The sequence below is a fragment of the Komagataeibacter sp. SM21 genome, assembly GCF_041402665.1.
Classification (GTDB): Bacteria; Pseudomonadota; Alphaproteobacteria; order Acetobacterales; family Acetobacteraceae; genus Komagataeibacter; species Komagataeibacter saccharivorans.
This window is the reverse complement of sequence record NZ_JBGLOV010000001.1, coordinates 343,907-401,577: the sequence shown is the minus strand read 5'-3', so window position 1 is coordinate 401,577 and position 57,671 is coordinate 343,907. Positions and strand designations below refer to the sequence as shown.

General features: G+C 63.2%; 49 protein-coding genes (2 of these 49 running past the window's edge). 15 read left to right on the top strand and 34 right to left on the bottom strand.

All coding sequences use genetic code 11. The features are described from left to right. Positions 1–1,554, top strand: partial view of a M24 family metallopeptidase gene (locus ACBR42_RS01740; protein ID WP_371207134.1) — the 3' portion only. 219 nt of this gene lie to the left of the window's left edge; the window shows 1,554 of its 1,773 coding nt (coding positions 220–1,773); the start codon falls outside the window, past its left edge; the stop codon is at positions 1,552–1,554. Positions 1,555–1,726: 172 nt separating this feature from the next. Continuing rightward, positions 1,727–2,755 (top strand): isocitrate/isopropylmalate dehydrogenase family protein, encoded by a 1,029-nt coding sequence (locus tag ACBR42_RS01735; RefSeq protein ID WP_102324486.1) that lies wholly within the window; start codon positions 1,727–1,729, stop codon positions 2,753–2,755. A gap of 101 nt (positions 2,756–2,856) precedes the next feature. Here ACBR42_RS01735 and uraH read toward each other — a convergent pair whose 3' ends face one another. The 17 genes from uraH to ACBR42_RS01650 all read right to left on the bottom strand — a co-directional run bounded on the left by uraH (position 2,857) and on the right by ACBR42_RS01650 (position 23,957). Next, positions 2,857–3,213: a hydroxyisourate hydrolase gene (gene uraH, locus ACBR42_RS01730; protein WP_102324487.1), complete on the bottom strand. Its 357-nt coding sequence runs from the start codon at positions 3,211–3,213 to the stop codon at positions 2,857–2,859. Beyond that, positions 3,210–3,737 (bottom strand): 2-oxo-4-hydroxy-4-carboxy-5-ureidoimidazoline decarboxylase, encoded by a 528-nt coding sequence (gene uraD, locus ACBR42_RS01725; protein ID WP_371207132.1) that lies wholly within the window; start codon positions 3,735–3,737, stop codon positions 3,210–3,212. The genes uraH and uraD overlap by 4 nt, the downstream gene beginning before the upstream one ends. Then, positions 3,734–4,642: an allantoinase PuuE gene (gene puuE, locus ACBR42_RS01720; protein ID WP_110548128.1), complete on the bottom strand. Its 909-nt coding sequence runs from the start codon at positions 4,640–4,642 to the stop codon at positions 3,734–3,736. The genes uraD and puuE overlap by 4 nt, the downstream gene beginning before the upstream one ends. Positions 4,643–4,662: 20 nt before the next feature. Next, positions 4,663–5,892, bottom strand: coding sequence for an alanine--glyoxylate aminotransferase family protein (locus ACBR42_RS01715; protein WP_118962396.1), 1,230 nt, complete (start codon positions 5,890–5,892; stop codon positions 4,663–4,665). Continuing rightward, positions 5,889–7,139 carry an allantoate amidohydrolase gene (locus ACBR42_RS01710; RefSeq protein ID WP_371207131.1) on the bottom strand — a complete coding sequence of 417 codons (1,251 nt, stop codon included), beginning with the start codon at positions 7,137–7,139 and terminating at the stop codon, positions 5,889–5,891. The genes ACBR42_RS01715 and ACBR42_RS01710 overlap by 4 nt, the downstream gene beginning before the upstream one ends. A gap of 14 nt (positions 7,140–7,153) precedes the next feature. Beyond that, positions 7,154–8,746, bottom strand: coding sequence for a gamma-glutamyltransferase family protein (locus ACBR42_RS01705; protein WP_371207130.1), 1,593 nt, complete (start codon positions 8,744–8,746; stop codon positions 7,154–7,156). Continuing rightward, complete coding sequence (locus ACBR42_RS01700) at positions 8,740–10,119, bottom strand: AtzE family amidohydrolase (RefSeq protein WP_371207129.1); 1,380 nt, start codon at positions 10,117–10,119, stop codon at positions 8,740–8,742. Before ACBR42_RS01700 ends, ACBR42_RS01705 begins: the two co-directional genes overlap by 7 nt. Beyond that, positions 10,116–10,352 carry a DUF4089 domain-containing protein gene (locus tag ACBR42_RS01695; protein WP_102324493.1) on the bottom strand — a complete coding sequence of 79 codons (237 nt, stop codon included), beginning with the start codon at positions 10,350–10,352 and terminating at the stop codon, positions 10,116–10,118. Before ACBR42_RS01695 ends, ACBR42_RS01700 begins: the two co-directional genes overlap by 4 nt. A gap of 42 nt (positions 10,353–10,394) precedes the next feature. After that, positions 10,395–11,843, bottom strand: a complete 1,449-nt coding sequence (locus ACBR42_RS01690; protein WP_371207128.1) for a SidA/IucD/PvdA family monooxygenase — start codon at positions 11,841–11,843, stop codon at positions 10,395–10,397. 172 nt (positions 11,844–12,015) lie between these two features. Continuing rightward, the gene (locus ACBR42_RS01685) at positions 12,016–12,972 is read right to left on the bottom strand and encodes a LysR family transcriptional regulator (protein ID WP_102324495.1); all 957 of its coding nucleotides are present in this window, start codon (positions 12,970–12,972) and stop codon (positions 12,016–12,018) included. Beyond that, complete coding sequence (xdhC, locus tag ACBR42_RS01680; protein WP_371207127.1) at positions 12,965–13,822, bottom strand: xanthine dehydrogenase accessory protein XdhC; 858 nt, start codon at positions 13,820–13,822, stop codon at positions 12,965–12,967. Before xdhC ends, ACBR42_RS01685 begins: the two co-directional genes overlap by 8 nt. A 6-nt stretch (positions 13,823–13,828) precedes the next feature. Then, positions 13,829–16,186: a xanthine dehydrogenase molybdopterin binding subunit gene (gene xdhB, locus ACBR42_RS01675; protein WP_371207126.1), complete on the bottom strand. Its 2,358-nt coding sequence runs from the start codon at positions 16,184–16,186 to the stop codon at positions 13,829–13,831. Continuing rightward, a complete protein-coding gene (xdhA, locus tag ACBR42_RS01670; RefSeq protein WP_371207125.1) occupies positions 16,179–17,678 on the bottom strand; it encodes a xanthine dehydrogenase small subunit in 1,500 nt (499 codons plus the stop codon). The genes xdhB and xdhA overlap by 8 nt, the downstream gene beginning before the upstream one ends. A gap of 157 nt (positions 17,679–17,835) precedes the next feature. Continuing rightward, positions 17,836–19,212, bottom strand: coding sequence for an amidohydrolase family protein (locus ACBR42_RS01665; protein WP_371207124.1), 1,377 nt, complete (start codon positions 19,210–19,212; stop codon positions 17,836–17,838). 56 nt (positions 19,213–19,268) lie between these two features. Beyond that, positions 19,269–20,765, bottom strand: coding sequence for a Ppx/GppA family phosphatase (locus ACBR42_RS01660; RefSeq protein ID WP_371207123.1), 1,497 nt, complete (start codon positions 20,763–20,765; stop codon positions 19,269–19,271). Positions 20,766–20,810: 45 nt separating this feature from the next. Then, positions 20,811–23,072 carry an RNA degradosome polyphosphate kinase gene (locus ACBR42_RS01655; RefSeq protein WP_110547094.1) on the bottom strand — a complete coding sequence of 754 codons (2,262 nt, stop codon included), beginning with the start codon at positions 23,070–23,072 and terminating at the stop codon, positions 20,811–20,813. 111 nt (positions 23,073–23,183) lie between these two features. Then, positions 23,184–23,957: a chromosomal replication initiator DnaA gene (locus ACBR42_RS01650; protein ID WP_102324501.1), complete on the bottom strand. Its 774-nt coding sequence runs from the start codon at positions 23,955–23,957 to the stop codon at positions 23,184–23,186. A 137-nt stretch (positions 23,958–24,094) separates the two neighbouring features. On the opposite strand from ACBR42_RS01650, the gene purM reads away from it, so the two are divergent. Together purM and purN are read left to right on the top strand one after the other, a co-directional pair. Continuing rightward, the gene (gene purM, locus ACBR42_RS01645) at positions 24,095–25,195 is read left to right on the top strand and encodes a phosphoribosylformylglycinamidine cyclo-ligase (RefSeq protein ID WP_371207122.1); all 1,101 of its coding nucleotides are present in this window, start codon (positions 24,095–24,097) and stop codon (positions 25,193–25,195) included. A gap of 7 nt (positions 25,196–25,202) precedes the next feature. Then, positions 25,203–25,826 carry a phosphoribosylglycinamide formyltransferase gene (gene purN, locus ACBR42_RS01640; RefSeq protein ID WP_371207163.1) on the top strand — a complete coding sequence of 208 codons (624 nt, stop codon included), beginning with the start codon at positions 25,203–25,205 and terminating at the stop codon, positions 25,824–25,826. 92 nt (positions 25,827–25,918) lie between these two features. On the opposite strand, the gene ndk is transcribed toward purN, so the two are convergent. Then, entirely contained in the window at positions 25,919–26,341 is a 423-nt protein-coding gene (gene ndk / locus ACBR42_RS01635; protein ID WP_102324503.1) for a nucleoside-diphosphate kinase, read from the bottom strand. Between the two features lie 161 nt (positions 26,342–26,502). On the opposite strand from ndk, the gene ACBR42_RS01630 reads away from it, so the two are divergent. Next, positions 26,503–28,392 carry an ABC-F family ATP-binding cassette domain-containing protein gene (locus ACBR42_RS01630; protein WP_102324504.1) on the top strand — a complete coding sequence of 630 codons (1,890 nt, stop codon included), beginning with the start codon at positions 26,503–26,505 and terminating at the stop codon, positions 28,390–28,392. Between the two features lie 9 nt (positions 28,393–28,401). Here the strand turns inward: ACBR42_RS01630 and ACBR42_RS01625 are convergent, their stop codons facing one another. Then, entirely contained in the window at positions 28,402–29,601 is a 1,200-nt protein-coding gene (locus tag ACBR42_RS01625; RefSeq protein ID WP_371207162.1) for an MFS transporter, read from the bottom strand. A gap of 215 nt (positions 29,602–29,816) precedes the next feature. Between ACBR42_RS01625 and ACBR42_RS01620 the strand changes: the two genes are divergently transcribed. Further along, on the top strand, positions 29,817–30,941 hold the full coding sequence (locus ACBR42_RS01620; protein WP_102324505.1) for an AI-2E family transporter: 1,125 nt from the start codon (positions 29,817–29,819) through the stop codon (positions 30,939–30,941). A gap of 62 nt (positions 30,942–31,003) precedes the next feature. Here ACBR42_RS01620 and ACBR42_RS01615 read toward each other — a convergent pair whose 3' ends face one another. Genes ACBR42_RS01615 through ACBR42_RS01600 form a run of 4 tightly spaced genes read right to left on the bottom strand, consistent with a single transcriptional unit; the run spans position 31,004 to position 35,198 of the window. Next, positions 31,004–31,588 (bottom strand): HAD family phosphatase, encoded by a 585-nt coding sequence (locus ACBR42_RS01615; RefSeq protein ID WP_102324506.1) that lies wholly within the window; start codon positions 31,586–31,588, stop codon positions 31,004–31,006. Further along, positions 31,585–32,088 (bottom strand): hypothetical protein, encoded by a 504-nt coding sequence (locus ACBR42_RS01610; RefSeq protein WP_102324507.1) that lies wholly within the window; start codon positions 32,086–32,088, stop codon positions 31,585–31,587. Before ACBR42_RS01610 ends, ACBR42_RS01615 begins: the two co-directional genes overlap by 4 nt. A 15-nt stretch (positions 32,089–32,103) precedes the next feature. Beyond that, entirely contained in the window at positions 32,104–33,240 is a 1,137-nt protein-coding gene (locus tag ACBR42_RS01605) for a DegT/DnrJ/EryC1/StrS family aminotransferase (protein WP_371207120.1), read from the bottom strand. Beyond that, the gene (locus ACBR42_RS01600; RefSeq protein WP_371207119.1) at positions 33,237–35,198 is read right to left on the bottom strand and encodes a polysaccharide biosynthesis protein; all 1,962 of its coding nucleotides are present in this window, start codon (positions 35,196–35,198) and stop codon (positions 33,237–33,239) included. The genes ACBR42_RS01605 and ACBR42_RS01600 overlap by 4 nt, the downstream gene beginning before the upstream one ends. A gap of 67 nt (positions 35,199–35,265) precedes the next feature. Between ACBR42_RS01600 and ACBR42_RS01595 the strand changes: the two genes are divergently transcribed. Continuing rightward, a complete protein-coding gene (locus ACBR42_RS01595) occupies positions 35,266–36,300 on the top strand; it encodes a glycosyltransferase family 4 protein (protein WP_371207118.1) in 1,035 nt (344 codons plus the stop codon). A gap of 67 nt (positions 36,301–36,367) precedes the next feature. On the opposite strand, the gene ACBR42_RS01590 is transcribed toward ACBR42_RS01595, so the two are convergent. The 3 genes from ACBR42_RS01590 to ACBR42_RS01580 form a co-directional block, all read right to left on the bottom strand. Then, the gene (locus ACBR42_RS01590) at positions 36,368–36,823 is read right to left on the bottom strand and encodes a hypothetical protein (protein ID WP_102324510.1); all 456 of its coding nucleotides are present in this window, start codon (positions 36,821–36,823) and stop codon (positions 36,368–36,370) included. Positions 36,824–36,879: 56 nt separating this feature from the next. Next, entirely contained in the window at positions 36,880–37,296 is a 417-nt protein-coding gene (locus tag ACBR42_RS01585) for a MarR family transcriptional regulator (protein WP_110547100.1), read from the bottom strand. 162 nt (positions 37,297–37,458) lie between these two features. Beyond that, the gene (locus ACBR42_RS01580) at positions 37,459–38,904 is read right to left on the bottom strand and encodes a M17 family metallopeptidase (RefSeq protein ID WP_371207116.1); all 1,446 of its coding nucleotides are present in this window, start codon (positions 38,902–38,904) and stop codon (positions 37,459–37,461) included. A 114-nt stretch (positions 38,905–39,018) separates the two neighbouring features. On the opposite strand from ACBR42_RS01580, the gene ACBR42_RS01575 reads away from it, so the two are divergent. The 3 genes from ACBR42_RS01575 (at position 39,019) to fdxA (ending at position 42,470) form a co-directional block, all read left to right on the top strand. Continuing rightward, the gene (locus tag ACBR42_RS01575; protein ID WP_371207115.1) at positions 39,019–41,640 is read left to right on the top strand and encodes a helicase-related protein; all 2,622 of its coding nucleotides are present in this window, start codon (positions 39,019–39,021) and stop codon (positions 41,638–41,640) included. A 5-nt stretch (positions 41,641–41,645) separates the two neighbouring features. Continuing rightward, a complete protein-coding gene (locus ACBR42_RS01570) occupies positions 41,646–41,948 on the top strand; it encodes an RNA-binding S4 domain-containing protein (RefSeq protein ID WP_118962405.1) in 303 nt (100 codons plus the stop codon). A gap of 189 nt (positions 41,949–42,137) precedes the next feature. Next, on the top strand, positions 42,138–42,470 hold the full coding sequence (fdxA, locus tag ACBR42_RS01565) for a ferredoxin FdxA (RefSeq protein ID WP_102324515.1): 333 nt from the start codon (positions 42,138–42,140) through the stop codon (positions 42,468–42,470). 121 nt (positions 42,471–42,591) lie between these two features. Here the strand turns inward: fdxA and cyoD are convergent, their stop codons facing one another. The 5 genes from cyoD to ACBR42_RS01540 all read right to left on the bottom strand — a co-directional run bounded on the left by cyoD (position 42,592) and on the right by ACBR42_RS01540 (position 47,879). Further along, a complete protein-coding gene (gene cyoD, locus ACBR42_RS01560; protein WP_102324516.1) occupies positions 42,592–42,921 on the bottom strand; it encodes a cytochrome o ubiquinol oxidase subunit IV in 330 nt (109 codons plus the stop codon). Next, complete coding sequence (gene cyoC, locus ACBR42_RS01555; RefSeq protein WP_102324517.1) at positions 42,921–43,526, bottom strand: cytochrome o ubiquinol oxidase subunit III; 606 nt, start codon at positions 43,524–43,526, stop codon at positions 42,921–42,923. The genes cyoD and cyoC overlap by 1 nt, the downstream gene beginning before the upstream one ends. Next, entirely contained in the window at positions 43,526–45,520 is a 1,995-nt protein-coding gene (gene cyoB, locus ACBR42_RS01550) for a cytochrome o ubiquinol oxidase subunit I (RefSeq protein WP_102324518.1), read from the bottom strand. Before cyoB ends, cyoC begins: the two co-directional genes overlap by 1 nt. Positions 45,521–45,525: 5 nt before the next feature. Further along, positions 45,526–46,452, bottom strand: a complete 927-nt coding sequence (cyoA, locus tag ACBR42_RS01545) for a ubiquinol oxidase subunit II (protein WP_102324519.1) — start codon at positions 46,450–46,452, stop codon at positions 45,526–45,528. 650 nt (positions 46,453–47,102) lie between these two features. Then, on the bottom strand, positions 47,103–47,879 hold the full coding sequence (locus tag ACBR42_RS01540; RefSeq protein ID WP_180967516.1) for a Bax inhibitor-1/YccA family protein: 777 nt from the start codon (positions 47,877–47,879) through the stop codon (positions 47,103–47,105). Between the two features lie 195 nt (positions 47,880–48,074). Here ACBR42_RS01540 and thpR point away from each other — a divergent pair, with 195 nt between their 5' ends. The 5 genes from thpR to ACBR42_RS01515 all read left to right on the top strand — a co-directional run bounded on the left by thpR (position 48,075) and on the right by ACBR42_RS01515 (position 54,268). Further along, entirely contained in the window at positions 48,075–48,653 is a 579-nt protein-coding gene (gene thpR / locus ACBR42_RS01535; RefSeq protein ID WP_371207112.1) for an RNA 2',3'-cyclic phosphodiesterase, read from the top strand. A gap of 461 nt (positions 48,654–49,114) precedes the next feature. Further along, a complete protein-coding gene (locus ACBR42_RS01530) occupies positions 49,115–51,334 on the top strand; it encodes a PQQ-dependent dehydrogenase, methanol/ethanol family (RefSeq protein ID WP_102324521.1) in 2,220 nt (739 codons plus the stop codon). A 51-nt stretch (positions 51,335–51,385) separates the two neighbouring features. Next, on the top strand, positions 51,386–52,792 hold the full coding sequence (locus ACBR42_RS01525; protein WP_243705224.1) for a cytochrome c: 1,407 nt from the start codon (positions 51,386–51,388) through the stop codon (positions 52,790–52,792). A 140-nt stretch (positions 52,793–52,932) separates the two neighbouring features. After that, a complete protein-coding gene (locus tag ACBR42_RS01520) occupies positions 52,933–53,637 on the top strand; it encodes an NAD-dependent deacylase (protein WP_371207111.1) in 705 nt (234 codons plus the stop codon). A 10-nt stretch (positions 53,638–53,647) separates the two neighbouring features. Further along, complete coding sequence (locus ACBR42_RS01515) at positions 53,648–54,268, top strand: uracil-DNA glycosylase family protein (protein WP_371207110.1); 621 nt, start codon at positions 53,648–53,650, stop codon at positions 54,266–54,268. Between the two features lie 25 nt (positions 54,269–54,293). Here the strand turns inward: ACBR42_RS01515 and ACBR42_RS01510 are convergent, their stop codons facing one another. The 3 genes in view from ACBR42_RS01510 to ACBR42_RS01500 are tightly spaced (at most 31 nt apart) and all read right to left on the bottom strand, a layout consistent with a single transcriptional unit that may run on beyond the window. Beyond that, complete coding sequence (locus ACBR42_RS01510; protein WP_371207109.1) at positions 54,294–55,034, bottom strand: MarC family protein; 741 nt, start codon at positions 55,032–55,034, stop codon at positions 54,294–54,296. A gap of 31 nt (positions 55,035–55,065) precedes the next feature. Continuing rightward, complete coding sequence (locus ACBR42_RS01505) at positions 55,066–57,162, bottom strand: lysylphosphatidylglycerol synthase domain-containing protein (RefSeq protein ID WP_371207108.1); 2,097 nt, start codon at positions 57,160–57,162, stop codon at positions 55,066–55,068. A 10-nt stretch (positions 57,163–57,172) separates the two neighbouring features. Continuing rightward, on the bottom strand, positions 57,173–57,671 hold the final stretch of the coding sequence (locus ACBR42_RS01500; protein WP_371207107.1) for a lysine--tRNA ligase. It continues 1,109 nt past the right edge of the window; 499 of the gene's 1,608 nt are visible here — the last part of the coding sequence; its start codon lies beyond the right edge, outside the window; its stop codon occupies positions 57,173–57,175.

Below are 57,671 nucleotides of genomic sequence, written 5' to 3'. Positions count from 1 at the left end.
CAGATGGACCAGCAGGTGGACGCAGCGGCGTGGGAGCGCCAGCATCTGCGCGATACACCACCCGCCACATGGCTGGCCCGCCACGGCAGCAGCAGGCGAATCGGCTACGATCCGCGCCTGATCAGCGAAAGCGCGCTGCGTCCGTTCCTTGATGCCGGACTGGATATGGTTGCCCTGCCCGCCAATCCGGTGGACGCGATCTGGACCGACCGTCCTGCGGCCCCCTGCACCCCCTGCGTACCGCAGCCCGAGGAATGGGCCGGACAGTCCAGCCGCGACAAGCGCGAACGCATTGCCAGTGACCTGCGCGACGGGGGCGAGAGCGCGCTGGTGCTGAGCGATCCGGCCTCCATCGCGTGGCTGCTCAATATCCGCGGGCGCGATGTGCCCTTTACGCCGCTCAGCCTGTGTTTCGCCATCGTGCATGATGATGCGCGCGTGACCCTGCTGATCGACCCGGCCAAGCTGTCAGACCAGACCCGGCAGTGGCTGGGCGATGATGTCACCATCCAGCCCCCCACCGCACTGGAAGACACGCTGCGCGCCCTTGCCCCCGCCCGCGTGCAGGTGGACCCGGCCAGCAACGCCATCTGGTTCATGCAGATACTCGAAAACGCCGGCGCGACCATAATCCGCAAAGGCGATCCGTGCCTGCTGCCCAAGGCGATCAAGAACCCCGTGGAACAGGAAGGCAGCCGCCGTGCCCACCTGACGGATGGCGTGGCCATGTGCCGTTTCCTGCACTGGCTGGATGAAAACGCGACGCGCACGGCGGAACTTGAAGCAACGATCCAGCTTGACCGTTTCCGCGCAGCCTCCCCCGACTACAGGGAGGAAAGCTTCCCCGCCATTTCCGGTTCCGGGCCAAACGGGGCCATCATCCATTACCGCGTCACCCCGGAAAGCGACCGCAAGATCAGACCCAACGAGGTCTATCTGATCGACAGCGGCGCGCAGTATCCCTTTGGCACGACCGATATCACGCGCACCATCTGGACCGGCCCCGATGCACCGGACGACGATGTGCGCAATGCGTATACCCGCGTGCTGCGCGGTCACATCGCCCTTGCCCGCGCACGCTTCCCCAAAGGCGTGACCGGACATGCGCTGGATGCGCTGGCGCGTTACGCCCTGTGGGATGGCGGCCTTGATTACGACCATGGCACCGGCCACGGCATCGGCAGCTATCTGTCCGTGCATGAAGGACCGGCCAACATTTCCCCCGTTTTCCGGCCCGTGCAGCTTCAGCCGGGCATGATCCTGTCCAATGAACCGGGCTATTACCGCCCCGGCGCGTTCGGCATACGGCTGGAAAACCTGTTGCTGGTCCAGCCCAGCCCCATCGGGGAGGAAAAGCGCAGCTTCATGGAATTCGAAACCCTGACCCTGGCCCCGTTTGACCGGCGGCTGATTGATACCGCCAGCCTGCAACCCGGCGAGATCGCATGGCTGGACCAGTATCATGCACGGGTTTTTGAACAGGTCGCGCCACATCTGGATACACCGGCGCGTACATGGCTCACGGCGGCCTGCGCGCCGCTGCACGCCGGATAATGTGACTGCAAAACCACCGCCGCGCGGCGGTGGCCCGATTGTCACATCTGGCCGGGGGGCCTAGGACTTTTAACCAGTTCCGACGGGGCACCCGGCAACGAACCGGGCAAGCCAAGCCGGTGGGCATGCTGAAATAAATTTCAGTAGCAAGTAAAATGGGAGACGTTCGAGAATGTCAGCAGAAAAAACAATTCCCGCCACCCTGATCCCCGGCGATGGGATCGGACCTGAAATTGTCACCTCCGTTACCGAAATTCTGGACACCGTTGGCGCCCCCTTCAAATGGGAAAAGGCCCTTGCCGGCATGGCGGCCCTTGACGCCACCGGCAGCCCGCTGCCCAAGGAAACGATCGAAAGCATCCACCGCACCGGCCTTGCGCTCAAGGGCCCGCTGACGACCCCCGTCGGCGGTGGCTTCAAGTCCATCAACGTCACACTGCGTCAGGAGTTCGGCCTGTTCGCAAATGTCCGCCCCACAAAGACCATCGTGCCCGGCGGCCGGTTCGAGAACATCAACCTCGTCATCTTCCGCGAAAACCTTGAAGGGTATTACGCGGCGATGGAAAACTACATTCCCTGTGGCGGCGACCCGCATGCCATCGCCACCAGCGCGGGCTACACCACGCGCGCGGAATGCAACCGCATTGTCCGTTACGCCTTCGAATACGCGGTCAAGAACAACCGCAAGCGCGTGACCCTGGTGCACAAGGCCAACATCCTGAAGCTGCTGACCGGCCTGTTCCTGGAAGAAGGCCGCAAGGTCGCCAAGGAATATGAAGGCCGCGTGGAAGTGAACGAGCGCATCGTCGATGCCTGCGCCATGCAGCTTGTGACCGATCCGTGGCAGTATGACTGCATCGTCACCACCAATCTGTTCGGCGATATCCTGTCCGACCTGACGGCGGGTCTTGTGGGCGGCCTTGGTCTCGCGCCCGGCGCCAACATTGGCGAAAAGGCTGCCGTGTTCGAAGCCGTGCATGGTTCCGCACCCGACATCGCAGGCCAGAACAAGGCCAACCCGACCTCCCTGCTGCTGGCCGCGAACATGATGCTGGCGCATGTGGGCCGTCAGGATCTGGCCACCCGCATCGACAAGGCCATCGAGAAGGTCATCACATCCGGCGCGGTGCGCACGGGCGACCTTGGCGGCAAGGCCAGCACGACCGACCTTACGGCGGCGCTGAAGCAGGCACTGGTCTGATCCAGCCTGCCCCTGCGGCGGCCGGTCCGCCGCAGGATATGAAAAAAGGGCCGTGGCAGATCATGCCACGGCCCTTTTTTCATGGATCGCAACGCGGGCTGTCAGCTACCGCGATAGGTCGAGAACCCGTAGGGCGAAACCAGCAGCGGCACATGATAATGGCCGCCCTTCTCCCCCGCCGGAACCTGCGCCATGCCAAAGGCGATGGGCACGACATCAAGGAATGGCGGATCGGACAGCGCCACATCGCGCGCGCGGAAGTAATCAGCCACGGCGAATTCCAGCCGGTAGGACCCTGCCGCCATCTCGCCCGTATGCTGGCTGAGTTCGGGGCAGCGCCCATCCGCGTTGGTTACGCCACGGAACAGGCAGTCCTGCCCCGCCCACAGGCTGATCGCCATCCCGGCGGCAGGTTTGCCGGATACGAGATCAAGGACGTGGGTGGACAGTGTGCTCATGCCTCATGCTCCATCCGCTCAAGCACATCCGCAAGACGGAGTGCTGCGATCTTGTTAATTTCCGCCAGCGCCGTCTGCTGTTCCACTTCCGGCGTGTTTTCCAGCCGTGTCTGTATCCCGTTCAGGATGCCCGCCTTGTCCGACCGGCGCACGCATATGATGAACGGAATACCGAATCTGGCGGCATAAGCATCGTTCAGAGCGCGGAACCGGGTAAATTCTTCCGGTGTCAGCCGGTCCAGCCCGGCGGAAGCCTGTTCGGCGGCGGAAGCGGATGTCAGCGTCGGGTCCACGCCCATGCGCTGCGCCAGTTCGGGATGGGCGCGGATCAGCGCCATCTTTTCCGCGTCATCCGCGCGGTCCAGTTCCGCGCGCATCGCGGCCTGCATGGCCTGCACATCGGCAAAAGGCGCATGGGCGTAGGCACGCTGGGCGATCCAGGGGGAATGTTCATATAGCGGGCCGAACATTTCCACGAACCGCACTGCGGAAAACGCATTCACCCGATCCATCACGCTGCTCATGCCGGGTGTACTTCCTGCCAGTGCCGCGCAATGTCCAGCCGCGTTGCAACCCAGACCTTCTCGCGGGCTGCAATGTAGTCAAGGAAACGCGCCACGGCCCGCGCACGACCGGGACGGCCCGCAACACGGCAATGCAGGCCCACGGACATCATGCGAGGTCTGTCGGCCCCTTCCTCATACAGTTCATCGAAGGTATCGCGCAGGTAGTTGAAGAACTGCTCGCCTTCGGTAAAGCCGTTGAGCGCCACGAACCGCATGTCGTTCACGTCCAGCGTGTAGGGCACGATCAGTTGCGCGCGCCCGTTGCTGCGGTCGTAATAAGGCAGGTCATCGGCGTAGGAATCCGCGTCATAGACAAATCCCCCCTCCTCCGCGATCAGGCGGGCGGTATTGGGACTGGTACGCCCCTGATACCACCCCAGCGGGCGCGAACCGGTCAGCTTCGTATGCAGGGCGATACATTCCGCGATATGCGCGCGTTCCACCGCTTCGGGCACGTTCTGGTAATCGATCCAGCGCAGCCCATGCGATGCGATTTCCCAACCTGCATCCTTCATTGCCGCAACGGCTGCGGGATTGCGCGCCATGGCGGCAGCCACCCCGAACACCGTCAGCGGCTGGCGACGCTGGGTAAAGATGCGGTGCAGGCGCCAGAACCCGGCGCGCGATCCGTATTCATACAGGCTTTCCATCGCGATCGCGCGCGCACCGATGATGGACTGCGCGCCAACCATTTCCGACAGGAACGCTTCCGAGCCACGATCCCCGTGCAGGACCGAATTCTCGGCCCCCTCTTCATAATTGATAACGAACTGGACCGCGATCCGTGCGCCGCCGGGCCATTTTGCATCCGGCGGGTTGCCCGCGTAACCCACAAGGTCACGCGGATAGGCATCTTGCGACATACTGGCGTGATCTCCCTTCATCATGCGCTGTAGGCGGCAAGCGCCGCATCCACGCCTGCGCCCGCGGTAAAGGCATGGCCCTCCTGACGCAGCACGGCTTCGAGCGCGCCGAGGGTGAGCAGCACCTTCGACTTCTCGGCATTGTAGCCCATGGCCCCGATGCGCCAGACCTTGCCCTGCAGCGGGCCGAAGGCGGTGCCGATCTCGATTTCAAAATCCTCGCGCATGCGGCCGCGCACCCGTTCGCCATCGACGCTGGCGGGAATGTACACGCCCGTCACGTTGGTCATGCGGTGCGCGTCGCTGCCAAACAGTTCCAGACCCATCGCACGCAGCCCCGCGCACATCGCGCGCGATGCGCTGGCATGGCGGGCAAAGCGGTTTTCCAGCCCTTCCTCCACCATGATGCGCGCGGCTTCACGCGCGGCGTAGAGCATGCTGGTGGCCTCGGTATGGTGGTTGAGGCGCTTTTCGGACCAGTAATCCATGATCATCGCCAGATCGAGATAGTTCGACGGAATGCGCGCCCGCGCGCCATCGGTGGTGTCGCTGCCCCGGATACCGGCTTCGACATGGCGGCGCGAGAAGATATGCGCCGCCGCCCGGTCTGATACGGTAATCGGCGCGGAACCCGGCGGCCCGCCCATGCACTTCTGCAGGCCGCCGCTGACCACGTCCACGCCCCAGCGGTCGGTCGCAACCGCCATGCCGCCCAGCGTCGCCGTGGCATCAACATAGGACAGCACGTCATATTTACGGCACAGCGCGCCCACGCCATCGAGCGGCTGGGCCATGGTGGTGGAGGTATCGCCATGGATGCAGGCCAGCACATGCGGGCGGTGGGTGATGATCGCGTCCTCGATCTGTTCAGGGGTTGCGACCTCGCCCCACGGGATGTCCAGCGTTACGATTTCCGCCCCGATGCGCGCAGCGATTTCGGACAGGAGCAGCCCGAAGCGGCCCGCCCGCACCACAAGCAGTTTCATCCCCGGTTCGACCAGCGAGACCAGCGCCGCCTCGATCCCGGCGCGGGCCGTGCCGTCCACAAGGAAGGTCCAGCGGTTTGCGGTCATGAAAACCTGACGGTAGAGGTCCATCGTCTGGTTCATGTAACCCGTCATTTCGGGGTCGAACTGGCCCAGCATGTCGGCCGCCATGGCGCGCAGTACGCGCGGATGCGCGTTGACCGGTCCCGGCCCCATCAGCAGCCGGGCGGGAGGGTTGATCTGGCCGTAAAATGTCTGGGTCATCCGAAACGTCTCTCAAAAAGTCCGATAAAAGTGGTCATCGCGCGCAGGGCTTCGTCCGTGTCCGCATCTGTTACGGATTCGGCCGGGTTGTGGCTGATCCCGCCTGCACAGCGGATGAACAGCATGGATACCGGGGCCAGATGCGCCATGATCATCGCATCATGCCCGGCACCGCTGACCAGCAGGCGCGCGGGCGCACCGCTGACATCGCCCACCGCCTGTTCCATAAGTTCCGTCAGCACAGAATCGCAGGGCGTGGCGTCCAGATCCTGCTGCAGGGCAATGTCGAGTTCCAGATCGCGCCGTGCCGCAACCTGCCGGATTACGGCGAGGATTTCTTCCGCTGCCCGGTCGCGCACCGCGTTGGTGCCGGCACGGACATCGACGGTGAACACCACTTCCCCCGGCACCACATTTGCGGCCCCCGGCATGACATGCAGCGAACCGACCGTGGCCACCAGACCGTCCGTGCCCGCGCGCGCAATGCGTTCGGCGGCAAGAATGACTTCCGCCGTACCCGCCAGCGCGTCGCGGCGCAGGGGCATGGCCACCGTTCCGGCATGGCCCGCCATGCCACGATACGTGACGCGATAGCGGTGCTGGGCCGCGATGGCGCTGACCACGCCCAGGGCGCGGCCTTCCGATTCCAGAACCGGCCCCTGTTCTATATGCGCCTCGACATAGGCCAGGACAGGATCGCCTTGGCGCGATGCTTCGTGCATGCGCCCGGCATCCAGCCCGAATTCCTGCAAGGCGGTGGCCAGTGTCGCGGTTTCCGCCCAGTCGGGCATATCCGGGTCGGGCGCTTCCAGCACGCCCGCTACGGCATGGGAGGTGAGCATGCCGGAGGGAAAGCGTGAACCTTCCTCGTCACCAAAACCGATGACTTCCAGCGCGAAGGGAAAGCGCTTTCCCGCCCGTGCGAAATGGCCCACCGCCTCAATCCCGAGGATGACGCCCAGCATGCCATCGAAAAAACCGCCATCACGCACGCTGTCGATATGCGAACCGATCAGCAGCGACGGGGCATCGGGGGTCAACCCTTCGTAACGGCCGATCAGGTTACCCGCCGCATCCATGCGGGTGGTCATGCCCGCCTGCGTCATCCATTCCGCCAGCCGGTCGCAGGTCGCGCGGTAGGACGGGCCGAGATAGGGACGGAACAGGCCGTCCTCCATCTGGGAATACGGCGCGCGGCCCAGTTCGGTGCAACGCGCGACCGCGCGTGCGCCGGATGGTCGGTCCATACAGACTGTCTCCTCTACCATGCCGCCACGCATCCATCGCTGCGGGGATCGGTTGCCCCTTCCAGCAGGCCGGACGCATGACGCACAAGCGCGCCCGCATGTCCCATCCTGGATGAAAACGGCTCGACGCGTTCCATCTGGTGGCCCGCCGCCTGCATGCGCGCGATGACCGCCGGATCGAAGCGGTCTTCATATTTCAGGCTGACGCTCGTCTCGCCCCACGTACGGCCCAGCAGCCAGCGCGGGGCGGTAACAGCCTCTTGCAACGGCACGCCATACCGCGCGTAACGGCTGAAGATGGCGGCCTGCGTCTGTGGCTGTCCTTCCCCGCCCATGGTGCCGTACACCATGGTGCGTCCGTCATCGAAACGCGCACCTGCAGGGTTGAGGGTATGAAACGGCTTGCGACCGGGGCGCAGGCCATTCCACCCTTCGGGATCAAGGCCAAAGCTGGTGCCACGGTTCTGCCAGACAACGCCGGTGCGCGGCAGCACGATGCCCGAACCATATTCGAAATACAGGCTCTGGATCATGCTGACGGCCAGACCGTCGGAATCGATCACACCCAGCCACACCGTATCGCCTGCCTGCGATGGCCACGGCCACGGGGCCGCATGCGCCGGATCAATGGCATGCGCCATGCGATCAAGCGCCTTGCGGTCATCAAGAATGTCCTGTGCCTGCACCGTCATGTAGGCGGGATCGCCCACATGCGTATCACGGTAGCGGAACGCCTGCTTGGTGGCTTCGACCAGACCATGCAGGTAATCGAAATCATCCGCCTTCGCGGCCTTGAGCCGGTCAAACAGCGCAAGGATCAGCAGCGATGCGACGCCCTGCGTGGGCGGGGCCATGTTGAACAGGTCAGCCCCGTGGATACGGGCATGGAGTGCTGGCTGGTGACTGGCCTTGTGCGCCTGCAGGTCGGCCAGCGCAAGCGGGCTGCCCAGATCGCGCAGGTCGGCGGCCAGTTCACGCGCAACCGTACCATGGTAGAAGCTGGACAGTCCTTCATCAGCCAGTTGCCGCAATGTCCCGGCCAGACGGGGATTGTGCAGGATGTCACCTACCTGCGGCAGGCGGCCACCGGGCATGAACAGGTCCCGGAAACCGGGCACATCCTTCAGTTCACCGGCCTTTTCACGCGTGATGTCTGCAGCGCTGGCGGTAACGGGCACGCCCTGTTCAGCATAGTATATCGCATCGCGCAGCACGCGGCCCAGCGGCAGGCCGGGGGCCACTTCATGGCTCCACGCCAGCGCCATATCCCATCCCGATACCGTGCCCGCGACCGTATTGGCCGCAAGCGGCCCACGCCAGGGAATCGCATCAAGCCCGGCGGCATGGTAAAAACCGGCATCGGCCCGCTGCGCCGCAGCGCCGCAGGCATCGATGGTTTCCACCCGCCCATCGGGCCACATGGTCAGCCAGAACGCATCGCCACCGATCCCGGTCATATGCGGATAGACGACAGCCAGCGCCGCCGCCGTCGCAACGGCGGCTTCCAGCGCGGTACCACCGGCCTTGAGCACATCCAGCCCGGCCTGACTGGCCAGATGGTGCGGGGATGTCACCATCCCCCGGCATGAACGCGGCGTATTCAGCATCCGCTATCCTTTCGGGCGTAACCCGCATCCAGTGGCTGGCAGCGCGCCAAGCCGACACGTTGCAGTTCACCTGCCACCGCGAACAGCCTGTCCTCGCCACCCGGCCTGCCGATAAGCTGGATGCCCAGCGGCAGGCCATCACCCGCCAGCGGCGCCGCCAGCACCGGCAGCCCCGTAAGGCTGATCGGCTGGGTGAAAATGCCCAGATTGGCGCGGGCGGACACAGTCTTGCCATCCAGCGTGATGGTAGGCTGGTCGATACGCGGCGCAACCCCGACCGTCGCGGGCGCTATGAACACATCCGCCTGCGCAAGGGCGGCGTGGACCTGTTCACGGAACCACCGACGGAAACGCTGGGCCTGCACGAAAGTGGCAGCGGGCAGCATGGCCCCGGCCATAAGGCGGCCCCGTGTTGCCGGGTCATACTGCATGGCGCGGCGGCGCAGGCGCGGCAGGTGCAGGTTGCCCCCCTCCGCCGCACTGATAAGGAAAGCGGAGGCCCGCGCACGCGCGACCTCGGGCAGTTCGATCACCCGATCACGCCCCAGATGGGCCATGACCGCATCAATGCCCGCCGTCAGTTCAGGACTGATATTACTGGCGAACCAGCCACCCAGCCGCGCCACGCGCACATCACCCACATCCGGCAGCGCAAGCGGCGGCGCACCGGCCATGATGCTGTAGACGGCCTGCAGGTCCTCGACCGTGCTGGCCATCGGACCCACGACATCAAGGCTTGCGACAAACGGGTAAACGCCCTTCAGGGGCATCCGGCCATAGGTCGGCTTCAGGCCCCACACCCCGCACAGCGAAGACGGCACACGGATGGAGCCATTGGTGTCCGACCCCAGCGTAAAGGGCAGCATCCCCGCCGCGACGGACGCCGCCGACCCGCCTGATGAACCACCGGCCAGACGGGCCGGATCATGCGGGTTACGGGTTGTGCCGCTATGGGCATTTTCGGTGGAAAAGCCGTAGGCGAACTCATCCATGTTCAGCGTGGCGACCGGAACCGCGCCTGCCGCACGCAGGCGTGCGACGACCGTGGCGTCCGCCGTGGCGGGCAGGTTGTCACGCAGCACGATGGAGCCTGCCGTGGTGACTTCGCCACGCACGTCGAACAGGTCTTTCACGCCAAAGGGCACGCCAGCCAGCGGGCCGGGGTCCTTGCCCGCCGCTACCGCCCGGTCCACTTCCTCGGCCTGCGCCACGGCGGCGGCACCGAGGATGCGCGTGACACTGTTAAAGCGCGTATCGCGGATTTCCATATCCGCGATCACGCCCGTCACGACCGATACAGCACTGCGACGGCCCGCGCGCACATCCGCCGCGATGGCCAGCGCGGCCCCGCGGGAGCATGTCACGACGCTCATGGTGTGTACTCGTAGGCGGGTTCACAGTCATCGGGCAGCGCAAACCCGCCCAACAGGTCGGCATAACCCTGCAGCAGGGCCGTATTCGCCACGACATCGGGCAGGCAGGCCGCCGGTATCGACAGGCCGATAATACGCGCCATATCGGCCACGGGGGGAACCTTGCGGTCATCATGCCCCGCCGCGCCGGGTGTTCCCGGCGCGGAAGGTGAAACGCTTGCTGCGCTGCTCATCTGTTCACTTTCTCCCGAATGGATAGATCTACCCGGGACGTATCATGCAACAGGCGGGTCAAGGCTGACCAGTTCCGGCACGTCATAGGCCAGCAGACTTTCCAGATGCTGCCTGCCATCCGCTACGTACAGGTCACGCCCAAGCCCGCGCACCAGACGTTCCACGCCAAAGCGCATGCCGCTGATGGACGCGCCGGAAAGCCCCATGCTGGGCGTGGCCGAGAACGTGAAGTTGTGGATGTTGGCCAGCATCGGCGCCAGCGGGTCATCCGCGCGGCGCGGCTGGAACTGATAGGAATCACCCAGATACGGGTAGCTTTCCAGCACAGCACTTTCCGAACCGGCCGGCGCGGTATACCGCTCACCCCATAGTGCTACGGACGGCGCGAAGGATTTCGTTTCGGGCCGCAGCGACAGATCGGTCGCAAAGCCGGTGCCGATGATTACGAAATCGAATCGCATTTCGCCGGTGGGTGATTCGACCACGATCTCGTCGCCATCCATGCGCACGCCCGTCCACGGACAGCCAGTGCGGAAGGAAAAGGATTTGTGACGACGGCAACGCCAGAACGTATCCTGCGGCGGCGGCTGGTTCAGATCGAAAATCCGGCGCATGAAGCCCCAACGCAGTTCATCCGACAGGGCGGGATAATATGCGAGGAAGCCGGTGTTCTCCATCCAGCGATACGGGTTGATGGACGGGATTTCCTTACGCCGCAGGCACAGCGTGACACTGCCCGCACCCTGTTCCAGCGCTGTCGCCGCGTTATCGAACGCCGATGCACCAGCACCCAGCACGCCAATGCGCTTGCCCTTCAGGGCTGCGAAATCGATGGCTTCGGATGTATGGACATAACGGTCACGCGGCAGGGTATCGCGGATGAAGTCGGGCACATGCCACGCACCACAGCCCTCGATGCCGGTGGCCAGCACCAGCTTGCGCGCATAATGCACATGGGTCGATCCATCGGGGCGGCGGAAGGACAGACGCAGCAGGCCATCATCCCATGTAACGCCGGTGAATTCGTGATCGTTTGCAACCGGCAGGTCGAGGATATCGCGATACCAGTCCAGATAGGCCTGCCAGTCGTCACGGGGAATCTTGTCCAGTTCTTCCCATGCCTTGGCGCCATAACGGGCTTCGTACCATGAACGCGGCGTAAGCGACGGCACGCCAAGGTCCGGGCCGGTCACGTATTTGGGCGTACGCAGCGTGATCATACGCGCGAACGTCACCCACGGGCCTTCCCCACCCCGGCCGGCACGGTCGAAAATACGGACATTGGTGATATTGCTGCGCTTGAGCGCGAATGCAGTGGCAAGACCACCCTGCCCTGCGCCGATAATGGCCACATCCAGCACGCGTTGGCCGTCGCGCTCCGTGGGAGGTATCCATTCCTTGCGGGGATACCGGATGATTTCCAGATCCCGTCGCACTGCCGCATCCAGTGCTGCAAGCCCCCCGGCTATTGCCTGCGTGTTGGTGTCCATATGCGGATCCCCGTCTGTATTTTTCGTTTATTGATGCAGTCCCGTCTGACGTCCCCCGACGCCATAACGGATATCCCCCAACCGCACCGTGATGGGGAAATCTAATCAGGGCGGGGGGTGTTTCGTCTAGTATAATGATTTCATCGTTCCGTTGCCAAAAACGCAACGAGGGTCAGACAACGCGCTCGTCGCTGACACCCTGCACACGGCGCAGTTCCTGGCGCAGTTCCTCGATTACCGTCTCCAGCAGCGGAGGCAGCCAGCGGGATTCGCGCACATAGGCCCCCAGATCGGTCACCGCGCGCGTGTCACGCAGCGGGACGTGCCGCAGGGTATCGTGTCCCGGTCCCACGCCCACGGCCAGCGGCGACTGAAACGCCAGCCCCACCCCCGCCTGCACCATGCGGTTGGTCAGCTCGATCGACCCGGTATGCAACACCACGTTCAGCCGGTCCTGCCACGACCGCAGCATGGGTTCCATGACGCGGTAAAGCGACAGGGTGCGCGTGGGCAGGATCAGGCGGTAGGCCACGCATTCCTCGATGGTGACGGTGCGCAGATGCGCCAGCGGATGATCGGCGCGCACCACCGCACCCACGGGAAAATGCGCCACCGCCACGCGCCGCAGTTCGGGATACAGGGCCAGCGAAAAGGCGATGCCAAGATCCACCCGTCCGTCCTGCAGGGCCGATACGATGGTTTTGGGCGCCCCCACCTCCACATGCAGTTCAACGGCGGGATAGGCGGAAATGATGCGTTCGAGCAGGGCAGGCAGGAGCTGGCCCGCGATCCCTTCCACCGCCATGATGCGCAGCCGCCCGTCATGACGGCCCGACAGGGCGTTGATCTGTTCTTCCGTCCGCGCGGCGTCCTGCATGACCGTTACGATATGGCGGGCCATGATCGTGCCCACTTCCGTCAGCACCATGCCATCAGGCAGGCGGTCGAACAGAGGCGCGCCGATTTCCGCTTCCATCTGGGCAAGCTGGCGTGTCAGGGCGGATGGCGTGACGTTAAGCCGCCGCGCCGCCTCGCGTATGGAACGGCATTCCCGCACGGCGTTGAAATACGAAATGCCACGCGCATGCAGGCGCATCATGCGCGGCGTACGGGCTAGCGGATCATTCATCTGGTCTGGTCACCCCGTCTCCCTCACCATCCCGGCACGCAGGGTGCAGGAAATGCGTGATAATTTCTGCCGCCACCAGTGCCGCGATGACCGGAGGCCGCTTGTCACGGACGCCCCTGTCCCCGATCGGACAGATCATGGTGGCGATCCGCTCCTCCGGCAGGCCGATCTGACGAAAGCCCGCTTCAAACCGGCGGCGCTTGGTGTGTGAGCCGATCAGCCCGACATACCGGAAATCCCCGCGTTCGAGGATGGACGCAACAATCAGGCTGTCAAGGGCGTGGCTCTGTGTCAGGACCAGCGCGCCCGATCCCGGCGGGGCGGTGGCAACCAGCCGTTCCCAGTTTCCGTCATCATGCACCTCCACACCGGGGGGGATGACGGCACCGAATTCCTCGGGCCGCGAATCGCACCATGCCAGCCGTAGCGGCAGCGGGGCCAGCACATGCGCCAGCGCACGCCCGACATGGCCCGCCCCGAACAGCAGCAGCAGCGGTTGGCGGTGACGTTCGCATTCCAGCGCCGTCATGATCCCGTCCAGCGCACCGGCATCGGGCACGTCAAGGGTAAGCACCACCTCCCCCCCGCAGCACTGACCCGAATGGCCGCCCAGACTGACCGGCAGGTCAACAGGGCTGCCGCCATGGGCCAGCAGGTCGCGGGCGGCCTGAATACCGTTCCATTCCAGATCGCCGCCCCCGATCGTGCCGGTCTGGGCCGTGGGTGTGACCAGCATGAAAGTGCCAGCCTCCCGCGGGGTTGACCCCCGCGCGGCCGACACGCGTATCCGGGCGATGGGCTGGCCTTCATGCCGCCACCGCTCCAGATCCGCACGCATTGTCATGTTCATGACGGGTCAGGCAGGCACGCTGCCGTGGCGCATGCGCTCCGCCGTGCGCAGGATCATTTCCGGTGTGGCGGGGGCGTCCAGTCCGGGACAGGTGCGATAGTTATCCAGACTGGCCAGCGCATCGGAAATGGCCATGAACACCGAAACCCCATGCACGAAGGGCGGTTCGCCCACCGCCTTGGACCGGAAAATGGTGTGTTCGCGGTTCGGCGTGTTTTCCAGCAGTTCCACATTGAATATGCGCGGACGATCCGAACAGGCCGGGATCTTGTAGGTGCTGGGCGCATGCGTGCGCAGGCGGCCATTGCGGTCCCATACCAGTTCCTCGCATGTCAGCCAGCCCGCACCCTGCACGAAGCCCCCCTCGATCTGGCCAATGTCCAGCGCCGGGTTAAGCGACTGTCCGGCATCGTGCAGGATATCGACACGCTCGATCTTGGTCTCGCCCGTCAGCAGGTCGATCACGACCTCCGAACAGGCAGCGCCATATGCGAAATAGTAGAAGGGACGACCCTGCCCCGTATCACCGTTCCATGAGATCTTGGGCGTCTTGTAAAACCCGTTGGCCGACATCGACACACGCGCAAAATAGGCCTGCCGTGTCAGATGCGAAAACGCGATGACCTTGCTGCCCACATGCACGCCATCAGGCGCGAAGCGCACCTCGTCCTCGCCCACGTTCCAGTGGGCAGCGGCGAATTCAACCAGCCTGCGCTTGATGCGCCGCACGGCGTCCAGCACCGCCATGCCGTTAAGGTCCGCCCCGCTGGACGCTGCGGTGGCGGATGTATTGGGCACCTTGCCCGTGGTGGTGGCGGTGATGCGGACCTGATCCGTGCCAAGGCCGAATTCCCGCATGGCGACCTGCACCATCTTGGTATGCAGTCCCTGCCCCATTTCGGTGCCGCCATGGTTCACCTGAACCGAGCCATCGGTATAGACGTGAACCAGCGCGCCAGCCTGATTGTAATGGGTGGCGGTAAAGGAGATGCCGAACTTCACCGGCGTCAGCGCGATGCCCCGCCGCAGATAGGGGCTGGCCGCATTGAAAGCCCGCGTGGCCGCGCGCCGCGCCGCGTAATGGCAGCGCCGGGCCAGTTCGGGCACCAGTTCGGCGCTGATCGAGTCCTCGACCACCATGTTATAGGGCGTCACGTTGCGGTCATGCGTGCCGTATACGTTGCGCAGCCGCACTTCCAGCGGATCAAGGCCGGTGGCGAAGGCCACTTCCTCGATCACCCGTTCCGCCGCGACCACGCCCTGCGGGCCGCCAAAACCGCGATAGGCGGTGTTGGACTGCGTATTGGTGCGCAGCGGTTCGGAACGCAGCCGCACATCGGGATAGAAATAGGCGTTATCGGCATGGAACAGGGCACGGTCGATGACCGGGCCGGACAGGTCGGCGGACCAGCCGCAACGCGCGGCCAGCAGCATGTCCACCGCAAGGATGCGCCCTTCATCGGTAAAGCCGACATCGTAATCAATGACGAAATCATGCCGCTTGCCGGTCATCGTCATGTCGTCGTCGCGGTCCAGACGCATCTTGGCCGCGCGTCCGGTCCGGTCCGCCACCAGCGCCGCAAGGCAGGCGCAGGCATTGGCCTGCGTTTCCTTGCCACCGAAGCCGCCGCCCATGCGCCGCACCTCGGTCGTGATGAGGTTGGCGGGACGATCGAGAACATGGGCGATCATGTGCTGGGTTTCGGTCGGATGCTGGGTGGAGGAAATGACGGTCATCTCCCCCTCCTCCCCCGGCGTGGCAAGGGCGATCTGCCCTTCCAGATAGAAATGTTCCTGCCCGCCCACGGTAATACGGCCCGAAAGCCTGCGCGGTGCATGGGCCAGACCGGCCAGCGCGTCGCCACGCTTCATTTCCATTGGCCGCCACACCATCGGGCTACCGGCCGCACGAGCCTGTGCCACGTCCAGTATGGCAGGCAGGTCTTCATATTCCACCTGCGCCAGACGGGCGGCGCGACGGGCAGCACCCCGTGTCGTCGCGGCAACGACAAACAGGGGCTGGCCGTAGAACGACACCAGATCGGACGCCAGCAGCGGTTCATCGCCCTTGCCCACCGGGCTGATCTGGTTATCGCCCGGAATATCGGCGGCGGTATAGACCCCCACCACGCCTTCAGCCTGCCTGACCGCATTCAGGTCCATGGATAGGATGCGGGCATGGGCGCGCGTGCTCAGCCCCGGCACCAGATGCAGCGTGCCGCGGGGTTCGGGCAGGTCGTCGATATAGTTCGCGCTGCCCTGCACATGCATGGCCGCACTTTCATGGCGCAGGCTGCGGGTGGCCCCGCCCGGCACGATACCATCGCCCGCGACGGGCGTGACGAAGCTGTTTCCATCAGCCATGGGCGTGTTCTCCGGCAGCTTTGCAGGCCGTGCGCACACTGATCGGCGCGCGTGCCGCATCCGGCCCGCAATCGGCGTAAAGCCGTGTCAGCAGGTTGGCGGCGACCGTACGGCGGTACCAGTCACTGGCACGCATATCGGTAATGGGGGCAAAATCCTGTGCAATCGCCTGACGGGCGGCTTCCAGCGTGGTTTCATCCCATTTGCGACCCACCAGCGCTGCTTCCGTGCGGCTGGCGCGGCGCGGTGTCGCCGCCATGCCGCCAAATGCCACGCGGGCATTTTCAATGGTGCCATCGGGGGCGATCGTCAGGGAAAACGCGCCAAGGATGGCGGAAATGTCCTGATCGAACCGCTTGGAGATTTTCCATGCCCGGATAACGGTCTGCGGTCCGGGCACGGGAATGCTCACCCCTTCCACAAACTCGCCCGGCGCACGGTCCTGCCTGCCATAATCAATGAAGAAGTCTTCCAGCGCGATGGTGCGCCGCACATCGCCACGACGCAGGTGCAGACGCGCACCCGCCGCGATCAGGACCGGCGGTCCATCACCGATGGGCGATCCGTTGGCGATATTGCCGCATACCGTCCCGGCGTTACGCACCTGCACCGAGCCGATGCGGCGGATGACCTCATCATCCGGCTGGGGCAGTATTTCAGTCAGGGCCGCACGGGCTTCCTGCCACGTTACGGCGGCCCCGATATACAGGGCGTCCGGCCCGCGCTCGATCCGGCGCAGATCGGCAATGCCGCCAATGGGGACGATATGCGGCAGCACGCGCAGCCCCTTTGTCACCCACAGCCCGACATCGGTTGCCCCGGCCACAATGCGCGCATCGGGACTGGCGAGCAGCGTGCTGGCCAGCGCATCGGCAGTGGCCGGAATGGTCAGGCGGCCTGTCGGCCCGCTGATATCGACCGTGGCCCCGTCGCGCAGGCGGCGCAGACGGTCGGCCATGTCCTGCGCCATGGCGTCGAAATGATCGGGACCGGCCTGCATGGCCTGCCGCATGGCGCGCACGATGGGCGCATACCCCGTACAGCGGCACAGGTTGCCCGCCAGCATGTCGTCAATGCCATGTTCGTCCTGCGCCAGCCCGTCTGCCTTGCGCCCGGCCACCATCGACATGACGAAACCCGGCGTGCAGAAGCCGCATTGCGACCCATGCTGGTCCACCATGGCCTGCTGGACCGGGTGCAGGCTGCCATCCGGGGCGCGCATGTCCTCGATCGTCAGTACCTGCGCACCATCCAGCATGGCGACAAACTGGATGCAGGCATTGACCGCCCGCCAGACCAGCCGGTCTCCTTCCAGCCTGACCACGAGTACCGTGCAGGCCCCGCAATCGCCTTCGTTACAGCCTTCCTTGGTGCCGGTCAGGCCACGGTCTTCACGCAGCCAGTCCAGCAGCGTGCGTGTCGGCGCGATATCCGCCAACGTATGATATTCGTTTCCAACATAGAAACGAACGTCGTGTCTGGTCCCCGTCAATTCTGTTCCCTCTAAGCGTGGCCACAGGACTGCCTCACCCCCCTCAAGGCAGACAGCCGGAACAGCCATTTCATGGTGTTATTTATAATATATGGGACCCAGTCTTACATTGTCACCCCGGTTAAAGGGAAGCCAAAAGCCATTACTGTATTGGACCCTATATATTCCCGTCACGTAGCGACAGCCGGCTCGCCTGTCGCATATGCGTGGACAGCGTGGAACGGAAGGCGGGACGCGGCACATAGGCCCCGTATCCGCCACCGGGCTGCACATCACCGTTTTTCCACACCGTCATACCGCCGCGCACCACCTGCACGGCACGACCGCCCAGCATGATCCCGGCATAAAGACTGTCCGCGTCCGGCGGGCATCGTTCCTCCGCCTCCGGGTCCCATAATACCAGATCGGCATCCGCACCGGGCATGATCGCCCCCTTGCGCGGATAGATATTGAAGGCGCGGGCCGGGGCTTCGGCTGTAACGGCCACGAATTCCTCCACCGTCAGCACGCCCGAACGCACGCCATGCTGCCAGACCACGCGCATCCGTTCGGCCAGCCCCGCATCCAGTCCGTCACGTCCGCCGGGGGAAAAGCCGCTGGCCACCATACCCACATTCCCCGATACCAGCGCCCCCCACAGCGCACGGCGATGGGCCATGTCCCTGAATGGCGGAATGGTTATGTAACGCTCATGCCCTGCATCGCCTTCAGGATCATAGACGGCTTCATCAATGACCAGATGGGCGGCCAGCACATGACCTTCCACGCGCTGGCCGCACAACCGGGCACCGGCAAGGGCCGCGACGGACTGGGTCGTGGAAACCGGGCCAACCTGCACCGGCGCGCCGCGCAGTCCGGCCAGCATGATGGCGCGCGCGGTCGCTTCGGCCTCGACCGGTGGCGGGGCGTATAAGGGACAGGCCTCGCTGCCACTGATACCGGCCTGTTCCAGTTCATCACGCAGGCAGGCGATCGCCTGCGCATTCTGCGCCTCGATCAGACTGAGCGCGCCCAGCCCTGCCGCATGACCGGCCAGTTGCAGGATATCGCGATCCTCCCGACCGCGCATCATGGACAGCACGAAGGAATTGACGCCGTGACACGTCACCAGTTCTTCCATGGTGCGGGACACGGACGCCTTATAACCGGGCAGATCCATATGCAGCCCGACATCGGTATGCGCGCCACGGGCCGCATGCCGCCAGTCGCGCCATGCCGCAACCAGATCGCCACCGTCGGGTCGCATCACGTCAAGGATTGTGGTCGTCCCACCCGCCAGCGCTTCAACGGTACGGGCAAAGCCGGCTTCATCCGCACCAATGCCCGTTCGGGGATCGACACCGCCCGGCAGGACCAGCAGGCCACCCGCATCCACCACGGCGCAGCCCGATGGCACCTCCAGATCGGGACCTACGGCAAGGATTTCCCCCACACCGCCGCACAGCACGTCCACGCACAGCGATGCCTGCCCGGTGACCACCGTGCCGCCACGAACCAGCAGCAGGTCGCGCGTGTGTCCGTGTCGTATGCCCATGTTCCGCCTGTCCCGCTGCTACCCGCAATCACACCCCGCCCAAGGGGCGCATCGCTTCAGTGGTCGCGTATCCTGACCGCCATGCCCATCGCATTGCCCAGCCGTTCCAGCCTGCGGCGCACGCTTTCACCCTGCACCACGTCACGCCCCGGCGCGAAATGAAGGGACAGGATGCCCCCTTCACATTCCAGCCGCGTGCCATCCAGCAGTCCCTCGGTCCCGCCGCTTACGGTATAGGCCAGCCGCAACGCCTGCCCCAACACCACGGCGCGGGCAAAATCATCCTGATCGAGCAGTTGGCGCGATGGCTGCAGATAGGCCACCGACAGGTCGGCCCCGTACCGTACTGCAAGCGTCAGCGACAGGAAGGCCCGCGCCTGATGGGTGTACCCCACGCCCTGCATGCGCAGGATACGCAGATAGGTCTGTTCCGCCCGGTATTCGGGGTGGTCATGCGCACCCACATCCGACAGCCAGCATGCAACGCCACGCAGGCGGGCGAAATCTTCGCGTTCGTCCGGGAAAAGCGGGACGGTCCAGTCCGCCAGCCGTTCCGGCAGGGTCATGCTGCGGCCAAGCATGCCGCACATTTCGCGCGCGACCGCGTCCTGCGGGTCATTTCCCGCCACGCTGGCCGCCACATTGCGCATGTACCACCCTTCGCGCAGCCCATCGACGCAGAAGACCAGCCCCGTGGACTGCGTGCGCCGCATGAGCCGACGCAGAACGGTCGCGGCGAAAGGCGCATCTTCCAGCCGTTTACGCGGCACGCCCGGCAGGCGTTCAAGCGAACGCTTGCCCGCGCTGATGATCCAGTCCGCCATCTCCCGCGCCGTATCCGGCCCAAGATGGTAGAGATGCACGATATTGAGCGGATAGGCCGTGCGCACGATCTGCATGCGCGCCAGCGCGCGGAAAGCGCCGCCCACCAGATACAGGTTCTGCCCCTTCACCTCATCCAGCCAGTCCACGCCCGACAGGTCTTCATCCGTCAGCGCGCGGGCACGGGCCAGATCGCCATCGGCCCGTTCATTCAGCCGGATCACCCCCAGCGGCAGGGTGCAGGCATCAAGCTTGCGCCCATTTTCCAGCCGGATCAGTTCCAGCGACCCCCCGCCGATATCCGCGACCAGCCCATTGGCGTCCGGTATGCCGCACAGCACGCCGGTAGCGGAATAATCGGCTTCCTCCTCCCCGCTCAGTATGCGGATCGGCACGCCGGGCAGGCGCGATTTCAGGCCCGCCACGAATTCCGGCCCGTTGCTGGCATCGCGCACGGCGGCTGTGGCCAGCACCTCGAACGGGCTTGCTTCCATCCCGCGCGCGATGGCGTTGAAGCGGGCCATGACTTCCATCGCCAGTGGCAGAGCCTCTTCATTCAGCCTCCCCGTAGCATTCAGGCCGCGCCCGAGCCGCAACACCACCTTTTCATTGAAGATGGGCATCGGGTTGCGTGAGATACCATCAAACACCACAAGCCGGACGGAGTTAGATCCAAGATCTATGACCGCCGAACGGCGGAAACCCCCACCGCCCGTCACATCCAGCCCCATACATTGCCCGCCCGTGCCGCCATGACCGCGCCCATACCGTAATCCTCAGTCCTCAATAGTCTGTTCCGCATGCCAGGGCTGGGAGGCACTGACCCGGATCGGGGCCTCGCCCCCTGCCTTGCCGCGCCCCGGATAGGACGGGTGCTCCATGAAATACTCATGCGATGAAAACGGCCTGCGTCCCGGCTCCAGCCGACGCCACACCCCGTTGCGCTGCAGTATCCATGACTGAAGGTTGTCCTTAAGGTCGATCATCATGATCTGGTCAAGCACGCGGGCATGAATCTGCGGGTCAAGCATGGGCACCATGCTTTCAACCCGCCAGTCCATGTTGCGCTGCATCCAGTCCGCCGAGGATATGTACAGCTTCGCATGTTTGGACGGAAGCCGATGGCCGTCGCCAAAGGCATAGATGCGGGCATGTTCCAGAAAACGCCCCACGATCGACTTGACCTTGATATTTTCCGACAGCCCCGGAACGCCAGGCCGCAGGCAGCAGATGCCGCGCACCACCGCCGTAATCCGCACCCCCGCGCATGACGCGGCATAGAGCCGGTCGATCAGGTCGGGATCAACCAGCGAATTCATCTTGAGCCAGATCTGGCCCGGCCTGCCCGCCTGCACATGGGCGATCTCGCCCGCGATCAGGTCTTCCAGCGTGCGGCGGATGGTTACGGGCGAAAACGCGATCGCCTCCATCTTCGCGGGCATGGCGTAGCCGGTCATATAGTTGAACAGCCGCGCCGAATCGCGCGCCAGTTCCGGGTTGCACGTGAAGAACGACAGGTCGGTATAGATACGCGCGGTGATCGGGTGATAATTGCCCGTGCCGAAATGGGCGTACGACCGCAGCGCCGCCCCTTCACGCCGCACCACAAGGCTGAGCTTGGCATGGGTCTTGAGGTCGGAGAAGCCGAACACGACCTGCACTCCCGCGGCTTCCAGCGCGCGGGCAAGGCGGATATTGGCTTCCTCATCAAACCGGGCGCGCAGTTCGACCATGGCGGTCACGGCCTTGCCCGCTTCCGCCGCCTCGATCAGCGCCTTCACGATGGGACTGTCGCGCGACGTGCGGTACAGCGTCTGCTTGATCGCCACCACGGCGGGGTCAAGCGCTGCCTGCCGCAGGAACTGCACCACCACATCGAAGCTTTCGAATGGATGGTGAACGATCATGTCCCGCGCACGGATGGCGGCAAAGCAGTCGCCCCCGCAATCGACGATCCGTTCGGGAAAACGCGGGGTATAGGGCGGGAACAGCAGGTCGGGCCGGTCATCGACAATAAGCTGCTTGAGGTCCACCACCCCGATCAGCCCTGACTGGACGAACACCTCATCCGGCGGCGGGCCAAGCCCCTCGGCCATGGAGCGGGCAAGATCCTCGGGCATGCGGGATTCGATGTCGAGATGGATCACCACGCCACGCCTGCGCCGCTTGAGGGCGGATTCGTAGGAGCGCACAAGATCCTCGGCCTCGTCCTCGAACTCGACATCCGTATCGCGCACCACGCGCATCACACCCCATTCCCCCGCCACAAGACCGGGGAACAGATGGCCGATGCACATGACGATCAGGCGTTCAAGCAGGATGAAGCGCGTCTTGCCCGGCGGGGACAGGCCTGCGGGCAGGCGGATGAAACGCTCGATCCGCGCGGGCAGCAGGATCAGCGCCTCCATCACGAACTGGCCGGTCTCGGCGTTCATGAGCCGCAGGGCCTGCGCGATGCCCATATTCGGCAGGAAGGGCAGCGGATGGGCGGGATCTATCGCAAGGGGCGTGATGACGGGGAAAACACGCTCCATGAAGCAGTTTTCCAGCCACGCCTGTTCTTCCGCCGTGAACGAGACCTCATCACACAGGACAATACCCGCCGCTTCCAGTTCACGCTGGAGGTCGCGCCAGATACGCTGCTGTTCCTGCAACAGCCGCCCGGTGCGCTCCCGCACGGCGGAAAGCTGCTGCTGGGGCGTCATCCCGTCGGGCGAGGTCTTGAGCAGCCCTTCGCGCACCTGTCCCACCAGACCGGCCACACGCACGGAATAGAATTCATCCAGATTGCTGGCGCTGATCGACAGGAAGCGCACCCGTTCCAGCAGCGGGTTGCGGGGGTTGTCGGCCTCGTCCACCACGCGCTGGTTGAAATCCAGCCAGGACAGTTCGCGGTTTATGAACCGCGCGGGCGACGTGGCGTCCGGCAGGGGTTCCGCCGGTTCGCGCAACGCGACCTGTCGCCCTGTTGCGACACGCCGCCGGACACGCGGCGCCTTTGCTGCGGGGGTGGAAGGGTTACGTGGCGATCTGGCCAATTGTCTCGCTCTCCCGCTTGGGTGGCACTCTTATGATTATGTCCGACTCTAGGCCAGCAGCACACGCCTTGACCAGAGCCAGTGCGGCAGGCCGTCTGGATCAGGGACCATTCAGGCTTCGGGTTCGGATTCCTTCCCCTCCGCCATCATTGTCCCCACCAGCATGTCCGCCAGCGCACGGGTGGCAAGGGCGCGCGTGACCCGCCCCCCATCGGCAAGGGCGGCATGATCCAGCCTGCGCACGGCTTCCTGCATGGCAAGGGCGGTACGCGGCAGGCGGCGCAGAAGCCACTCGACCACCGGCTGCGATACGACAATCTGGCGTTCCGCCAGCAGCCGCAGCAGCAGCACCCGCAGCAGCCCGTCACCGGGCTGGCGTATGGCCACGGCCATGGTCGCGCGCAGGCGGCTGGCAAGATCCGGCAGCACGACCGGCCAGCGCGCAGGCGGTTCACGCCCGCCCATCAACAGGGCGATACCGTGTTCACGGGCGGTATTGAGCAGGTGCAGCAGCGCCCGTTCATCCGTGCAGCAGTCGGCCCCGTCCAGCACGATGGCCATAACCGGCGCGTGGCCACCCGCGCCAAACAGCGCGGCGACATGCCCGTGCGACAGGCTGGGCCCCTGCAACAGCAGCGCATCGTGCATCTGCGCCCATATTTCCAGCATGTGGGTCTTGCCCGTGCCTGCCGCCCCCCACAGGGCCAGCCTGCGGTCCGGCCACGGGGTGGGACCAAGCAGCCAGCTTCGCGCAGCGGCGTTGGAGGCAGAAAAGACGAAATCATCCGCAGCGAATCGGGGCGTGTGGGCAAACGGCAACACCAGTTGCCCGATCGCGCCGCCAAGCGCGTTTTCATCCGTTTTCAGCTTCGTGCGCTCAACCACCGCTTTGTGCGTTGCCCCGCCTTGACGTAAAGAAAGCCGGAAGTCCGTTCGATCCCCGGTTCCGTGCTGCGGTTTCCATAGCCTGCCTGCGGGAGTCCGGGGAAGTGATAGTTTGATTACGAAAAAAGGCCCGCCGCATGACGTCCGCCCCCCGCCCGCCTGCCTCCCCCGCCGATACAGCACCCGGCGCCACCTACCGCGATGCCGGTGTGGACATTGCCGCGGGTGACGCGCTTGTCGAAGTCATCAAGCCTGCCGCCCGCGCGACGGACCGCCCCGGCACGATGGGTGGCCTTGGCGGGTTCGGCGCGCTGTTTGACCTGAAGGCCGCCGGTTTTTCCGATCCCATCCTTGTGTCATGCACCGATGGCGTGGGCACCAAGCTCATGATCGCCATCGAAAGCGGACTGCATGAAACGGTGGGCATCGATCTGGTCGCCATGTGCGTGAACGATCTGGTGGTGCAGGGCGCGACCCCCCTGTTCTTTCTGGACTATTTCGCAACGGGCAGGCTGTCGATTGACGATGCGGCGAAGGTGGTGCGTGGCATCGCAAAGGGCTGCGCCGATTCCGGCTGCGCGCTGGTTGGTGGCGAAACGGCGGAAATGCCGGGCATGTACGCCCCCGGCCACTATGACCTGGCCGGTTTTTCAGTTGGCGCGGCGGAGCGCACGGCGCTGCTGCCGGGCAGCATCCAGCCCGGTGACACGCTGATCGGCCTGCCCTCGGCTGGCGTGCATTCCAACGGCTTCTCGCTGGTGCGCAACATTGTCACCCGCAGTGGGCTGGCATGGGATGCGCCCTGCCCCTTCGCGGATGGCCAGACACTGGGCGAGGCCCTGATGACGCCCACGACCCTGTATGTGCATCAGGTTCTGGACCTGCACCATGCCGGACTGCTGGTGGGGGCGGCGCACATCACCGGCGGTGGTCTGCCGGGCAACCTGCCCCGCGTGCTGCCCAAGGGCACGCGCGCCGTCATTGATGGGTCCGCATGGCCGATCCCGCCCGTGTTCAAGTGGCTGGCCAGCACCGGCAATGTCACGACCGAGGAAATGCTGCGCGTATTCAACTGCGGCATCGGCATGGTGCTGGTCGTGCGCGACAGCGCGGCAGCCCTTGCCCGTCTGGCCGAACGCGGACAGCAGGCCTTCGTCATCGGGTCCATCGCGCAGGGCGAAACCCCGGACGCCCCGGCCACGCTGGCCTTCGACAGCCTGCCCGGACTGCGTGACTGAACCCGTGGTGACGCACAAGAAACCGATCGCGATCCTGATCAGCGGACGCGGCAGCAATATGCGCGCGCTGATCGAATCGTGCGCACAACCGGACTATCCCGCCCGGATCGCCCTTGTCCTGTCCAACAATCCCGACGCGCCGGGACTGGACGTGGCGCGCGAAGCCGGACTTGCAGCCCACGCCATCGACCACCGCCCCTATGGCCGGGACCGGGAGGCGCATGAGCGCGCGCTGGACGCGGCGCTGCGCGCGGCAGGCGTGGAATATATCTGCCTTGCGGGCTACATGCGGCTGCTTACCCCGTTCCTGACCAGTGCATGGGCGGACCGGATGCTCAACATCCATCCCAGCCTGCTGCCAGCCTTCCCCGGCCTGCATACGCATGAACGCGCGCTGGAAAACGGCACGCGCATTCATGGCTGCACGGTCCACTGGGTAACGCAGGGCATGGATGAAGGCCCCGTCATCGGGCAGGCAGCCGTGCCCGTTCTGGACGACGACACGCCCGACACGCTGGCCGCGCGCGTATTACGGCAGGAACACAGGCTGTACCCGGCCGCCCTGCTGCGCGTGCTGGACCCCACGGGCGCGCCCGTGCCGGATGCCACGGCCAGCCTGCTGTCCGTATAAGGCCGGAACCATCCGGGCATGAAAAAAGCCGGCCCACAGGCCGGCTTTTACATGGGCAGGGCAGAACCCCGCATCCTTCCGGTCCGTAAGGATCAGGGCAGGATTTCGGTGCCGGCGAAGAAGAACGCGATTTCGTTCTTCGCGTTTTCAAGGCTGTCCGAACCATGGACGGAGTTCGCTTCGATGCTTTCGGCGAACTGCGCGCGGATGGTGTTGGCTTCGGCCTTCTTGGGGTCGGTCGCACCCATCACTTCGCGGTTCTTCAGGACAGCGTTCTCACCTTCGAGAACCTGCACCACGACCGGGCCGGATACCATGAAGGACACCAGGTCGTTGTAGAACGGGCGTTCCTTGTGCACTTCATAGAACGCGCCAGCGGTTGCGGGCGTGAGCTGGATGCGCTTCTGGGCGACGATGCGCAGGCCGTTGTCTTCAAACACGGCATTGATCTTGCCGGTCAGGTTGCGACGGGTTGCATCGGGCTTGATGATGGAGAGGGTACGTTCAACTGCCATGGGACAGCTCCTTTCAAACAGGTGATGGAATATAACGAGACGGCATCGGTCATAAACCGCCATCGCCTTACAAGCGCCATCTAGAGCATATCGCCGCGGACTGGTAGGTACAACCCGCACGAAACCAGCCATGTCCCCCATATTGCCGGAGTTTTCCGCCCGTGAGCCTGCTCGTCATATCCGACCTGACCCTGCGCATTGCAGGGCGCACCCTGCTTGATGGCGCAAGCCTGAGCATCGATCCGGGGCGCAAGATCGGCCTTGTGGGCCGTAACGGGGCGGGCAAATCGACATTGCTGGCCGCGATCGCGGGCGACATTGCGCCCGATGGGGGCAGCATCCACATGTCGGCGCGCGCACGCATGGCGCGCATCCGGCAAGAAGCGCCCACGGGCTACGGCTCCCTGCTGGAAACCGTGCTGGCGGGCGATACCGAACGCACGGAACTGCTGGCCGAATCCGAAACCTGCGCCGATCCTGCCCGCGTGGCCGATATTCATGAACGCCTGCTGGCGATCGACGCGCACAGCGCACCCGCACGGGCGGCGGCCATCCTGTCGGGTCTGGGATTTGACGCGGCGGCACAGGCGCGGCCCGTATCGGATTTTTCGGGCGGGTGGCGCATGCGCGTGGCGCTGGCAACCGCGCTGTTCCTCAATCCCGACCTGCTTCTGCTGGATGAGCCGACCAACCACCTCGACCTTGAAGCCACGATCTGGCTGGAAAACTGGCTGGCGCGGTTTTCGGGGGCAGCGCTGATTGTCAGTCATGACCGGGGGCTGCTGGACCGCGCGGTGGACGCCATCGCCCATCTGGATCACGGCAAGCTGACGCTGACACCCGGCGGTTACGAGGAATTCGTGCGCATCCGCACCGAACAGGCCCTGCAGCAGGCCCGCATGGCTGAACGCATCAATGCAAAACGGGCGCATATGCAGTCCTTTGTAGACCGTTTCCGCGCCAAGGCCACCAAGGCCCGTCAGGCACAGGCACGGCTGAAGGCGTTGCAGAAGCTGCCGCAGATCGACAGCGTGATCGAGGACGCGCCCAGCCAGTTTTCCTTTCCCGAACCCTCCGCCCTGCCGCCGCCCATGCTGACCATGGACCGGGTTTCCGCCGGGTATGGGGACCATACCATCCTGTCGCACCTGTCCCTGCGCATCGACATGGAAGACCGGATCGCCCTGCTGGGCGCGAACGGCAACGGCAAATCCACCTTCGCCAAGCTGGTGGCGGGGCGGCTGGAGCCGCAATCGGGCACGATCCAGCACAGCCCGAAGCTGAAAGTCGGCTATTTCGCCCAGCACCAGGCCGAGGAACTGCGCCCCGACGAAACCCCGGTGGACCACATGGCCCGCGCCCTGCCCGGCGCCGCCCCTTCCGCCGTGCGTGCGCAGCTTGCCCGCTTCGGGCTGGATGCGGAACGGGCCGATACCGTAACGCGCGACCTGTCGGGCGGCGAAAAGGCGCGCCTGCTGCTGGCGCTGGCGACACGCGACGCGCCGCATCTGCTCATACTGGATGAACCGACCAACCATCTGGACCTTGACGCACGCGATGCGCTGATCCGCGCGCTGGCGGAATTCGAAGGCGCCGTCCTGCTGATCAGCCATGATCCGCATCTGGTGGAACTGGTGGCCGACCGGCTGTGGCTGGTGGGAGATGGCACGGTGCGCCCGTTTGATGGCGACATGGCGGAATACCGCACATGGCTTACGGAACGCGCGCGCGCCGCCTCCCAGAGCGATCCGTCACGCCCGGCGGCGGCCCCCAAACGCGATGACCGCCGTGAGCGTGCCGAAGCCCGCAAGGCGCTGGCCCCGCTACGCAAGCGAATCCGCGATGCGGAACAGCTTATGGCCCGACTGGTGGCCGAGCGTACCAAGCTGGAAACCCGTCTGGCGGACCCGGCCCTGTATGAAGGCGGCAAGGCCGATGAGGTCACGGCCCTGAACACCCGCCTTGCCGCCATCGCACGCGAACACGACAAGGCGGAAGAAGACTGGCTGGAAGCCGAAACCGAGATGGAAGAAGCCGCAAGCGCTGACTGAACGCGGGCGTCAGGCGGGCATGTGGCGGCGTTCCAGCCGCTGCGCCACCAGCGCCAGCATAAAGACGGCCAGCCCGGCTGCCGAAAGACACGCCCCGGCCCAGCCCACCGACTGCGCGCCGTAACCGGCGGCGATCACCGCCCCGCCCAGCCACGCGCCAAACGCATTGGCGATATTGACCGCGGAATGGTTAAGGGCCGCGGCCAGAACCTGCGCATTGCCCGTCACATCCATAAGGCGCGTCTGAAGCGCGGGCAGCAGCGCGATGATGCCTCCCATGAGGCTGATGACCAGCAGGATCAGCCCAGGATTGCCCGCGCAGATGGGAAACAGGCACGACATGAGCGTGCTGCCCGCCAGCGTCACGACCACCGCGCGCGCGGGACTGACATCCACCAGCCGCGCGCCCGCCATGTTGCCCGCCACCATGCCCACGCCCCATAGCGACTGCGCCAGCGGCACGACCCAGACAGGGGCGTGCGTGACCGTCAGCAGCACTTCGGACATGTAGGTGCCTACGCAGAACATTCCCCCGAAACCGATCGCGCCGGTCGCCAGCGTAAACCACACCTGCGGACGCCCCAGTGCGCCCAGTTCCCGCAGGGGCGCGCTGGACGGTTCCGCCGCCACTTCGGGCACATTGCGCGCGATCAGGCCAAGGGCCAGCACACTCATAATCGTGATGACCCCGTACATCATGCGCCAGCCCAGCAACTGCCCGCCCCATGTGGTCAGCGGTACGCCCACGACATGCGCCACGGTCAGGCCGACAAACACGCCCGCCACCGCCCGCCCGCGGCGGCCCGGTTCCACCATGGCGGCCATGACCAGTGCGGCCACACCATAGAAGGCCCCGTGCGGCAGGCCCGTCAGGAACCGCGCATAGAACAGCGACCGGTATCCCGGCGACAGGACCGACGCGGCATTGCCCACCACGAACAGGGCCTGCAGCACCAGCAGCAGCCTGCGCCGCGACAGGCCCGCGCCGATAATGGTGATAAGGGGCGCCCCCACCACGACGCCCAGCGCATAGGCGCTGATGACGTGCCCGGCCACCGGCACCGATACGCCAAGCGAACGCGCAACGCCGGGCAGGACGGCCATAAGCGCGAATTCCCCCGTGCCGATGGTGAACGTCGCCACCGCCAGCGCAAGTTCGGCCGCCCCCACGCGCCCGCGACCGGCCGGGAGGGAGGGAAGAATGTTCAGGCTACGCACATCTCGACCCTTTCCCGGCGGGATGGAATGGCTTACGGCTTAGCGTATCAGTGCCGCAGCGGTCCTGTACACACAATGCCGCAAATCCGGCATCACCTTATGGAAATCCGGTTCGACCTTCCTGCCTTCCAATACGTTATGCCGGTCAGACCCCGCCGGGTTTTACATCCTGCGGGACCTGTGCCGCCCACCCTACGGACATATTGATGACAGCCTCTCCCCCACCGGCTTCTTCCCAGCACACCACACATCATGAACACGAACAGGCGAAAGACAGCGTGACCGATCCCCGCGCCGTCCAGCTTGCCCGCATTTTCAGCCTGCTACGCCTGGCCATCGTCGTTACCGTCGTGGTCGTGCTGATCTGGCTGGTGGGCGACGTGCTGATGGTCATCTTCGCCGCCACGCTGGTGGCCGTCATCCTGCATAACCTTGCCGGTATCGTGGAACGGCATACGCGCCTGCCCTACTGGCTGGCGCTGACAGCGGTGGTGGTCGTGCTGATCGCTGCCCTGACCGCACTGATATGGAGCAGTGGCCCCGAAATATCGGAACAGGCGGTCAAGCTGCGCACCGCCCTGAGTGAACAGGCCCACAGCCTGCGCGACCGGATGGGCAATTCCTCCATCGGGCGGATGATCCTTGATAACCTGCCCTCCTCCCTTGGCGGGAACGAGCCGTCCTCGGGCGGCAGCGGCTTCGGTTCGCTGGCGGGGTCCATGACGGGATTCGTGTCCTCCGCCTTCGGTGCGGCGGGCACGCTGGCGGTCATCCTGATCGCGGGGCTGTATTTCGCCATCTCGCCCGAACTCTATGTCAACGGCATGCTGCGGCTGGTCCCGCATGAATACCGCAAGACATCACGCGACCTGCTGCTGACGGCGGGGCGCACCCTGTGGGCATGGACGGCGGGACAGGCGCTGGACATGACGGTGGTGGGGCTGCTGTCCTTTATCGGGCTGTGGTGCATCGGCGTGCCACTGGCCCTTGCGCTGGGGGTGGTGGCGGGACTGGCCAACTTCATCCCCTATATCGGCGCGTTCGTAGGCGCCGTGCCTGCCGTGCTGATCGCCCTGTCGCAGGGCACACGCGAAGGGTTCATGGTCATGGGCCTGTATGCCGCGATCCAGTTTTTCGAAGGCAATGTGATGGCCCCCCTGATCCAGCGCCACGCGGTGCAGATGCCGCCGGGGCTGACCATCCTGTCCCAGACGATCTTCGGCACCATTCTGGGCGTGCCGGGCCTTATCCTGGCCTCTCCGCTGACTGCCGCCCTTCTGGCCACGGCGGACCGCGCCACGCCCAAGCTTGAAGATGACGAACGCGTCTGAACGCAAAAGGGGCGGGAGAATATCCTCCCGCCCCCGTCCGGCCTGAATGGATCATCCCCTGCTCAGGGCAGGAGCGTATTTACATCGACATGGGGCATGCCGGCCCGGCCTGCCGCCTGCATGCCTTCGCGGCTGTCCTCGAATACAAGGCAGGCTGCGGGATCAACTTCCAGCCTGCCCGCGGCCAGAAGGAACATGTCCGGTGCGGGCTTGGGGTTCGCCACATCGTCAATGGTGACGATGACGTCAAACAGTCGCTCAAGCCCCAGATGGCGCAGGCAGGCCGACACCATCTGCCGTGACCCGTTCGACGCCACCGCCATGGGCAGGCGGCCATGATACTGCCGTGCAATATCCGTCACGACCGTGATTTCACGTAATACATGCAGCTTTTTCAGCATGCCTTCCCGCGCGCGGGTGATGATGGTGTCACGGTTCACGCTGCGGCCCAGGCGATGTTCGACAATATCGAGCACCATCTGTTCCGATATGCCGCCATGGCCGTGAAACCATTCCAAGGGCACGCTCTGGCGGATTTCGTCCTCCAGCGCCGCAATCCACCCTTCACGATACAGGGGCAGGCTGTCGACGAGGGTACCGTCACAGTCGAAGATCAGCCCCGCCGTACCCTCGCGCACCAGTCTCATGGAAAAGCGGACCGGGGATAGTCGTACTGGTTCACAAGGTCACGCAGCACCCCGAAATCCCTGTCACTGAAATGATGGACACGGATGACCGCACCGGGCCGTGACTCCACGAATACGGTGTTGTTCCAGTCAGCCGCGCTGATACCGGTCCACAGCGTGATACGGTATGGCTCCGCTGGCTGGTGGGCGCCTGCCCCGGCCTGCTGGTCGTGCGCGTCGGGCGCCACCTGCATCATCAGCACGGCGTCCCCCGTCGAAGGCGGGGTCTGGCCCAGCGGCCCCCAGCCTGCGGTATGACCCTGCAACCAGTCATTGAACGTGTGGACCTGGGCTGCCGTCAGCGTGCGTTCCGCGCGCATGGGACCGACGGCAATGGTGCCCGATTCCATGGTGGGGAAGCTCAGTGGCCGGAAATTGGGCATGGCCATGTACCACAACCCTGCTGACGTACCGATCGTGATAAACAGGAACCCGATCAGCAGGACTGTCTCGCGTTTCATTTGCGTATGTTCTCCTTAAGCGCACACGGCCGCGACAACCCGGCCCACGTCATGATCCGTCAGTTCGGGGTGCATCGGCAATGCAAGGATGCGCTGTGACAGATCTTCCGCCACCGGCAGGGGGCTGCCATCATGGCTGGCCCTGTAGGCTGGCTGCAGGTGCAGCGGGCGGGGATAATAGATGGCCGATGCGATTCCGCGCGCCTTCAGCCTGTCCTGGATGGTGGCGCGGTCTTCCGCCCCACCGGTCAGGACCGAATAGATCGCCCATGACGATTCACTGTCGGCCACGCGGGCGGGCGGAATGACACACCCGGCCAGGCCCGCGTCATAACAGTCAGCGATTACGCGCCTGCGGCCCAGTTCCATGTCGAATACGTCCAGCTTGGCCAGCAGGATCGCCGCCTGAATCGTGTCCAGCCGGGCATTCATGCCGGTACGCAGCACCTCGTAACGGGTCTTGCCTTCCCCATGCGTGCGCAGCGAACGGTAGAGTTCGGCGCGCGCCGGATCATCGGTCAGGATACCGCCCGCATCGCCGTAGGCCCCCAGCGGCTTGGACGGGAAGAAGGACAGCGTGGTGGCCACGGCTTCGCGCCCCAGCCTGCGCCCGGACAGCGTTGCCCCGAAAGCCTGCGCGCAGTCAGCCATGAGGAACAGGTCTTCTTCGTCCGCGATGGCACGCAGTTCGGGCCATGGCGCGGGCTGGCCGAACAGATCGACCCCGATCACCGCACGCGGGCGCAGGCGGCCTGCCTTGCGCACATCCGCAATGCGGCGGCGCAGGCTGGCGGGATCGATCTGGAAGGTTGCGGGGTCCACATCGACAAAAACCGGCGTCGCCCCCAGCACCAGCGGCACCTCCGCCGTGGCGGTATAGGTGAAGGCGGGCAGGAATACCGCATCGCCCACGCCGATCCCTTCGGCCATCAGCACGATCTGGATCGCGTCCGTCCCCGAGGAGACGCCCACGCATTCCGCCGCACCCGCATAGCTGGCCAGACGGGATTCGAGTTCCATCACCTCCGGCCCCATGACGAAGCGGCAGTGCCGCATGACCGCGTCCACGCGCTGCTTGATCTCTTCGGCGATCAGGCTCTGCTGCTTGGGCAGGTTCAGGAAACCTATGGGCGTTTCCACCGGAGCATTCATGATGCATTCCTTTCCACATCAACCCGCCCCGCCGGGACCGGCGCGACCACGCCATGCGGGTTATGTACGAACTCGGGTACCAGCCTGCGGACCAGATCGAGCGCCTGCACGCTATCACCATTCCGGCATGCCGCAGTAAGTGCATCCATGATATTGGCAGCCTGCGCAAGGTCCACCGTACGCGGTATTGCCATCCGCAGGCCGGGACAGCCGGTGGGCTGCAGGGTTTCCTGCTGGTAAAACAGGTCTTCCGCCAGCTTTTCCCCCGGTCTCAGTCCGGTAAAGCGGATCTGCACGTCTCGGTCGGGCCGCAGGCCCGCCAGCACGATCATCTGCCGCGCCAGATCGACAATGCGCACCGGTGTCCCCATATCCAGCACGAATACGCCGCCCCGGCATAATAGCGGCGCAAGCCGTCCCGCCTGCGCGCCCGTGCCACAGGCGCTGGCCTGCAATACCAGCCCCACCGCTTCGGATACGGTCATGAAATAGCGTTGCATGCGCGAATCGGTCACGGTCAGCGGTCCCCCACGCTCAAGCTGGCGCTGGAACAGCGGAATGACCGATCCGGTCGATCCCATGACATTGCCAAACCTTACGGTTACGCAGCGCATGGCCCGGTCTTCCCCACCCCTGCGGGCCTGCGCGTCCAGAGCCTGACAGTACATTTCCGCCACCCGCTTGGACGCCCCCATGACACTGGCGGGATTGACCGCCTTGTCGGTCGAGACCAGCACCATCGCCTTTACGCCATGGTGGCGCGCGGTATCCGCCACGATGCGGGTACCGGTGACGTTGGTCAGCAGTCCCTCGCACGGGTTTTCCTCCACCATGGGCACATGCTTCAGCGCGGCTGCATGAAAGACCAGTTCGGGACGGAAGCGGGCAAAGACCGCATCCATGCGCGCAGCGTCACGTATGTCCGCCAGCACGAGATGCCGGGGAACTTCCGCCGCCTTTTCCGTCAGGTCGACATCCACCTGCCATAACGGATATTCCCCGATATCCAGCAAAACCAGTTCGGCGGGGCCATGACGGGCGATCTGCCGGGCCAGTTCGCTACCGATCGATCCCCCCGCCCCAGTAATCATGACCCGCCTGCCGCGCAACATGTCCGCAATACCACCCCCATCCTGCGGCAGGAGGGGACGGTTGAGCAGATCCACCAGCCGGACAGGGTGCAGCGGCGCGGATTGCCCCCCGGCAATACCCGACAGGTCGGGCATGCACCGCACCTGTGTGCCGGTTTCCTGCGCCACATGCAGCACGGCGGACAGGCGCTCCCCCCGGAAGCGGGGATCGGTTACGACCAGCAGCAGATCGCCCCCCCCATCCATGTCCGAAAGGATACGGGCCAGATCAGCCACCTGTCCCAGCACCGGCACGCCACGCAGCCGTCGTCCCGGTCGGCGTTGGGGGCCTTCCACCACCATGCCCACGACCTGACGCCCCCTGTCGGGCATGAGCCGGAGAAAGCGACTGGCCATTTCCCCGCCCCCCAGCAGGATGATGCGCCCGTCCGACAGCCTGCCCCGACCGCGCCGACACTCCCGCCAGTGCTGGTATCCAGCCCGCGCGCCCGCCATGAACACGAAAACCGTCAGGGCATAAACCACGCTGAAGGACAGATCGCGCGCGCCGTCCAGCGCCAGCGTGCCCATGGAAAGCATGCCCGCAAGCACGCAGGCGCAGCCAAGCCGCCAGAAGTCGGATCGCCCGGCAAAACGCCAGTGCTGCTGGAAAATACGGAACGGCCAGCCCGCGACGGCAATCCACCCCATACCGGCGACGGCCGGCCCCCATACCGGTCGTGCCCCCGACATGCCCCCGCACAATGCCCCCGCCATGGACGCAGCCACTCCCCCCATGATGATATCAAGGGTAAAGTTCAGCGCTATGGTCCGTGTCATGCGCAGCCGCTCGGTCAGGGCGGGATTGCTGGAGGATTGCGTAACCATTATCCCCCTCCTATAGCCGAGGGGACGGAGGGCAAGAAGGAGAGATCATGCCCCGATCCCCGCTTTCATGACCATTACGCATTCCGCTTATGCCACAGCAGCCATTTTTGGCCTTCTGCTGGTAGCATGCGCCCTGTTGGCGGCCATCGTGTCGCACCGCGTCATCAGCCTGCGTGTCATGGACTGTCCCACCAGCCGCAGCGCGCACGCCCAACCGGTGCCGAAGGGCGGCGGACTGGCCATTCTGGCCGTATTCCTGCCCGGAGTGCCACTGGCGGAGCTGCTTTTCCACCATATGCCTGACCGCGCGGATATGACGCTGCTGTTCGCCACGGCGGGGCTGGGACTTTTTTCATGGCGCGATGACATTCATCCCATGCCCGCCGCATGGAAACTGCTGGCGCAACTGGCCGCCGCCTTACTGGTGGCGTGGGGATGCAACGCCTCCCCGTCCAACGCCGCTGCATGGATGCCCTTTGTCGTGGCGGTGCTGTGGCTGGTCTGCCTGTGTAACGCCATGAACTTTGTTGATGGGCTGAACGGGCTGGCCAGTGGCTGCACCCTGCTGGCGTGCCTTGTCACGGCGGGATTGTGCCTTATGGCGCAGGCCGGGGTGGAAATATGGGGCACCGCACTGGTGCTGGCTGCTGCCATTGCCGGTTTCCTGCCCTTCAACTTCCCCCATGCGCGGCTGTTCATGGGGGATGTAGGCAGCCAGTGCTGCGGGCTCGTGCTGGGCGCGCTGGGACTACGCATGGGGGGCGCGCACCTGCCCCATGCGGGAATGCTCATGCCACTTATCGTGTCGGGAGTGCTGGCGGATGTATTCGCAACCCTGCTGCGCCGTGCATGGAGCCGACGACCGCTTATGCAGGCCCACCGGGAACATTTCTACCAGATGGCCCATCGCAGCGGCATGAACGCCACCCGGCTTACGCTGCTGGCATGGGGCGGAACGCTGTATGGGGGCATCATCGCGGGTGCCGTGGCCGGGGGGATAGCCACGCCGTTTGCGGGGGCCACTCTGGCTGGCATTGCGCAACTGCTATGGGCTGCTGCGGTCACGCGACGGGTGCGCCACAGGCCGGGGCTGACATGGTAACGCAAACAGGGGGAACAGCCTTCCGGCCATTCCCCCTGTCAGACGGTATCAAGGCTGAAACCTTGACTTATTTATGCAGCGTAATTTTCATACCCTGAAGGGCTGCCGCCAGACGGCCACCGGAACTGGTGGTATCGATCTGGATGCGCACGCCCGCGGGGTTGTTCAGTACCATGCCGCCAACGCCGGTGCCTGCGGTGACCTCACCATTGACTGCGGCGTAACTGCCTTCAAAATCCTGCAGGCGGTGGAGGTTATAGACCGTGCCCCGACCTTCTATCGTGGAGTAGCCCACAGCCGCCAGCGACCCGCCTTCGATCTTGAAGCGGTAGGTATGATGCTGATACGTCAGCCGCCCCGTGCCCCAGGTGTGGCCCACCCCGATATCCAGTGACTTGAACTTCATCGTGACCTGACCTGACGGCGTGCCAAGCGAGGAATCCGCCGCCATCGCCATGGTGGACAGGCCAGCAAACGGCGCCATTGCTATGGCAATGACAGCCAGACGTCGTGATATACGCATGGGATCGACCCCTTCAGTCCATCAGTAATGCATGAAGAGAACTACGGCCTGCACCTTTAGCCCACGCGGCGCAGGGTCTCGGCGGCGCGACGCGCACGGGGGGCCTTGCGGACGGGGGTTGCCGCCTTTTCCTGCGTCGTTTCGGTCACGATCGTGCACAGGTCACGCAGATAGGCGTTGCCCTTGAGCGTACGCTTGATCAGCACGGAACGACGATCCATCGGATCGGGCGTGCGGCGGGCAAGGTCCAGATCCTTCAGCCGGTCCAGCGCGCGGGTGATCGCGGGCTTGGACACGTTCAGTTCGGCTGCAAGGCCACGCACGGTATGCGCATCTTCGCTGAGATAGCAGGTCAGGAATACGGCCAGCTGGCGGGCAGACAGGTCGGGACCGTCGCGGCGAACCATTGCGACAATGGTTTCACGCAGGGAGTTGATCATCTGATCCGTCTGAGCCTGGGATGTCTTGGCCATCGATTGGAATCCTTTGTCGAATATCAGCCCCGCCGATCGGCACACATGTGGCGGAATCGGACCGGGGCTGGAATGATGTCTTATCGTTCTGCCTATATAATTAGCATTTACGGCATATATAAGTCGCACAAAGGGATTTAGTTCGCTTGTGGGATTGTTTCTTTATCGATGCATTCTGTCCTCGATATTAAAAATAGTTAATATAGCGGCATAAGTCGCTCTTAACCCTAGGCTTTCCCCACCTTCCGGGCGGCCGGGTCGTGACGAATCATTCCATCCATACGTATCGATATGAACCCAACGCACATCTGCGCTGACAAAATTCTCTAGAAAAAGCGCCGCCGTAATGGCTCCGGCCATAGGCTTGGATGAAATATTGTTCAGGTCTGCCACCGGACTGTTCAACCATTTGCGGTAACCCGGCCATAACGGCAGCCGCCATAGCGGGTCGCCACAGGCATGGCCCGCCGCAACAAAAGCGGTGCCTGCTTCGTCGCTATTGGTGAACAGGGCGGGCACGTCCGGTCCCAGCGCCACGCGGGCGGCCCCCGTCAGGGTCGCGGCATCCACCAGCAGGTCGGGCTGGTGTTCGCAGGCGGCATGCAGCAGGTCACACAGCACCAGTCGCCCCTCGGCATCGGTATTGCCGATTTCGACCGTCAGCCCCGCACGGGTCCGCACCACATCGGACGGGCGCATCGCATGGCCCGACACACTGTTTTCCACGCAGCCAAGGCGCAGTTCCAGCCGCACGGGCAGATCGCGCAACACGATCAGACGGGCCAGAGCCAGCATGATGGCGGCCCCACCCATATCCTTTTTCATACGCAGCATGGAGGATGCGGGCTTGATGTCGTACCCGCCGGTATCGAAACACACGCCCTTACCCGCCAGCGAGACCAGCGGCGCGTCCTCCGTCGCCGTGCTGCCCTGCCAGCGGGCTTCCACCACGCAGGGCGCACGGTCGGAGCCCGCGCCAACGTGAAAGATCGTGGGAAAATCCCGTTCCAGCCACTCTGCGCGAATGACCGAAACCTGCACGCCCAGCGGTTCGAGCGCCTGCGTTGCGGCGGCAGCCAGATCGTCAGGCCCCATGAGGTTGGGCGGCGTATTGATAAGAGAACGCGCAAGGTTAACGCACTGGGCCATCTGGGCCGCATCGTGTTCCGTCGCGTCCACCACCAGTCGGCTCCGGGCCGGAGCGGGCGGCGTATCGCGCCCGAAACCGGGCATACGGTACGCACCCAGACAGAAACCAAGGGCAACATCCGCCCCGTCGATGTCCGCAGGCGTACTGACCCGCCACAACCCCGCAGGCAGCGAATCGGGCAGCGCACCGAAGACGAACGGATCGGCTTCTTCCCCTTCCCCTTCCTCGCCCAGCCCAAGCAGGGCCGTGGTGATGCCCCCCCCGGCGTCGGGCAGAAGCTGCACCTGCCCGTAACGGGCGACAAAGCCGGACCGGGTGGCAAAGCGGGCAGCCGTTTCGCCCACAAGCGCGGCCAGCCCCGCACAGCCGTCAGGGCGGATGGCATGCACCACGCCCACATCCTGCCCGGCCACGTCCTGCGCCATGACCAGACAGTCCTGAGTTTCCACCACGTTCACTGCACATCCTCCGTACCGCATTTTCCTGTTGGCAGGGTGCGTCCGGCTACCATGCAACGCAAGCCGCATGTGGTTTTGCTTGCATTTGCCGCCACTTGGCCGGAGCATATCCCCATGACGGGTGTACCCACGGGTCCTGGCGGCCCCTATCGCACTGCGGCCGGACAGGGTTCCGGTCCCCATTCCGACATGCGGGTCCGGGCAGTGCTCGGCCCGACCAATACCGGAAAGACCCATCTGGCCATAGAACGGCTGCTTTCCCATTCCAGTGGCATCATCGGCTTCCCGCTCCGCCTGCTTGCACGGGAGAATTATGACCGTATGGTCGCGCGCAAGGGCGCGCATGCCGTCGCCCTGATAACCGGCGAAGAAAAGATCGTGCCCCCGAAGGCCCGCTGGTTTTCGTGTACGGTCGAGGCCATGCCGCTGGACCGGCGGGTGGAATTCGTTGCGGTGGACGAAATCCAGCTCTGCGCGGACCCGGATCGCGGACATATCTTTACCGACCGCCTGCTGCATGCACGCGGCACGGCGGAGACCATGTTTCTGGGCGCCGATACCATCCGCAACCTGATCCGCCGCCTGGTGCCGGGCATAGAAATCGAACATCGGCCCCGCCTGTCACAGCTTACCCATGCCGGAGCGTGCAAGCTGACCCGCCTGCCGCCGCGTTCGGCCATTGTCGCCTTTTCCGCGGGTGAGGTGTACGCCATTGCCGAACTGCTGCGTCGCAGGCGTGGCGGCTGCGCCATTGTCATGGGCCAGCTTTCCCCCCGGACGCGTAACGCGCAGGTGGCGCTGTATCAGGAAAAGGAAGTGGATTATCTGGTCGCGACCGACGCGATCGGGATGGGGCTGAACATGGATGTCAACCATGTGGCCTTTGCCAGCCTGTCCAAATTCGATGGCACGCGCATCCGCCCCCTGGCCGCAGGCGAAATCGCGCAGGTGGCCGGACGCGCCGGGCGCGGGCTTCGTGATGGCACCTTCGGCACGACAGGCACCTGCCCGCCGCTGCATGAAGAACTGGCCGAAGCGGTGGAACAGCATCGTTTCGATCCGCTTACCCGCCTGTCATGGCGTAACAGCGACCTCGATTTCTCATCCCCCGATACCCTGCTGGCCAGTCTCAACCGCCCGTCCCCCCGTGGGGAACTGGTCGCGGGCCACGAAGCCAGCGACATGCTGGCCCTTGCGGCACTGAGCGCCAATACCGAAATCCGCCCACTGGTCCGCTCCCGCGCAGCAACGCGGCTATTATGGGAAAGCTGCCAGATCCCCGATTTCCGCAAACTGGGCGATGACAGCCATATTCGGCTGTGCGGGCGTATTTTCACCCATATCATTCAGGACGGGCGCATTCCCGCTGACTGGCTGGACAGACAGATCACCCATTTCTTCCAGACGGAAGGCACCATTGATTCGCTTATGCAGCGGCTGGCGGGCATCCGCGTATGCAGCTACATCGCGTCCCGCACGGGCTGGATCGCCAATGCGGAACACTGGCAGGCCCGCACCCGTGAAGTGGAAGACCGCCTGTCCGACATCCTGCATGAACAACTGACCGCCCGCTTCGTCGATCGCCGCGCCACAACCCTGATCCGGCGGCTGGATGAAGGCGTGCATGACAGCCTGCTTTCCGCCGTAACGGCACAGGGCAATGTGGTGGTGGAAGGCCACGAGGTCGGGCGCATCGCGGGGCTGGACCTGATCGCCGGTGAACATGACGATGCGGAGGACGGGCGGCTGCTGATGCGCGCGGCCCGTCGCGCCGTGCGTAGCGAGATCCCGCGCCGTGTCGCCCTGCTGGTGCAGGATGATGACGCGCAGTTCGCCTTTTCCCCCGACGGACTGCACGTCATGTGGCAGGATATGCCGATCGCGCGCCTGCAACCTGGCCCCCACGTGCTTTCGCCCCGCCCGCAGGTGCTTGATAACCCGCTACTGGACAATGCCCAGCGCGAACGCATCCGCAACCGGCTCCAGACATGGCTGGGACAGGTGGTGCGCGAACATCTGGCGCCCCTTTTTGCCGTGCAGGCCGCAGTGGCCAGCACGCCGGACCTGCGCGGGCCTGTCCATCGCCTGTGTGAAGGGGCCGGGATCGCCCCGCTTCATCGCGGCGAACGCTACGATCAGGACACGATCCGTCGGCTACGGCGACTGGGCATAAAGGTGGGGCATTATAGTCTGTTCATGCCCGCAATCCTGAAGGAGCAGCCCATGCGGCTGCGCGGCTGGCTGATCGCCATCAGCCTGAACATGCCCTGCCCACCCCTGCCCGCCATGAGCCGCATTTCCCTTGCACCCGATGCCCTGCCCGCAGCGTTCATGGATCGCATGGGCTGGCTGGAAACCGGCCCAGTAAGAATCAGGCTGGACATTGCGGAAAAGATCATTCTGGAACTGGCCCGCATGACCCGGCGCGCGCCCGTGCCACTGCCGCCCCTGCTGGCATCGCGTCTGGGCATACGCCGCGAAATGCTGCCAGCGGTCATGAAGGGAATGAACATGCGGGTGTATCATCCCCGACCCATGGCCGCCGATCATTATGGGCCGCCCGCACCCGTCATGATCCGTTTCCTGTCCGATACAACCGGAAACAAAAGGGATCGCGCCCCGTCCGCTGAGAAAGACCGGGCGAAGAAACGTAACGCCGCCGCAGACCCCCGTCGCCGCGCCATTCGCCCCGACAGTCCCTTCGCGGCGCTTGCCACACTGTTTGACCGACCGTAACGCCCATGAACCAGACTGCTACCCCCGAAACTTCCCCCACGGCCCAGCGTCTGGACCTGTGGCTGCTGCATGCCCGTTTCGGGCGCAGTCGCAGCGCATGCGCCCAGATCGCGGCCGGCGGTCAGGTCCGCATCAACCGGCAGCGCGTAACCAAGGCCCATGCGCAGGTTCATACAGGGGACATCCTGACACTGCCCGCCCCCGACAGGAAAAGCGTGATTGTCATTCGCGTTACAGGCTTCGCGGCCAGACGACAATGCGCCTCACTTGCACAACTTCTGTATGAAATTCTTCCCGAATCCATCTGAATATTGTGTCCGCAACGCCAATGCTGCGCGTGATTATGCATTACCCGCTGTCTTGGGCTTGCCACGGCAGGAAAACGCTCTCATATCTTCCGCCATTCCCGATGAGATCAGGCCCGGTGTGGCACCTCATCCCTTTCAATGGCCGGGCCTATTGCCGCAGGCCGAACAAATAATGATCGGAGATAGGCGATGACCTATGTGGTCACCGAAAACTGCATTCGCTGCAAATTCACAGATTGTGTCGAAGTCTGTCCGGTTGACTGCTTCTACGCGGGCGAGAACTTTCTCGTAATCAATCCGGACGAATGCATCGATTGCGGCGTGTGCGAACCGGAATGCCCCGCTGAGGCCATCTTCCCCGATAGTGACGACCGTGCGACCCCGTGGGCGGAACTGAACGCCAAATACGCAGCCGTATGGCCGAACATCACACGCAAGCTCGACGCCCCGGCCGATGCCGAGGAATGGAAAGACAAGCCCAACAAGAAGGACCTTCTTTCCCCCGAACCCCACAAAGGCTGATCCCCGCCTTTCCCGTAGGGTTGTCCATAAAAAAAGACCGGCACGATTTCTCGTGCCGGTCTTTTTTTATGCCGTCTGCCCCGGAGGCAGTTGCCTGCCCCCGAAGCCCGCATGACATCGCTTAGCGCGACATCATGTTGATGGACGTGTCATGCATGATGAACATCGTGCCGGCCACAAGGACCAGAACCGACAGCACCGTGAATGTAAACGCCATGACGTTCCAGCGCTGCTCGGACGAACCGTTCATGTGCAGGAAGTAGATCAGGTGAACCACGATCTGGACCACCGCCAGCAGGGCAATCGCCCCACCGGTGGCGGACGGTGACATCGCATGCGACATCACCAGACCGAAGGCGGCCACCGTCAGGATGACGGCAAGTACGAACCCGGTAAGGTAAGATCCTACGCTACCGTGGCCCTCTCCCGAGGATGAAATATGTTCAGCCATCAGAGCACACCCATCAGATAGACAAAGGTGAAGACACAGATCCAGACAATGTCCAGAAAGTGCCAGAACAGGCTGAGGCAGGTCAGCTTGCCGATCATGCGCTCGTTCAGCTCGGTCTTGCCAGCCGTCTGGAACAGCAGGACAGCCATCCACAGCAGGCCGCAGGTAACGTGCAGACCGTGCGTACCCACAAGCGTGAAGAACGCGGACAGGAACGCACTGCGATCCGGGCCGTTGCCTTCAGCAACCATGTGGGAGAACTCACGGATTTCCATGAACAGGAAGCCCAGCCCCAGCAGGAAGGTCACCCCGAGCCAGGTCCGCATGGTGCTGACCTTGTTCTCGTGGGCGGCAATCATGCCGAAACCGTAGGTGATGGAGCTGAACAGCAGGATTGCCGTTTCAATGCCAACACCCGAAAGTTCGAACACTTCGTGGCCGGTCGGACCGCCGGCAAACTGGTCACGCAACACCGCGAACACTGCGAACAGCGTACCGAAGATGATGCAGTCCGTCATCAGATACAGCCAGAACCCGAACACCACGGGAGATTCGTGGTGTTCATCATGGGCATGGGCTGCATCAGCAGTCATATTTTGCGCCATTATTCCGCTGCCTGTGCTGCCATAAGGTTATGGGAGTGCTCCTGCTCGATACGGACCACTTCGGACACCGGCACATAATAGTCGACGTCATTGTTAGCCGAACGTGCGATCACCGTAGCGATGACGCCAATCAGACCAACAGCCGCCAGCCACCAGATGTACCAGACCGCACCGAAGCCAAGCACGAAGCTGAAGGCACCGATCAGGAAACCGCATGCCGTGTTCTTGGGCATGTGGATCGGCTGATAGTTGCCACCGGCCTGACGCGTGTCGATACCGGCTTCCTTGTCATGGGCAAAGGCGTCCAGTTCATGCACTTCCGGCAGGATGGCGAAGTTGTAGAACGGCGGGGGCGAAGACGTGGACCATTCCAGCGTACGTGCGTTCCAGGGATCGCCCGTCAGGTCGCGGTTTTCGGCCAGGTTGCGGTCACGGATCGAAACATAAAGCTGGGTCAGCTGGCAGACGATACCGCCTGCGATCAGAACTGCACCAACTTCAGCGATCAGCAGCCACATGTGCCATTCGGGGTTGTCATAGTGGTTCATACGACGGGTCATGCCCTCGAAACCAAGGACATACAGCGGCATGAAGGCGAAGTAGAAGCCAACGAACCACAGCCAGAACGCGCGCTTGCCCCAGGCTTCGTTCAGCTTGAAGCCGAAAGCCTTCGGGAACCAGAAGTTCATGGCGGCAACGTAACCGAAATACACGCCACCAATGATCACGTTATGGAAGTGGGCGATAACGAACAGCGAGTTATGCAGCACGAAATCGGAAGCCGGGATAGCCAGCATGACGCCGGTCATACCACCGATGGAAAAGGTGATCATGAAGCCGATCACCCAGTACATGGTTGCGTGGAATTCAACGCGACCCTTGTACATCGTGAACAGCCAGTTGAAGATTTTCACCCCGGTCGGAACCGCGATGATCATCGTCATGATACCGAAGAACGCATTCACGTTCGGGCCGGCACCCATGGTGAAGAAGTGGTGAACCCACACAACCAGCGACAGAACCATGATGGAAGCGGTCGCGTAGACCATGGTCTTGTAGCCGAACAGCGGCTTGCGGGAGAAGGTCTGCGTGATTTCGGAGAAGGCGCCGAAGGCAGGCAGAACCAGGATGTACACTTCCGGATGGCCCCAGCCCCAGATCACGCTCAGATAGAGCATCTGGTTGCCGCCGCCGTCATTGGTGAAGAAGTGCATGCCCAGGTAACGGTCCAGACCAAGCAGACCCATGGCCACGGTCAGGATCGGGAAGGCAACCATGATCAGCACGGTCGTGCAGAAGATGGTCCAGGTGAACACCGGCATACGCATGTAGGTCATGCCAGGCGCACGCATCTTCACGATGGTCGCGAAGAAGTTCACACCCGTCAGCAGCGTGCCGACACCGGACAGCTGCACCGCCCAGATGTAGTAGTCAACACCGACACCGGGGCTGAACTGCTGTTCGGACAGGGGCGGATATGCAAGCCAGCCGCACTGCGAGAACTCACCGATGAACAGGGAGACGTTAACCAGCAGGAAGCTGATGGTCGTCATCCAGAAGCTCAGCGTGTTCACGAACGGGAAGGCCACGTCACGCGCACCGATCTGCAGCGGCACCACGATGTTCATCAGACCCTGCATGAACGCCATGGCCATGAAGAAGATCATGATCGTGCCGTGTGCGGAGAAGATCTGGTCATAGTGGTGCGGCGGCAGGTAGCCGGGGTTACCGGCATAGGCCAGCGCAAGCTGGGAGCGCATCATGATCGCGTCCGCGAAACCACGGAACAGCGCCACGAGGGCTACAACGATATACATGACACCAATGCGCTTGTGGTCGACCGAGGTCAGCCATTCACGCCACAGGTAGCCCCATTTACCGTAATAGGTGATGAGACCGACAACGGCGAGGCCAGCAATGGCAGCACCGATGAACGTCCCAACAAGAATCGGCACATCATACGGGATGGCCGACAATGTTAATTTGCCAAACATCTGTCCTATTCCTTCATGTTCATGTCGGACATCGCGGACTGCTGCACGTGCAGCATCTTGCCGGTGCTCTTATCCATGACCATGCCGTTGTTGTACTTGGCAACGATATCATCGAAGAGACCTGTGTCGACATGCGAGAAGTATTCAACCGGGTTGGCCTCGCTCGGCGCGGCCAGCTTGGGATAGCTTGCGCTGTCCAGCTGCTCGGAAGAAGCCTTCACCTTCTCGACCCACGCGCTGTACTGGTCCGCCGGCATTGCCAGCGCACGGAAGCGCATGTCGGAGAAGCCACGACCGCTGAAGTTGGAGGACTCACCCAGGAAGTCACCCGCTTCGTTGGCAATCAGGTGCAGTTGTGTCTGCATGCCGGCCATGGCGTAGATCATCGTACCGAGACGCGGGATGAAGAAAGAATTCATCACGGAATCAGAGGTGATCCGGAAGTCAACCGGCGTATTCACCGGCATGGCCATCTGGTTTACGGTCGCGATCCCTTCATCCGGATAGATAAAGAGCCATTTCCAGTCCAGTGCCACAACATCGACATGAATTGGCTTGACGTTAGCCTCTGCTTCAAGGGGCTTGTACGGGTCAAGCGAATGACAGGTCTGATAGGTCAGCACCGCCAGGAACAGAATGATCAGGCTGGGAACGGCCCAGATGATCACCTCGATCTTGTTGGAATGCGACCATTTCGGCAGGTATTCCGCAGCCGTATTGGACTGACGGTAGTGCCAGGCGAACACCAGTGTCAGGATACAGACCGGCACAACGACCAGCAGCATCGCGAACACCGAAGTCAGGATCAGGCTTTTTTCCTGAAGACCGATCACGCCCTTGGGGTCAAGTGTATCCCACGTGCAGCCTGCTAACAGCACTGCCGAAGATAAACTCACTAGCTTAGTTAATCTTGGCAAGATTTTTTTCTTCATCTCACGCCTCGTTGGTTTCGACATCACCCTGTTTTGCTCACATCCTCGCTTCATCCACGGGCTTAGACAACAACGGTCACGTTATACGCTCGGCAGGGAAAATGCATCGCCTTTCCCCCGGCACCCAGCGACATCGCGCCCACGTCGACTTCCGAAAGGGGACAATCGACCCTTTTCCGGTTTGCATCCGTCATGAGTTAGTTGCCGACCGGCTGACCATGATCCTGATCAATACGGCCCGCCAGACCTTACGTAATTATTACTGTCAGGGCAGATCGGACCATAAATCGCGATGCCGTCCTGTGTGCTGAAGCGCATGTCCTGTGCCGCTCACCCTTTCATATAGTTTTTCTATTCAAGGGTTATCCGACCGGAATGCCCTTAGAGGCAAGCCTTCACATAATATTTCAGAAAATTACAGAAGGAAGAATTTATCTAAAAAAAACATTGTTTTACAGGGAATTACGGGTGTGTCATTAACCTCACACTCTCGTCATCTTATAATTTCCATATCTGAATAAGTCTTATCTTTTTTACCCAAACCGATACCCGGACCCTCTTTCCATGCAAAAAGGGCCGCCGCTTTCGCGACGACCCTTTCCATTTCATAAACCGTACCTTATCGGTCTGAAAAAGCAGGACTCCTGCCATCAGTCGTTGCTGCTGTTGCGCACACCCATGAACTGAAGCAGGAACTGGAACAGGTTGATGAAGTTCAGATACAGGTTCAGCGCATCATATACTGACCGCTTCGCAGCCTGATCCGGACCTTCATAATAGGCGAGCTGCTGGTAGGTCGCCTTGATCCGCTGGGTATCGAACATGGTCAGGCCGACAAACAGCAGCACACCAACGGCGCTATAGACGAAATACAGGCCGGGGCTATGAAGGAACATGTTCACCACCCCCGCGATGATGAGGCCGAACAGACCCATCATGAAGAACGAACCGAACCGGCTCAGGTCAGTACGAGTCGTGTAGCCCCAGATCGACATGGTGCAGAATGTCGCTGCGGTGATGAAGAAAACCCGCGTGACCGAAACGCCGGTGAAAACCAGGAAGATGTTGGACAGGCTTGCCCCCATCACCCCGCAGAACAGCCAGAACAGCGTCTGCACGGCCTGAGTGGACAGCCGGTTCACACCGAACGACATGACCATGACGAAACCAAGCGGCGCAATCATGGCCAGCATGGCCAGACCGGTCGGCTTGATCGCCATACCCATCGGGGTTGGCACATGCTGGAAGAACAGGGCCTGCAGGCTGGTATTGGCGATCAGGTACGCAACCAGTCCCGTCAGGACCAGACCTGATGCCATCCAGTTATAGACTCGCAGCATATAGGCCCGAAGGCCCATATCCACGGAACCTGCAGCGCTATCAGCGGCGGGGCGGATGAAACTCCGCGAATCAGGGCCAAAAGCCATTGTGTTTCCTTCCTCCACGTCGTTGACCGACGTGCCTCTACCCCAATGTGGGAACATGGTAGAACACGTTCAAGAACCTGGGCGTGTCCAATACATTACAATACGGCAACACATACGCCGCCGCTCCGGGCCTATATATACTGTACATGTCAAAATGCGGCATATGCCGTTTTCATTCTGCCCAACAGGTTCTTCATGCGTCTTTTCATTGGTCTGGAACTTCCCTCTGCCCTGGCGCACACCCTTGGCGAATTGCGGGGCAGCCTGCCGGATGTGGCGTGGTACCCGCCGGAATCCTATCACCTGACACTGCATTTCGTAGGCGAGGTTACGCACGGGCACTTTCTGGAGGAAATGCATCATGCCCTTTCCGCCATCCGTGCTGCCCCACCTTCCTTGATCCTGACAGTGCCCGGTCTGTTCGAACCAGCAACACGACAGGGACCGGATACCCTGTGGATGGGCTGCGCGCCTGACCCCGCCCTTGTCCACCTGCAAAACAGGATACGCGCAACGATGACGCGCCTCCCCTCCCCTTTCGGCAAGGCAGGTTCGGGGCAGTCAGGGGCGGCAAGGCCCATCCGGCGCTTTGTTCCCCATATCTCGCTGGGACAGATGCGCCATCCGGACCCGGTGCGTCGGCAACGATGGCTCGTTACATCCCCGCCTGCCTGCGATGCACAGAGCATCGGTCATTTCACGCTGTTCCGCTCCCTGAGGCATGGAGACATGCCCTTCTACGAGCCGTTGGAGCATTATCCCCTGCATCCCTGATTCTTGCGCGGGAACGTCATGCAGCGGGAAAAATCAGGAGTCTCGGGAACTATCCAGTTATTCGTATTATGGATAATAAAAATATATTCCGTACCATTCTTTGTGGACGCCCTATCGAAACGAGAACAACCCGTTTTTCATTTTCCCCCGGAATATCAAGAAAGTTTACGAATATCCCTGAAAAATCCAGTTATCTGTTTCATTGCTTATCTGACAGCATATTCACGTTTTAGTGATATCGAACACTAAAATGTCAGGAGACGGGCGGCGCAGCCTCAGTATGTTCGGGTGAAACGGACTACCTGCTTTTCTCCTGCCCGAAGCCGGTTCCTGTCTGTCGGTCAAGGAAGCCTGTTCTGCCTGCTTTCCAGACCGATACAGTCAGAAAACCTGCCCCGGCAGAAAGTTGCAGCGGCGGCGTCCTGAATTCGAAACCGTTAGTTTTTCTGAGGACATCACATATGATTTCTGCCGTTTTCGGAAAAAGACGTTCTCTGAGCAGAACGCTTACAGCCGGAACGATATGTGCGGCTCTCATCTCCGGCTATGCCACCATGGCATCGGCGGATGAGGGACAGGGCGCCACAGGGGAAGCGATCATCCATGCTGATGATCACCCCGGCAACTGGATGACCTATGGCCGCACCTATTCTGAACAGCGTTACAGCCCGCTGGATCAGATCAACCGTTCCAATGTCGGTAACCTGAAGCTGGCCTGGTATCTGGATCTCGATACCAACCGTGGCCAGGAAGGCACGCCCCTGGTTGTTGATGGCGTCATGTATGCCACCACCAACTGGAGCATGATGAAAGCCGTCGACGCCGCAACCGGCAAGCTGCTGTGGTCCTATGACCCGCGCGTGCCCGGCAACATCGCCGACAAGGGCTGCTGTGACACGGTCAACCGTGGCGCGGCCTACTGGAATGGCAAGGTCTATTTCGGCACGTTCGATGGCCGTCTGATCGCCCTTGATGCCAAGACCGGCAAGCTGGTCTGGAGCGTCAACACCATTCCGCCCGAAGCCGAACTGGGCAAGCAGCGTTCCTACACCGTTGACGGCGCGCCGCGCGTCGCCAAGGGCCGCGTGATCATCGGTAACGGTGGTTCCGAATTTGGTGCCCGTGGCTTTGTCACCGCGTTCGACGCGGAAACAGGCAAGGTTGACTGGCGCTTCTTCACGGTTCCGAACCCCAAGAACGAACCGGACCATGCTGCATCCGACAGCGTGCTGATGAACAAGGCCTACCAGACCTGGAGCCCGACCGGCGCCTGGACCCGTCAGGGCGGCGGCGGCACGGTGTGGGATTCCATCGTGTATGACCCCGTGACCGACCTGGTCTATCTGGGTGTCGGCAACGGTTCGCCGTGGAACTACAAGTACCGTTCCGAAGGCAAGGGCGACAACCTGTTCCTGGGCAGCATCGTCGCACTGAAGCCGGAAACCGGCGAATACGTCTGGCATTTCCAGGAAACGCCGATGGATCAGTGGGACTTCACCTCGGTCCAGCAGATCATGACGCTTGACCTGCCGATCAATGGTGAGACCCGCCACGTCATCGTTCATGCGCCGAAGAACGGCTTCTTCTACATCATCGATGCGAAGACCGGCGAGTTCATCTCGGGCAAGAACTATGTTTACGTGAACTGGGCCAGCGGCCTCGATCCGAAGACCGGCCGTCCGATCTACAACCCCGACGCGCTCTACACGCTTACGGGCAAGGACTGGTACGGCATTCCGGGTGACCTTGGTGGCCATAACTTCGCGGCCATGGCGTTCAGCCCCAAGACCGGGCTGGTCTACATCCCCGCGCAGCAGGTTCCGTTCCTGTACACCAACCAGGTCGGCGGGTTCACCCCGCATCCGGATAGCTGGAACCTTGGTCTGGACATGAACAAGGTCGGTATCCCCGACTCCCCGGAAGCCAAGCAGGCCTTCGTTAAGGACCTGAAGGGTTACATCCTGGCATGGGATCCGCAGAAGCAGCAGGAAGCCTGGCGCGTGGACCACAAGGGTCCGTGGAACGGCGGTATCCTGGCGACTGGCGGCGACCTGCTGTTCCAGGGCCTGGCGAACGGTGAATTCCACGCCTATGACGCGACGAACGGTTCCGACCTGTTCCACTTCGCGGCTGACAGCGGCATCATCGCACCGCCCGTGACCTACCTTGCCAAGGGCAAGCAGTATGTTGCGGTTGAAGTGGGCTGGGGCGGCATCTATCCGTTCTTCCTTGGTGGCCTGGCCCGTACCAGCGGCTGGACCGTCAACCACTCGCGCATCATTGCCTTCTCGCTCGACGGCAAGTCCGGTCCTCTGCCCAAGCAGAACGACGAAGGCTTCCTGCCCGTCAAGCCGCCGGCACAGTTTGATGCGGCCCGCACGGATAACGGCTACTTCCAGTTCCAGACCTATTGCGCCGCCTGCCATGGCGACAATGCGGAAGGTGCTGGCGTGCTGCCTGACCTGCGCTGGTCCGGCTCCATCCGCCACCAGGATGCGTTCTACAATGTTGTCGGTCGTGGCGCGCTTACCGCCTATGGCATGGATCGCTTCGACAGCAGCATGAATCCGAACGAGATTGAAGATATCCGTCAGTTCCTGATCAAGCGTGCGAACGAGACCTATCAGAGGGAAGTTGATGCCCGGAAGAATGCTGCCGGTATTCCCGAGCAGCTGCCATAATCCCGGTTTTGACAATTTTTCGCATCAACGCGACGCATGATGGTGAACATAATGATCAACAGGCTTAAGGTGACATTCAGCGCGGCAGCGTTTAGTCTGCTGGCAGGGACGGCATTGGCTCAGACGCCCAATGCCGACTCCGCGCTAGTCGAGAAAGGGGCGTATGTCGCGCGACTGGGTGACTGCGTAGCATGTCATACCGCTCTCCACGGTCAGGCCTATGCAGGTGGGCTTGAAATCAAGAGCCCGATCGGCACGATTTACTCCACAAACATTACCCCGGACCCGACCTACGGTATCGGCCGCTACACCTTCGAAGAATTCGACGAAGCTGTGCGCCACGGTATCCGCAAGGACGGCTCCACCCTGTATCCGGCCATGCCATATCCCGCCTTCTCGCGTATGACGAAGGAAGACATGCAGGCGCTGTATGCGTACTTCATGCACGGGGTGAAGCCGGCGGCGCAGCCTAACAAGCAGCCGGACATTTCCTGGCCGATGTCGATGCGCTGGCCGCTGGGCATCTGGCGCATGATGTTCTCGCCCTCGCCCAAGGACTACACCCCTGCGCCCGGCACGGATGCCGATATTGCCCGTGGTGATTACCTTGTGACGGGTCCGGGACATTGCGGTGCGTGCCATACGCCGCGCGGCTTCGCCATGCAGGAAAAGGCTCTGGATGCGTCCGGTGGGCCTGACTTCCTGGCCGGTGGCGCACCGATCGACAACTGGGTCGCACCCAGCCTGCGTAACGACCCGGTCGTGGGTCTGGGCCGCTGGTCCGAGGATGATATCTACACCTTCCTCAAGTCCGGCCGTATCGACCACTCCGCCGTGTTCGGTGGCATGGGCGATGTGGTGGCATGGAGCACCCAGTACTTCACCGATGACGATCTGCACGCCATCGCGAAGTACCTGAAGAGCCTGCCGCCGGTTCCGCCGTCGCAGGGCAACTACACATACGACCCGTCCACCGCGAACATGCTGGCTTCGGGTAATACCGCCAGCGTTCCGGGCGCCGATACGTATGTGAAGGAATGCGCCATCTGTCACCGTAACGACGGTGGTGGTGTGGCCCGCATGTTCCCGCCGCTGGCTGGCAACCCGGTCGTCGTGACCGAGAACCCGACCTCGCTGGTGAACGTAATCGCACATGGTGGCGTGCTGCCGCCGAGCAACTGGGCGCCGTCCGCGGTGGCCATGCCGGGTTACAGCAAGTCGCTGTCCGCACAGCAGATTGCTGACGTGGTCAACTTCATCCGCACAAGCTGGGGCAACAAGGCGCCGGGCACCGTTACCGCCGCCGACGTGACCAAGCTGCGTGACACGGGTGCGCCGGTTTCCAGCTCGGGCTGGAACAGCATGAGCAGTGGCTGGTCGGTCTTCCTGCCGCAGCCTTATGGCGCAGGCTGGACCTTCGCACCGCAGACGCATACCGGTCAGGACGCCGCGCAGTAATGCCGGTCGGGTGGCCCCAACGGGGCCGCCCACTCCTGATACGTTACGGAAAACCGCCATGGACCCCGTCCATGGCGGTTTTCTTATGTCTGCCGATCCCGCACACTCCCCCTTTCGCAACCATAAGGGAAGATACCGGCATGCAGCGCATTGTGGTCCTGACCGGGGCAGGCATCAGCCAGGAATCCGGCTTGCAGACTTTCCGTGGCCCGGACGGGTTGTGGAACAATGAACGGATCGAGGATATCTGCACCCCACAGGGCTTCCAGCGCGATCCCCTGCGCGTGGACCGTTTCTATAACGGCCTGCGCAGCAGGCTCTCCACCGTGCAGCCCAACGCCGCCCATTACGCGCTGGCCGATCTGGAACGTGCCGGACGGGAAGAACGCTGGGCAGGTCAGGTTACGATCGTGACGCAGAACATAGACGACCTGCATGAGCGCGCAGGCAGTCATAATGTGATCCATATGCATGGCGAACTGCTGCGCCTGCGCTGCACCCATTGCCACGCGAAACCTGTATGGCGGGAAGACTGTTATCCCCAGACACCCTGCCCTGTGTGCCATACGCCATCACTGCGGCCCGACATCGTCTGGTTTGGGGAAATGCCCTATCATATGGAAGCCATCGGCACCCGCCTGGCGGAATGTGACCTGTTCGTCGCCATCGGCACCTCCGGCACCGTTTATCCGGCGGCAGGCTTTGTGGACAGTGTCGCGGGGCATGCGGATACGATGCTGTTCAATCTTGATATCCCACACGGGCCTTCCCCTTTCGATCAGGTCGTGCCCGGTCCCGCGACCCGCACCGTAAGCGCATGGGTGCGCGAACTGCTGGAAAAATAGAGCGCAGGATATGCCCGACGAGACACTGGAAACGCTGCTGGAATCCATCCGCGCCTGTCAGCTCTGCCGCGCGGATCTGCCGCTGGGGCCACGGCCGGTGCTCCATATTTCCCGCACGGCGCGATTGCTGATTGCCAGTCAGGCCCCCGGAACACGCGTGCATGAAACAGGCCAGTCCTTCAATGATGCCTCCGGCGACAGGCTGCGTGCGTGGATGGGCATAGATCGCGCCACGTTTTATGACGTCAGCCGCATTGCGATCGTGCCCATGGGTCTGTGTTATCCCGGTCGGCTGCCCAAGGGGGGCGATTGCCCGCCACGGCCGGAATGTGCGCCCCAATGGCGTGCGCGCATCATGGCGCAGATGCCAGGCCTTGAACTGACGCTCGTGGTGGGCAGTTATGCGCAGAACCACATTCTCGGACCGGGCAGGGTCAGTGATCGCTCTCTGGATTTCCGGCGCTACCTGCCCCGTTATTTCCCGCTGCCACATCCCTCATGGCGCACGGGGGCGTGGGAACGCCGCACCCCGCAATTCGGACATGATGTGCTGCCCGCCCTGCGTGCGTGTGTGCAGGCTGTTCTGGCGGGGCGCCCCGTGCCCGCCATTCCGCCAGTCGCGCCGGTGTAGTCAGTCTGATCCGCTTTGCGCGGCTTTATTCCCCTGCTGCCGCCAGAATGGCGTGGGCGGTGGACAGCGCCACGCCCTGCACGCCCGTAATCAGGATCTGCACGCCAATGGACAGCAGGATCAGCGCCGCGAGGCGTGAGACAATACGGGTGCCGGTCTTGCCCAGCAGGCAGAGCAGTTGTTCGGCATAGGCGTAAGCCGCCCATACGACGGCTGCCACCAGAAGGGCTGCGATTGACAGCACGCCATAAAAGACGATGTGGCTGCCCCCAGTCGGCCCTTCCGATCCCAGCGCGATGGCGACGGCAATGGTTCCTGGCCCTACGGTAAAGGGCATGGTCAGCGGGAAAAATGCCTGCCCCATCATGTTACTGCTGATCTGGGCGTGATTGTTCTGTGTCGCCTGGGCCTGTTTTCGGGCTTCCTCGGTTTCCGGGGCCTGAAGCAGGGACCAGGCCCGCACGGCCACCACCAGTCCCCCGGCGATGCGCAACGCATTGATGCTGATACCGAAAAAGGACAGGACGGACCCGCCGATCCAGATCGAGGCCAGCATCAGCATGGCGGAATAGAATGCGACCTGACGCGCAAGGGCAATGCACAGGCGCCGGTCATGCCCGCTGGTGACCTGCGCGAAGATAAGTGCGGCCCCCAACGGATTGACAATGGAAAACAGCGCGGGAAACGCCATAAGGAACGCGCCCGACAGGCTGGGCAACCCGACAACTGTGGAAAAATGGGTAAGCAGCCCGTCATGCGCCGTCATGAGCGTATCCTTCAGCCGGGTGAAACGTCCATCAGTCTTCCACCTGTCCCGATGGCGCGAAGGTCCGTGCCAGAAGGGGGCGTATGGCAGGCAGGTCCCGGGCGGCCGCACACAGGAAGGATGGGGAAGCGTCCTTCCCCTCAGTCACCAGCGGCCATGATGTCAGCCCCAGTTCATTATAGACAGGCAACAATGTCATGCCTACACGCCAGAAGACCGGTCTGCGCCCTTCCTGCACCGCAAGGTCGCGCAGCCACCATATGGCGGATGTGCAGTCATCCGCATCCCCCGCCGGGTCCCCCAGTCCGATCAGATAGACACCCACGCGCACGAAAGGCAGCAGCGCCTCCCGCCGTGCGCCCGGTATCGCCCCCGATGGGGCAGGCGTAACCTCCCCCAGCACGTCAAGAGCATGGTCAAGGCCACCATACTGCGCCTGCGTTTCGGCATCCCATGGCAGCACATGGATGCCGCCGGGCCGCACCAGCCGCACAATCATGACCAGCCCGAGCATGACCGCCAGCCCCAGCGTCCACTGGGCAATGCCGGGACGTGATGCGAACAGCATGATTTCCCACCAGCTACCGCCAACGGAATCATGCGGCCCCGCCAGCACGAGGATCAGGATCGAGCCGATCAGCAGCACAAGCGACAGGATGGTCTGGAACGACAGCGGCTCGCTCATGATCCGGGCATGCCGGTAATAGGACCCACGGAATGGCGCGATCAGGATACAGACCAGCATAAGCAGTCCCGGCACGGCCATGGGCGACCCCCGCAGCAGGGTCAGGCCACAGGCGATGGACAGCAGCACCATCGTCGCCTTCCATGCCAGCGTCACACGCTGCGACAGGCCGATGCCAAGACCGATCAGCGCAACCCCGATAAGGGAAAGCAGATAGTCCCCCATCAGGACAAAGGCAGGCTGCATGCGGCCTGCGTTCATCCAGCCTTCAGGGTCAAGCAGCGTCAGGGCCAGCAGCATCCCGCCACAGAGCGAGACGGCCCCCGTCGCGACCGCCACGGAAAAATCCGCCTCGCTTTCGCGTATGACCTGACTGGGGCGGTCCGTGCGCGGCCCCCGCAGCGGCCTGCGCGCACCGACCTTGCGCGACAGGGCTGCATCCCCGCGCAGGAATATTTCATGCGCGGCGAACATGATGCCCGCCACGAACAGGGGGACGATATAGTAGAACAGGCGGAAGATCAGGATGGCGGTCACGATGCGCGTGGCGGGCAGGTAAGCCCCCAGCGCCAGCATCATTGTCCCGTCAAAGACGCCCAGCCCACCCGGCACGCTAGCCACCAGACCCGCCGTATAGGATGCGATGTAGATAGCCAGGAACGTCCCGTAATCCAGTCCCGGCGCGGATGGCAGAAAGGTGTAGGCGATGGCTGCCGTCGCCGCGACTTCCAGCGCCGCCACCACCGTCTGCATCACCGCCATGGCGGAGGACGGGAAGGTGATCTGCCACCGCCAGACCCGAATTTCGTCCACGTAGCGGCCCATGATGACATAGGCGATCACGCCACCCCACATAGCCCCCCCCACAAGACGCATGAGGATGGAAGGCAGGGTCTGGCCGATGAAGGGCACCGTCCCCGGCTCCAGCAGCAATACGCTGCCGATCAGCACGGCGGCCCCCAGCAGGTAGGTCGCGGAACAGAAGGCAATGATCTGGGCAACCTGAAACGGTCTCAGCCCCCAGTTACCATACAGCCTGAACCGCACCGCCGCGCCCGAAATGGCCGAAAAACCAAGATTATGCGACAGGACGTAGGAACAGAAAGCCGCAAACGCCGTGCGCCGGAACGACAGCGGGCAACCCACCTGCCTTACGGCCAGCCAGTCATAAAACGACAGGATAAGGTAGGACAGCAGCGTAAAGCCCGCCCCGGCCCATAATGTCCCGACGGGAATGGCCGCAAGCGCCTGACTTATGTCGTGCCAGTGCAGGTGGCGGACCTCGCGCTGGACCACGACAATGGCGGCAACCAGCAGCAGCAGGCCCAGCACGTGCGGCAGATGCCGTATCAGTCCCCGTCTGGCGGGCGCGGGGGTTACGCCCTTTCCCCCATCATCCACATCGGGATGGGCCATGGCGTCATGTTCAGGACGTTCGGCCATGGGCAGGCTCCTAGCCCGCGGCCCTCTCGTCACGGAGGAGGGCTGCCTCAATCAGGGCGACGGTTTCCGCAATCCCGTACAGCGCAACAAAAATCCCGAAACGCGGCCCCTCCTTCTGCCCAAGCAGCACTTCATACAGACAGCCGAACCACGCACGCAGCGGCTCGAAGCCATGGGTCTTGCCAATCTCGAACACAAGGTTCTGGCAGGTATCGGGGGAAACCTCCTCCCCCTCCAGCCCGCGCAGGGCTTCGGCCAGATCGGACAGCGCCTTGCGCTCATGCGGTTCGGGCGCGCGGTAGTGCTTCGTCGGGCGCACGAAATCGGCGTAATAGACGATGGCATGGTCCACCAGACGCGCCAGCATGGGGCAGCTCTGCGGCGTGGCGGCGGCATCGTAACGCTGGATGAACTTCCACAGCACATCCGGCGTCTCGGCATTCGCGACGGATGCGAGGTTGAGCAGCATGCCAAATGTGACCGGGCTGCCCGCATCGGCGGGAATATTG

Bases quoted from the DNA above. Each gene is read 5' to 3' on its own strand.
- ACBR42_RS01735 (WP_102324486.1), top strand. From the start codon at position 1,727: ATGTCAGCAGAAAAAACAATTCCCGCCACCCTGATCCCCGGCGATGGG.
- uraH (WP_102324487.1), bottom strand. From the start codon at position 3,213: ATGAGCACACTGTCCACCCACGTCCTTGATCTCGTATCCGGCAAACCT.
- uraD (WP_371207132.1), bottom strand. From the start codon at position 3,737: ATGAGCAGCGTGATGGATCGGGTGAATGCGTTTTCCGCAGTGCGGTTC.
- puuE (WP_110548128.1), bottom strand. From the start codon at position 4,642: ATGTCGCAAGATGCCTATCCGCGTGACCTTGTGGGTTACGCGGGCAAC.
- ACBR42_RS01715 (WP_118962396.1), bottom strand. From the start codon at position 5,892: ATGACCCAGACATTTTACGGCCAGATCAACCCTCCCGCCCGGCTGCTG.
- ACBR42_RS01710 (WP_371207131.1), bottom strand. From the start codon at position 7,139: ATGGACCGACCATCCGGCGCACGCGCGGTCGCGCGTTGCACCGAACTG.
- ACBR42_RS01705 (WP_371207130.1), bottom strand. From the start codon at position 8,746: ATGCTGAATACGCCGCGTTCATGCCGGGGGATGGTGACATCCCCGCAC.
- ACBR42_RS01700 (WP_371207129.1), bottom strand. From the start codon at position 10,119: ATGAGCGTCGTGACATGCTCCCGCGGGGCCGCGCTGGCCATCGCGGCG.
- ACBR42_RS01695 (WP_102324493.1), bottom strand. From the start codon at position 10,352: ATGAGCAGCGCAGCAAGCGTTTCACCTTCCGCGCCGGGAACACCCGGC.
- ACBR42_RS01690 (WP_371207128.1), bottom strand. From the start codon at position 11,843: ATGGACACCAACACGCAGGCAATAGCCGGGGGGCTTGCAGCACTGGAT.
- ACBR42_RS01685 (WP_102324495.1), bottom strand. From the start codon at position 12,972: ATGAATGATCCGCTAGCCCGTACGCCGCGCATGATGCGCCTGCATGCG.
- xdhC (WP_371207127.1), bottom strand. From the start codon at position 13,822: ATGAACATGACAATGCGTGCGGATCTGGAGCGGTGGCGGCATGAAGGC.
- xdhB (WP_371207126.1), bottom strand. From the start codon at position 16,186: ATGGCTGATGGAAACAGCTTCGTCACGCCCGTCGCGGGCGATGGTATC.
- ACBR42_RS01665 (WP_371207124.1), bottom strand. From the start codon at position 19,212: ATGGGCATACGACACGGACACACGCGCGACCTGCTGCTGGTTCGTGGC.
- ACBR42_RS01660 (WP_371207123.1), bottom strand. From the start codon at position 20,765: ATGGGGCTGGATGTGACGGGCGGTGGGGGTTTCCGCCGTTCGGCGGTC.
- purM (WP_371207122.1), top strand. From the start codon at position 24,095: ATGACGTCCGCCCCCCGCCCGCCTGCCTCCCCCGCCGATACAGCACCC.
- ndk (WP_102324503.1), bottom strand. From the start codon at position 26,341: ATGGCAGTTGAACGTACCCTCTCCATCATCAAGCCCGATGCAACCCGT.
- ACBR42_RS01620 (WP_102324505.1), top strand. From the start codon at position 29,817: ATGACAGCCTCTCCCCCACCGGCTTCTTCCCAGCACACCACACATCAT.
- ACBR42_RS01615 (WP_102324506.1), bottom strand. From the start codon at position 31,588: ATGAGACTGGTGCGCGAGGGTACGGCGGGGCTGATCTTCGACTGTGAC.
- ACBR42_RS01610 (WP_102324507.1), bottom strand. From the start codon at position 32,088: ATGAAACGCGAGACAGTCCTGCTGATCGGGTTCCTGTTTATCACGATC.
- ACBR42_RS01605 (WP_371207120.1), bottom strand. From the start codon at position 33,240: ATGAATGCTCCGGTGGAAACGCCCATAGGTTTCCTGAACCTGCCCAAG.
- ACBR42_RS01600 (WP_371207119.1), bottom strand. From the start codon at position 35,198: ATGGTTACGCAATCCTCCAGCAATCCCGCCCTGACCGAGCGGCTGCGC.
- ACBR42_RS01595 (WP_371207118.1), top strand. From the start codon at position 35,266: ATGACCATTACGCATTCCGCTTATGCCACAGCAGCCATTTTTGGCCTT.
- ACBR42_RS01590 (WP_102324510.1), bottom strand. From the start codon at position 36,823: ATGCGTATATCACGACGTCTGGCTGTCATTGCCATAGCAATGGCGCCG.
- ACBR42_RS01585 (WP_110547100.1), bottom strand. From the start codon at position 37,296: ATGGCCAAGACATCCCAGGCTCAGACGGATCAGATGATCAACTCCCTG.
- ACBR42_RS01575 (WP_371207115.1), top strand. From the start codon at position 39,019: ATGACGGGTGTACCCACGGGTCCTGGCGGCCCCTATCGCACTGCGGCC.
- ACBR42_RS01570 (WP_118962405.1), top strand. From the start codon at position 41,646: ATGAACCAGACTGCTACCCCCGAAACTTCCCCCACGGCCCAGCGTCTG.
- fdxA (WP_102324515.1), top strand. From the start codon at position 42,138: ATGACCTATGTGGTCACCGAAAACTGCATTCGCTGCAAATTCACAGAT.
- cyoD (WP_102324516.1), bottom strand. From the start codon at position 42,921: ATGGCTGAACATATTTCATCCTCGGGAGAGGGCCACGGTAGCGTAGGA.
- cyoC (WP_102324517.1), bottom strand. From the start codon at position 43,526: ATGGCGCAAAATATGACTGCTGATGCAGCCCATGCCCATGATGAACAC.
- cyoB (WP_102324518.1), bottom strand. From the start codon at position 45,520: ATGTTTGGCAAATTAACATTGTCGGCCATCCCGTATGATGTGCCGATT.
- cyoA (WP_102324519.1), bottom strand. From the start codon at position 46,452: ATGAAGAAAAAAATCTTGCCAAGATTAACTAAGCTAGTGAGTTTATCT.
- ACBR42_RS01540 (WP_180967516.1), bottom strand. From the start codon at position 47,879: ATGGCTTTTGGCCCTGATTCGCGGAGTTTCATCCGCCCCGCCGCTGAT.
- thpR (WP_371207112.1), top strand. From the start codon at position 48,075: ATGCGTCTTTTCATTGGTCTGGAACTTCCCTCTGCCCTGGCGCACACC.
- ACBR42_RS01530 (WP_102324521.1), top strand. From the start codon at position 49,115: ATGATTTCTGCCGTTTTCGGAAAAAGACGTTCTCTGAGCAGAACGCTT.
- ACBR42_RS01525 (WP_243705224.1), top strand. From the start codon at position 51,386: ATGATCAACAGGCTTAAGGTGACATTCAGCGCGGCAGCGTTTAGTCTG.
- ACBR42_RS01520 (WP_371207111.1), top strand. From the start codon at position 52,933: ATGCAGCGCATTGTGGTCCTGACCGGGGCAGGCATCAGCCAGGAATCC.
- ACBR42_RS01515 (WP_371207110.1), top strand. From the start codon at position 53,648: ATGCCCGACGAGACACTGGAAACGCTGCTGGAATCCATCCGCGCCTGT.
- ACBR42_RS01510 (WP_371207109.1), bottom strand. From the start codon at position 55,034: ATGACGGCGCATGACGGGCTGCTTACCCATTTTTCCACAGTTGTCGGG.
- ACBR42_RS01505 (WP_371207108.1), bottom strand. From the start codon at position 57,162: ATGGCCGAACGTCCTGAACATGACGCCATGGCCCATCCCGATGTGGAT.